Annotated in this window: 39 protein-coding genes (2 of these 39 running past the window's edge); 13 read left to right on the top strand and 26 right to left on the bottom strand. The window is 70.7% G+C overall.

The features are described 5' to 3' along the window. The 4 genes from QSK25_RS25170 to QSK25_RS25185 all read left to right on the top strand — a co-directional run. Positions 1-944, top strand: partial view of a hypothetical protein gene (locus QSK25_RS25170; protein ID WP_285641756.1) — the 3' end only. Its footprint begins 1,114 nt before the window's first position; the window shows 944 of its 2,058 coding nt (coding positions 1,115-2,058); its start codon lies beyond the left edge, outside the window; the stop codon is at positions 942-944. 74 nt (positions 945-1,018) lie between these two features. Next, the gene (locus QSK25_RS25175) at positions 1,019-1,573 is read left to right on the top strand and encodes an EF-hand domain-containing protein (protein WP_285641757.1); all 555 of its coding nucleotides are present in this window, start codon (positions 1,019-1,021) and stop codon (positions 1,571-1,573) included. 1 nt (position 1,574) lies between these two features. Next, positions 1,575-2,291 carry a GNAT family N-acetyltransferase gene (locus QSK25_RS25180; protein ID WP_285641760.1) on the top strand — a complete coding sequence of 239 codons (717 nt, stop codon included), beginning with the start codon at positions 1,575-1,577 and terminating at the stop codon, positions 2,289-2,291. A gap of 51 nt (positions 2,292-2,342) precedes the next feature. Then, positions 2,343-4,733: an ATP-binding cassette domain-containing protein gene (locus QSK25_RS25185; RefSeq protein WP_285641765.1), complete on the top strand. Its 2,391-nt coding sequence runs from the start codon at positions 2,343-2,345 to the stop codon at positions 4,731-4,733. Between the two features lie 4 nt (positions 4,734-4,737). On the opposite strand, the gene QSK25_RS25190 is transcribed toward QSK25_RS25185, so the two are convergent. The 16 genes from QSK25_RS25190 to QSK25_RS25265 all read right to left on the bottom strand — a co-directional run bounded on the left by QSK25_RS25190 (position 4,738) and on the right by QSK25_RS25265 (position 26,887). Then, a complete protein-coding gene (locus QSK25_RS25190) occupies positions 4,738-5,154 on the bottom strand; it encodes an SRPBCC family protein (RefSeq protein WP_285641766.1) in 417 nt (138 codons plus the stop codon). A gap of 11 nt (positions 5,155-5,165) precedes the next feature. Further along, a complete protein-coding gene (locus QSK25_RS25195; protein WP_285641768.1) occupies positions 5,166-6,299 on the bottom strand; it encodes a Glu/Leu/Phe/Val dehydrogenase dimerization domain-containing protein in 1,134 nt (377 codons plus the stop codon). 298 nt (positions 6,300-6,597) lie between these two features. Beyond that, positions 6,598-7,623 carry a transcription termination factor Rho gene (rho, locus tag QSK25_RS25200; protein WP_352236320.1) on the bottom strand — a complete coding sequence of 342 codons (1,026 nt, stop codon included), beginning with the start codon at positions 7,621-7,623 and terminating at the stop codon, positions 6,598-6,600. 243 nt (positions 7,624-7,866) lie between these two features. Then, the gene (locus QSK25_RS25205; protein WP_285641771.1) at positions 7,867-12,834 is read right to left on the bottom strand and encodes an NACHT domain-containing protein; all 4,968 of its coding nucleotides are present in this window, start codon (positions 12,832-12,834) and stop codon (positions 7,867-7,869) included. 51 nt (positions 12,835-12,885) lie between these two features. After that, positions 12,886-14,490 carry a thiamine pyrophosphate-binding protein gene (locus QSK25_RS25210; RefSeq protein ID WP_285641772.1) on the bottom strand — a complete coding sequence of 535 codons (1,605 nt, stop codon included), beginning with the start codon at positions 14,488-14,490 and terminating at the stop codon, positions 12,886-12,888. Beyond that, positions 14,487-16,472 (bottom strand): acetate--CoA ligase family protein, encoded by a 1,986-nt coding sequence (locus QSK25_RS25215; RefSeq protein ID WP_285641773.1) that lies wholly within the window; start codon positions 16,470-16,472, stop codon positions 14,487-14,489. The genes QSK25_RS25210 and QSK25_RS25215 overlap by 4 nt, the downstream gene beginning before the upstream one ends. Beyond that, a complete protein-coding gene (locus tag QSK25_RS25220) occupies positions 16,469-17,635 on the bottom strand; it encodes an acyl-CoA dehydrogenase family protein (protein WP_285641774.1) in 1,167 nt (388 codons plus the stop codon). Before QSK25_RS25220 ends, QSK25_RS25215 begins: the two co-directional genes overlap by 4 nt. Positions 17,636-17,748: 113 nt before the next feature. Then, entirely contained in the window at positions 17,749-18,507 is a 759-nt protein-coding gene (locus QSK25_RS25225) for a class I SAM-dependent methyltransferase (protein WP_285641775.1), read from the bottom strand. Positions 18,508-18,555: 48 nt separating this feature from the next. Next, positions 18,556-18,927: a GntR family transcriptional regulator gene (locus QSK25_RS25230; RefSeq protein ID WP_502881895.1), complete on the bottom strand. Its 372-nt coding sequence runs from the start codon at positions 18,925-18,927 to the stop codon at positions 18,556-18,558. Between the two features lie 159 nt (positions 18,928-19,086). Further along, positions 19,087-19,485 carry a 3-aminobutyryl-CoA ammonia lyase gene (kal, locus tag QSK25_RS25235; protein WP_285641778.1) on the bottom strand — a complete coding sequence of 133 codons (399 nt, stop codon included), beginning with the start codon at positions 19,483-19,485 and terminating at the stop codon, positions 19,087-19,089. Beyond that, on the bottom strand, positions 19,482-20,234 hold the full coding sequence (kamE, locus tag QSK25_RS25240; protein ID WP_285641779.1) for a lysine 5,6-aminomutase subunit beta: 753 nt from the start codon (positions 20,232-20,234) through the stop codon (positions 19,482-19,484). The genes kal and kamE overlap by 4 nt, the downstream gene beginning before the upstream one ends. Then, entirely contained in the window at positions 20,227-21,798 is a 1,572-nt protein-coding gene (gene kamD, locus QSK25_RS25245) for a lysine 5,6-aminomutase subunit alpha (RefSeq protein ID WP_285641781.1), read from the bottom strand. The genes kamE and kamD overlap by 8 nt, the downstream gene beginning before the upstream one ends. A gap of 3 nt (positions 21,799-21,801) precedes the next feature. Continuing rightward, a complete protein-coding gene (locus QSK25_RS25250; protein WP_285641893.1) occupies positions 21,802-23,349 on the bottom strand; it encodes an amidohydrolase in 1,548 nt (515 codons plus the stop codon). Further along, positions 23,342-24,352, bottom strand: coding sequence for an L-erythro-3,5-diaminohexanoate dehydrogenase (gene kdd, locus QSK25_RS25255; protein ID WP_285641783.1), 1,011 nt, complete (start codon positions 24,350-24,352; stop codon positions 23,342-23,344). Before kdd ends, QSK25_RS25250 begins: the two co-directional genes overlap by 8 nt. Before the next feature lie 70 nt (positions 24,353-24,422). After that, complete coding sequence (locus QSK25_RS25260) at positions 24,423-25,931, bottom strand: alpha-amylase family protein (protein ID WP_285641785.1); 1,509 nt, start codon at positions 25,929-25,931, stop codon at positions 24,423-24,425. Next, positions 25,928-26,887, bottom strand: coding sequence for a TIGR03885 family FMN-dependent LLM class oxidoreductase (locus tag QSK25_RS25265; RefSeq protein WP_285641786.1), 960 nt, complete (start codon positions 26,885-26,887; stop codon positions 25,928-25,930). Before QSK25_RS25265 ends, QSK25_RS25260 begins: the two co-directional genes overlap by 4 nt. A gap of 142 nt (positions 26,888-27,029) precedes the next feature. Here QSK25_RS25265 and QSK25_RS25270 point away from each other — a divergent pair, with 142 nt between their 5' ends. Beyond that, positions 27,030-27,425, top strand: a complete 396-nt coding sequence (locus tag QSK25_RS25270) for an SsgA family sporulation/cell division regulator (protein ID WP_285641787.1) — start codon at positions 27,030-27,032, stop codon at positions 27,423-27,425. 9 nt (positions 27,426-27,434) lie between these two features. Here QSK25_RS25270 and QSK25_RS25275 read toward each other — a convergent pair whose 3' ends face one another. Then, complete coding sequence (locus QSK25_RS25275) at positions 27,435-27,995, bottom strand: GNAT family N-acetyltransferase (protein ID WP_285641789.1); 561 nt, start codon at positions 27,993-27,995, stop codon at positions 27,435-27,437. Next, on the bottom strand, positions 27,992-28,456 hold the full coding sequence (locus QSK25_RS25280) for an FxsA family protein (protein WP_285641790.1): 465 nt from the start codon (positions 28,454-28,456) through the stop codon (positions 27,992-27,994). The genes QSK25_RS25275 and QSK25_RS25280 overlap by 4 nt, the downstream gene beginning before the upstream one ends. A gap of 131 nt (positions 28,457-28,587) precedes the next feature. Here QSK25_RS25280 and QSK25_RS25285 point away from each other — a divergent pair, with 131 nt between their 5' ends. Beyond that, positions 28,588-29,976 carry a KamA family radical SAM protein gene (locus QSK25_RS25285; protein WP_285641792.1) on the top strand — a complete coding sequence of 463 codons (1,389 nt, stop codon included), beginning with the start codon at positions 28,588-28,590 and terminating at the stop codon, positions 29,974-29,976. Positions 29,977-30,880: 904 nt separating this feature from the next. Here the strand turns inward: QSK25_RS25285 and QSK25_RS25290 are convergent. The 4 genes from QSK25_RS25290 to QSK25_RS25305 are packed head-to-tail and all read right to left on the bottom strand — an operon-like array spanning position 30,881 to position 39,698. Continuing rightward, complete coding sequence (locus tag QSK25_RS25290) at positions 30,881-32,626, bottom strand: ABC transporter ATP-binding protein (RefSeq protein WP_285641793.1); 1,746 nt, start codon at positions 32,624-32,626, stop codon at positions 30,881-30,883. After that, positions 32,623-34,416: an ABC transporter ATP-binding protein gene (locus QSK25_RS25295; RefSeq protein ID WP_285641795.1), complete on the bottom strand. Its 1,794-nt coding sequence runs from the start codon at positions 34,414-34,416 to the stop codon at positions 32,623-32,625. Before QSK25_RS25295 ends, QSK25_RS25290 begins: the two co-directional genes overlap by 4 nt. A gap of 6 nt (positions 34,417-34,422) precedes the next feature. After that, complete coding sequence (locus QSK25_RS25300; protein WP_285641796.1) at positions 34,423-39,003, bottom strand: non-ribosomal peptide synthetase; 4,581 nt, start codon at positions 39,001-39,003, stop codon at positions 34,423-34,425. Next, complete coding sequence (locus QSK25_RS25305) at positions 39,000-39,698, bottom strand: VOC family protein (protein WP_285641798.1); 699 nt, start codon at positions 39,696-39,698, stop codon at positions 39,000-39,002. The genes QSK25_RS25300 and QSK25_RS25305 overlap by 4 nt, the downstream gene beginning before the upstream one ends. A gap of 65 nt (positions 39,699-39,763) precedes the next feature. Here QSK25_RS25305 and QSK25_RS25310 point away from each other — a divergent pair, with 65 nt between their 5' ends. Then, complete coding sequence (locus QSK25_RS25310) at positions 39,764-41,197, top strand: class I SAM-dependent methyltransferase (protein ID WP_285641800.1); 1,434 nt, start codon at positions 39,764-39,766, stop codon at positions 41,195-41,197. A 4-nt stretch (positions 41,198-41,201) separates the two neighbouring features. Here the strand turns inward: QSK25_RS25310 and QSK25_RS25315 are convergent, their stop codons facing one another. From QSK25_RS25315 to QSK25_RS25330, 4 genes are read right to left on the bottom strand one after another with little or no spacing between them, the layout of a single operon-like run. After that, positions 41,202-42,206, bottom strand: coding sequence for a Gfo/Idh/MocA family oxidoreductase (locus QSK25_RS25315; protein WP_285641802.1), 1,005 nt, complete (start codon positions 42,204-42,206; stop codon positions 41,202-41,204). Continuing rightward, the gene (locus tag QSK25_RS25320) at positions 42,203-43,195 is read right to left on the bottom strand and encodes an NAD-dependent epimerase/dehydratase family protein (protein WP_285641804.1); all 993 of its coding nucleotides are present in this window, start codon (positions 43,193-43,195) and stop codon (positions 42,203-42,205) included. Before QSK25_RS25320 ends, QSK25_RS25315 begins: the two co-directional genes overlap by 4 nt. Next, entirely contained in the window at positions 43,192-50,496 is a 7,305-nt protein-coding gene (locus tag QSK25_RS25325; protein ID WP_285641805.1) for a non-ribosomal peptide synthetase, read from the bottom strand. Before QSK25_RS25325 ends, QSK25_RS25320 begins: the two co-directional genes overlap by 4 nt. After that, the gene (locus tag QSK25_RS25330; protein ID WP_285641807.1) at positions 50,493-51,224 is read right to left on the bottom strand and encodes a thioesterase II family protein; all 732 of its coding nucleotides are present in this window, start codon (positions 51,222-51,224) and stop codon (positions 50,493-50,495) included. The genes QSK25_RS25325 and QSK25_RS25330 overlap by 4 nt, the downstream gene beginning before the upstream one ends. A 381-nt stretch (positions 51,225-51,605) precedes the next feature. Between QSK25_RS25330 and QSK25_RS25335 the strand changes: the two genes are divergently transcribed. The 6 genes in view from QSK25_RS25335 to asnB are tightly spaced (at most 27 nt apart) and all read left to right on the top strand, a layout consistent with a single transcriptional unit that may run on beyond the window. Next, positions 51,606-53,165 (top strand): ABC transporter substrate-binding protein, encoded by a 1,560-nt coding sequence (locus tag QSK25_RS25335; protein WP_285641809.1) that lies wholly within the window; start codon positions 51,606-51,608, stop codon positions 53,163-53,165. After that, positions 53,162-54,103: an ABC transporter permease gene (locus tag QSK25_RS25340; RefSeq protein ID WP_285641810.1), complete on the top strand. Its 942-nt coding sequence runs from the start codon at positions 53,162-53,164 to the stop codon at positions 54,101-54,103. Before QSK25_RS25335 ends, QSK25_RS25340 begins: the two co-directional genes overlap by 4 nt. Continuing rightward, positions 54,100-54,912, top strand: coding sequence for an ABC transporter permease subunit (locus tag QSK25_RS25345; RefSeq protein WP_285641811.1), 813 nt, complete (start codon positions 54,100-54,102; stop codon positions 54,910-54,912). Before QSK25_RS25340 ends, QSK25_RS25345 begins: the two co-directional genes overlap by 4 nt. Beyond that, entirely contained in the window at positions 54,909-56,345 is a 1,437-nt protein-coding gene (locus QSK25_RS25350; protein WP_285641812.1) for an ABC transporter ATP-binding protein, read from the top strand. The genes QSK25_RS25345 and QSK25_RS25350 overlap by 4 nt, the downstream gene beginning before the upstream one ends. Then, entirely contained in the window at positions 56,333-57,544 is a 1,212-nt protein-coding gene (locus QSK25_RS25355; protein ID WP_285641813.1) for a cytochrome P450 family protein, read from the top strand. The genes QSK25_RS25350 and QSK25_RS25355 overlap by 13 nt, the downstream gene beginning before the upstream one ends. A 27-nt stretch (positions 57,545-57,571) precedes the next feature. After that, positions 57,572-57,671, top strand: partial view of an asparagine synthase (glutamine-hydrolyzing) gene (asnB, locus tag QSK25_RS25360; RefSeq protein ID WP_285641814.1) — the 5' portion only. 1,718 nt of this gene lie beyond the right edge of the window; 100 of the gene's 1,818 nt are visible here — the first part of the coding sequence; the start codon lies at positions 57,572-57,574; the stop codon falls past the right edge of the window.

Genomic DNA, 57,671 nt, shown 5'->3' on the forward strand with positions numbered 1-57,671 from the left:
CCGCCGCCGACGTCACGGTGTGCGGGCAGCAGGTCGGCACGCTCGCGCCGCGGGCGAGCGTGCGGCAGGCCTGCACGACCACGGCCGCGGACGACGACTACCCGGCGACCGTGGCGGTCAGCGGCACGAGCCTCGCGGGCGATCCGCTGACCGCGCAGAAGGCCTCGACCGTGGACGTGCTGCACCCGGCGTTGCGGGCGACCACCAGCACCGACCCGATGACAGCGCTGCCGGGGCAGGCGGTCACGTTCACGACGACCGTCACGAACACCGGCGACACTCCGCTCCTCGGCCTCACCGCGAAGGCGGGTGCCCCTTGTAACCCCATGCAGGGGCAACTCGACCCCGGTGCGTCGTCCACGGTGGACTGCACGGCGCCGGCCGGGGACGAGAGCGGCGCGCTGACCGCGACCGTCACCGCCGCCGACCGGATCGGCGGCCGGGTCGAGGCGTCGGCGTCGGTGCGGGTCGAGGTGATCTACCCGCGGTTGACGATCACCGCGGCCTGGTCGAAGGACCGGGCTCGCGACGGTGAGGAGGTCACGGTGACGGTCACCGTCGGCAACCCCTCGGACCTGCGGATCGCCGACGTCCGGGTCGAGGGCGAGCCCGCCGCGTGCCACCGCGCGTTCCCCGCCCTGGAGCCACGGCAGCGCGTCACCTACACGTGCCTCGCCACGGCGCCGCTGAACTCGCGGCTGACCGTGTCCGGGGCCGGCACGAACGTCGCCGTCAGCGAGAGCGCGCTGGTGCGGGTCGAGTCGCTGTCCGCCCCGCTGCCACCCCTGCCGGAACCCCCGGCACCGGGCGTGCAGCAGCCGCCGACACCGGTCGCGCACGTGCAGCAGGTGCCGAAAGCCGCGGCGGGCGGCATCGCGGCGGTGCTCGGGATGATCGGCATGGTGGTCGTGGCCAGCGCGTTGTCCGGTCTGGGACGCCGCTGAACGCCGGGCGAACGACCCGGCACAACGTGAACCCGGGCGTGTCGTTTCTGGGCCGGATGCGGTAGAAGGGTCGTGTGGAGATCACCGCCTTCCTCGAACGCAAGCTCGCCCGCCGGTTCCGGACCTACGACACCGACGGTGACGGGTTCATCGAGCGGGAGGACTTCGCCCAGGCGGGCGAGCGCACCACGAAGGCGTTCGGACTGGTCCACGACGACCCGAAAGCCGTGCGGTTCCACGGGATGTTGCTCGCGCTGTGGGAGCACCTGGTGTCGGTGACCGACCAGGACCGCGACGGCCGGATCAGCGTCGAGGAGTACAAGAGGGCGTTCGCGAACGGGTTGCTGGAGACACCTGAGTCGTTCGACGAGGGCTACGTGCCGTTCCTCGACGCGGTCATGGCCGTGGCGGACGAGGACGGCGACGGCAGGCTCACGCTGGAGGAGCACGTGAAGTGGACCGGCGCGTTGATGGGCCTGTCCGAGGCCGATGCGCGGGGCATCCACGACCTGCTGTCCGACGAGGACGGTCTGCTGTCCACACAGGCCTTGCTGGCGGCGATCCGGGAGTTCTACTTCTCCGAGGACCCCGCCGAGGCCGGCAACTGGCTGCTGGGGTCGTTGGACTGACGTGCTGCTCAAGACGCTGCAGGAGCACGCGGCCCGCGCCCAGCCCGCCGCTCACGTCGAGGAGGCGGGCGGCTGGTGGCTGCGGCACTCCCCCGGCGACGCCTGGTGGGTGAGCGCCGTGCTGCCGCACGACCGCGAGGACCGGGTCGCGCAGGCCGAGGAGTTCTGCGCCGAACGCGGCGCGCGGGTGCGGTTCCAGATCACGCCGGGCGTGTGCGCGGAGGACCTCGACGACACGCTCCACGCCAGGGGTTACACCCGGGGTCATGCCATGTCGTTGCAGATCGCGTCGACCGCGGACGTGCTGCGGCAGTCCGACTCGGACGCGGGCGAGGTGACGGTCCGGCCGACCGACGAGTGGCTCGCGGCGTGGCAGGCGGTGACGACGCGGGACGTGAGCGCCGAGCGCGACCTGCTCAGCCGCGTCGAGCACCCGTCCGCCTACGCGTACGCCGAGGTGGACGGCCAGGTCGTGGCCGTCGGGCGGGCGGTGGCCGAGCAGGGCTGGGCAGGCGTGTTCGGCATGGCGACGCTCCCCCACGCACGTGGTCAGGGCGCCGCACGGTCCGTGCTCGCCGCCTTGGCGTCGTGGGCGGCCGCGCGCGAGGCGAACCACATGTACCTGCAGATGGAAAAGGCGAACACCACGGCGTTCCGGCTGTACGAGCGGACGGGGTTCCGCGAGGTGTGCACCTACCACTATCGAATTCGTGGATGACCGATCACGAATCGAGAAGCACGAGCGGGGCGCGCGAGTTAGTTTTGCGCCATGACCAGGACGGCACCGCACGACGCGGACACCCACGACCTGATCCGCGTGCAGGGCGCGCGGGTGAACAACCTCCGCGACGTCGACGTGGAGATCCCGAAGCGGCGGCTGACGGTCTTCACCGGTGTCTCCGGCTCGGGCAAGAGCTCGCTGGTGTTCGGCACGATCGCCGCGGAGTCGCAGCGGCTGATCAACGAGACGTACAGCGCGTTCATCCAGGGTTTCATGCCGACGCTGCCGCGCCCGGAGGTGTACCTCCTCGAGGGCATCACCACGGCGATCCTGGTCGACCAGCAGCGGATGGGCGCCGACCCGCGTTCGACCGTCGGCACCGCGACCGACGTGAACGCGATGCTGCGCATCCTGTTCAGCCGCCTCGGCACGCCGCACATCGGTGGCCCGCAGGCGTTCTCGTTCAACGTCGCCTCGATCTCCGGCGCGGGCGCCGTGACGATCGAGAAGGGCGGCCAGAAGGTCAAGGAGCGCCGCGAGTTCTCCATCACCGGCGGCATGTGCCCCCGATGTGAGGGACGCGGGCAGGTGTCGGACATCGACCTGACAGAGGTCTACGACGAGTCGAAGTCGATCCTCGATGGCGCGATCAAGGTGCCCGGCTACAACGTCGACAACCAGTGGACCGTGCAGACGTTCGCGCAGTCCGGGTTCATCGACCCGGCCAAGCCGATCCGCAAGTACACCAAGAAGGAACTGCACGACTTCCTCTACCGGGACCCGGTCAAGATCAAGGTCAACGGCATCAACCTGACCTACGAGGGCCTGATCCCGAAGCTGCAGAAGTCGATGCTGTCGAAGGACCGCGAGGCGCTGCAGCCGCACATCCGGGCGTTCGTGGACCGCGCGGCGACGTTCGGCACCTGCCCCGACTGCGGTGGCACCCGGCTGACCGAGGCGGCGCGGTCGTCCAAGATCAAGGGCGTGTCGATCGCGGACCTGTGCGACATGCAGATCACCGACCTCGCCGACTGGATCCGCGGGGTGAAGGACAAGTCCGTGGCTCCGCTGATCGACAAACTCGCGCACACGCTCGACTCGTTCGTGGAGATCGGTCTCGGGTACCTGTCGCTGAACCGGCCCGCGGGCACGTTGTCCGGCGGTGAGGCGCAGCGCGTCAAGATGATCAGGCACCTCGGGTCGGCGCTGACCGACGTGACGTACGTGTTCGACGAGCCGACCATCGGGCTGCACCCGCACGACATCGAGCGGATGAACAACCTGCTGCTCCGCCTGCGCGACAAGGGGAACACGGTCCTCGTCGTCGAGCACAAGCCGGAAACGATCGCGATCGCGGACCACATCGTCGACCTCGGTCCCGGTGCGGGACGCAACGGCGGGACGATCTGCTTCGAGGGGTCGCTGGAGGGGCTGCGCAAGTCCGGCACCGTGACCGGCCGGCACCTGGACGACCGGGCGGCGCTGAAGCCGTCGGTGCGGGAGAAGACCGGCGTGCTGGAGATCCGGGGCGCTTCGGCGAACAACCTGCGCGACGTGGACGTCGACGTCCCCCTCGGGGTGCTGACCGTGGTCACGGGAGTGGCGGGGTCGGGCAAGTCGTCGCTGATCCACCAGTCCCTGCCGCGGGACTCGGGCGCGATCGTGGTGGACCAGACGCCGATCAAGGGCTCGCGGCGGTCGAACCCGGCGACCTACACCGGTCTGCTGGAGCCGATCCGCAAGGCGTTCGCCAAGGCCAACGGCGTGAAGCCCGCGCTGTTCTCGGCGAACTCCGAGGGCGCGTGCCCGAACTGCAACGGCGCCGGCGTCGTGTTCACCGACCTCGGGATCATGGCGACGATCGAATCCCCTTGTGACGTCTGCGAGGGCAAGCGGTTCGACCAGGCCGTGCTGGAGTTCAAGTTCGGCGGCCGCGACATCTCCGAGGTGCTCGCGATGCCGGTCGCGGAGGCCGTGGAGTTCTTCGGCTCCGGCGAGGCCAAGACCCCTGCCGCGCACGCGATCCTGCAGCGGCTCAACGACGTCGGCCTCGGCTACCTGTCGCTCGGCCAGCCGCTGACGACGCTGTCCGGCGGTGAGCGGCAGCGCCTGAAGCTCGCCACGCACATGGCCGACAAGGGCGGCGTCTACGTGCTGGACGAGCCGACGACCGGCCTGCACCTCGCGGACGTCGAACAGCTCCTGGGCCTGCTCGACCGACTCGTCGAGTCGGGCAAGTCGGTGATCGTGATCGAGCACCACCAGGCCGTGATGGCGCACGCCGACTGGATCATCGACCTCGGTCCCGGCGCCGGGCACGACGGCGGCAAGGTCGTGTTCGAGGGCACGCCGGCGGACCTGGTGGCCACGCGGTCGACGCTGACCGGCGAGCACCTGGCCGACTACGTGGGCGCGCCGGCCCGTCGCAAGAAGCGCTGAGGGGCTATTCGGCCGCTTTCTTGATGGAGGCGGCCTCGGCGGCCACGTAACGCCTGGTGATCGACCGGGTCAGCAGCCAGCCGAAACCGGCCAGCGGGCCGGTCAGCAGCAGGCCCAGGGTGAGCCGGGTGCCGTTCTCGTGCGGTTCGACGAGGTGCTCGGCCGTGATCGTCACGCCGGGCGACTTCGACACCCACGTGAACGAGGAGTTCTCGGTGAGTTCGGTGACCGTCCACACCGCCTCGGACAGCTTCGGCTGTTTGAGGCGGGTGCGGGCGCCGACGTGCAGGGGGCCGTCGTCGAGGCGCTCGGCGGTGGTGACGGTCGGGATGTGCTCCGGCCACCGTTCGACGTCGGCGAGCACCGCCCAGACCCGTTCGGGCGGTGCCGCGATCGTGGAGATGTTCTTCAGGCCCGGCATGGCCCCGAAGTCTAGAACCGCTTTTCGATCTCCTGCACCGCTTTCCCGGCGATCTTCCGCGCGGCCTCACGCGGCAAGCCGCCGTCGGTGAGGACCTTGGTCGTGAGCGCGCGCATGCTCGTGCGGATCTTCTCGAACGCCGACTCGGCCGTGGGGTCGATGTCTCCGAACAGGGTCCACCACCACCAGGAGTTCGTGGCGGAGTTCGCGACGACGTCCGGGACGATCACCGCGTCGATCTCGGCCTCGGCCTGCGCGGTCACCGGCATGTTCGCGGCTTCGACGATCAGCTTCGCGGTGACCTGGTGCGCGTTGGCGGCGTCGATCGCGTAGCTGGTGGCGGCGGGGACGAGGACGTCGGCGTCGAAGGTGAGCCAGCTGTCGCGGTCGTGTTGCCGGTCCTGCGGCCTGAGCCCGGTGCGGTCGATGGCGCCGTGCGCGTCCCTGGTGAGCAGCAGGGTTTCCACGTCGAGGCCGTCCGGGTTCGCGACGACTCCGTGGACGTCCGCGAGGCCGACGATCCTGACCCCGGCTCTGGCGAGGTAGCGGGCCGTCGCGCCGCCCATCGAGCCGAAGCCCTGCACGAACGCCGTGGGGTTGCCCAGGTCGAGGTGTTCGATGGCGGTGAGCGCGGCCTGCGCGACGCCGTAGCCGCCGACGAGTTCGTCCAGGCTGACGCCGTCGACGGTCACCGCGAACGCGTCCTTCAGCCGTTGGCGCGCCTTCTGCTCGTCGTCGAGCAACGGGTAGACGGCCTGGATGGACGATTCGAGTCCGATCCTCGCGATGGCCGCGTCGATCGTGGACTGCCGCAGCCCGAGGTCCTCGCCCATCGTCCAGAAGCGTTCGATGTAGGGGGACATGGCTTTCAGGTACGCGGTGAGGACGTCCTCCGCCCGCGGGTCGTAGGGGTCGAGGTCGATGCCACCCTTGGCGCCGCCGAGCGGGACGTACTTCGCGTGCGGGTCGTAGTTGAGGGCTTCCTTGGCGGTCATCCCCTCCGCCAGGCCGCGCACCTCGTCCATCGTGCAGCCCGCGCGCATGCGCAGTCCCCCGCTGCTGACCCCGCGCACCAGCCGGTCGATCACGAGGTAGCCGCGCGCCTGCGTGGCCGGGTCGGTCCAGGCGACCTGGAGGTAACTCATCGAACACCCCTTGACTTCAGCGTAGAACCGCGGCCGCGTGGTCCACCCCGAACAACTGACTGGCGAATCAGTCAACCATCTCGAGGGCCCAGCGGGAACTGACTCGGCGAACGCACGCACCTGCGCAAGTCTCTCCGCCGCGCGAACGTGACGTTCTCCCGACCGTGGTGTTCTTCGTGCGGCCTCGCTGCCGTGGCGGCCTCGCTGCGGACCGGCGAGCGGGTACCGATCGCCCGCATCGTCCTGCTGGGGTTCCTCATGATCTCGGTGGTCGTGAGCACTGCACCGCCGGCCTCGCTCACCTCGACATCTGCAGGAGGAACTCGGCGTTGCTCCGGGTCTTGCGCAGTCCTTCGACGAGCGCGTCGATCTCGCGGTCCGCCAAGGCCCGGCGCACCGCGTCCATGATGGCCATCTCCTGCGGCGACACCAGGAGTTCCGCCTTGCGCGTGCTCGACTGGACGAGGTCGATCGCGGGGTAGATCCGCCGCTGGGCGGCCTTGCGGTCGAGCTTGAGCTCGGCGTTGCCGGTGCTCTTGAGCTCCTCGAAGATCGCCGTGTCCGCCAGCGACCCGGTCTCGACCAGCGCGGTGGCGAAGATCGTGAGGCTGCCGCCGTTCTCGATGTTGCGCGCGGCCCCGAGGAACTGCTTCGGCGGCGTCAGCGCCCTGGCGTCGATGCCACCGCTGAGGATCCTGCCCCCGTTGGGCTGCGCGAGGTTGTACGCGCGCCCCAGCCGCGTGAGCGAGTCGAGCAGGACCACCACGTCCTGGCCGTCCTCGACGAGCCTCTTGGCCCGTTCGACCGCCAACTCGGCGACCCGGATGTGCTCGCCGGGGTGCTCGTCGAAGGTGGAGGTGAACATCTCCCCGGGGATCGTCGTTCGCATGTCGGTGACCTCTTCCGGCCGTTCGCCGACCAGTGCGACGATGAGGTGCACCTCGGGGTGGTTCTTCGCGATCGCCTGCGCGATCTGTTGCAGCACAATGGTCTTGCCCGCCTTGGGCGGCGCGACGACGAGCGCCCGCTGCCCCTTGCCGACGGGCATGACCAGGTCGATCGCCCGGCTGGTGAGCTCTTCCGGATCGTGCTCCAGCCGCAGCCTTTCGTTGGGGTAGAGCGGCGTCAGCTCTTCGAACCGCGGCCTCTGGTGCGGTGCGCGCCCGTTGACGGTGTCCACGCTCACGAGCCGGTCGTTCTCGGCTTCTCCGCTGATCCGGTCGCCGCGCCGCAGGTCGAACTGCCGCACGAGCGCCTGCGGAACCTGAGCCCCGCCAACGAGGAACGCCTTGTTGTTACGTACGTCGAGTACACCGATGTCCATCGGTACTGTCCTTTCAGGAGGGTTGCTCGAGGTGCGTCTCTGCAACTCCGCTCGCAGGGCCTCTTGTGGCCGTGCTCGTTTGCGGAGGAGAGCGCTTCGAATACAGGTCCACCAGCGTGAGAGGCTGGAGGGTCTTCGCTGCGGATCTCTGATGGTCCAGCAGCTGGTCCGGTCCTTACGTGTGCGTCCCGCACACCGCCGGTTGCGAACGAACCATAGCAGAGAACGTCAGTCACGCACCTGTTATTCCGAGCACGTGTCCCTCAACCGGACCAACAACGCCCGCGCGTCCTCCCGCATCAACGTACTCCACAACGCCAGATCCCGCGCCGCGTTGCACCTGACGTGCCTGGCGACGGACTCGTCCCACGCCACCGACCGGGCCACCCCGGCCGCCCACTCCCGCTGGTCGTGCCTGAGTCCGACCGCCACGCGCGCACACCGCATCCGCACGACGGCGTCACCCTCACTCGCCGCCAGCGCCCGCAACGGCTCCACCGCACCCAGCCGCTTCCACACCTCGACCCGCCGCAACGGGTCAGCCAGCGCCGCGAGCTCCGTCAGGGTGGCGACCACCTTCCGCCGAGACGTCCGAGCCGCCTGCAGGAGCGCCACGGCGGACTTGGCCCGAACCAGCACGGGAAGCCCGTCGTCCGCCATCATCACCAGCGCGATGGCCGCCGCCCGTTTCCTCCCCACCTCACCGAACTTCAGCAGGTGCCCGACCGACCGAACCCTCAACGCAGGACGGACAGCCCCGTCTTCGGCCACCTGTGCGAGCACTCGCACACCGGCGACGCGGTCCTCGGTCGTGCACGTCCGCAGCACCTCCGCCGCCCGCGCCCGCTCGACCGGTTCGCCCGCGTCTCTGATGCGGCGCAGGGCATCGACGTCCTCGCGGGCCGAAAGACCGTCGATGCGGTTCAGCCACACCTCGCCCGGCACGTCGACGTGGAGATCGTCGAGCACCTGAGCGGCCTGCCCGCGCACCCGACGCGGCAGGCCCACGTCCGTCACCTCGGCGAAGGCCTCGTCGCGCACCCGCCACCACTGCGCCTCACCCATCCCGGCGAGCGCGTTCCGCGCGAACCTGCCCGGCAACCGCTCCAGCACCGCGACAGCCTCGGCGTGGAAGGTGAACGAGATGCCGAACAACGCGACCGCCGCCCGGACACGTTCGCGCAGGCTGGTCTCCGGCGCCGCGATGACGTCGCGGATCTCCGCCACCGCCTCGTCACGCAACGGCAGGTCGTCCCACTGGTCGGCGGCCGGCACCCGATCCGCGATCGAGATCGACCGGATGTGCAGCCGGGTGCGTTCGAGATCCGTGCGCACCGGACGGTCCAGCGTGGCGACGAGCGGGTGCCACTCCTCTCCCAGGACGTCCGGCCCGCGCAGGACCTCGATCACGGCCCGCCGGTACCGGTCCGAGCGCGGGCGGAGCAGCGTGTCCAACTGCCGCAACGTCTTCGCCCGCTCGACCGCGGTGATGCCGGGATCCGCCACCAGCCGCCACAAGGCGTCGATCGAGAACTGCCAGGTTCTCCTGTCCAGCTTGGCCAGCGCACAGGCCGCCTGGCCTCGCTCCTCGACCGGCGCATCGGGGTCGTCCAGCGTCGCGCGGTGGAACGCGAGCGCCTCCGGTGCCGCAAGACTGAAGTAGGCCGATTCTCGCGGCCTTTGGCCCACTGTCGCATCCCGTGCGATCCGGAGCAGTTCATCCTCGTCACCGAGCGCTGTGGCAGCCGAGATGCGCTTGGCCACGGCCGTTGCGTCGGAGGCCAGCTGGGCTCGGAACCTCCCGCTCAAGTCCACACCGGACGAAAGCAGGTCACCGACCAGGTCCTTCAGCCGCTCGAACAGGAAGTACCTCGCGGCGGACGCGACCAGGTCCGCCGCGAGTTCCGACCTGGCAGCGAGCGCTGCCCCTGCTCGCTGCGCGGGATCAGCACCGGGGAACTCGGCCAGGCTCCGCAAGGCCGCCACCGTCTCCGGTTCCTCGCCGTGTCCCAGAACCTGCAGCGCCTGCAGCGCACTCCACCTCCGCGCGGTGGAGGTGCGGCCATCGGCGAGCACCGCGTGTAGTGCCCGAGCCAGTTGCGCGCGGGGCCCAGGGCCGTTGCTGGAGTGGTAGGTGACGGCGTAGACGAAGTCGGTGATCATCGGCTGGCCTGTGATCATCCGGCTCAGTTCGACGGCGGACTCGCGGTCGAACCGGCCGGCCAGCAGGCTGAGCCCGCTGGCGGCGGTGAGGCGGGCACGCATCGGGCGACGCGCGTCCCGCACCACCGCCCGCAACACCTCGACCGCTTCGTCCGCCCGTGCACCGTCCCCGTGCGCCACAGTCGCCGCCAGCACGTGCATCACGTCGGAATCCTCCGGCGTGGCGCCTTCGACCAACGCGCTGAACGCTTCGTCACCCGCGCTGGTACTCCCCAGTTCGTAGAAGGCCTGCGGTTCCACGGATGTGATCTGCCACAACGCTGCGATCACTTCAGTGTGGAGTTCCGGCCCGGACCGGATGAGGATGTTCGCGGCACGGCACCGCACCTCGGCGGCTACCGCTGCGTCTGCGAGCAGATCACGGAGGTCGGCGATCGCACGTGCCCGATGAGGCGCGCCGAACCGGGCGACCTCGTTCAGCACGGTGACGTGGTCGTGCGATCCGCGCGGTGGGCTGGACCCCAGCAGGGCTTCGGCCGCCTCGCCCCGGTACGCGGGTCCGACACCTCCCAGGGCAGCTGCCGCCCGCGTGACGTTGTTCCAGTTCTGATGACGTTCGGAGAGCATCTTCCGCAGCCCGGCCAGTGCCGCGTCGCGTTCCGGCTGATGAGTCACCAGCCGCCCGAGCAGGATCGACCGGTCGAACGCACGCCCGGCGTTGACCGCCATCTCGGCGAGCAACCGGCCCGCTGAGTGGCGTTGCTGTGACCCCAACTCGCTCAACGCTCGTGCCGCTCTGACCTGACCACTCGCGGACAACCGGCGGTCGGTGATGTGCGCGGTGAGCGCGGTGGCCGCCTGTTCGAGGTGCGCGGGGCTGATCGACGCAAGTCCGAGCGCAGCCGTGTCCCAGCAGTGCGCGGTCCCTTCCGCACCGCGCAGAACGACCAGGAGGTGGTGTGCGCAGAAGTCGGCGAACTCGGGACTGATCTCCAGCAGACCCGTTGCCGCTTCCACGACGTGACCCGGCCGTGAGTCCTCATCGGACAGAATGCGGACCAGCGAGTCGACCGCGAGCTTGCGAGCCGCGCCATCGAATGCCGCCAGCACGACAGCAGCGACCCGCAACGACACGTCGTCGGCGTTGGGGTCGGCGAGCACTTCGCGCAGGCCGCGTTCCGCCGTCTCGCGTTCGTGAGACCCGCACTGCGCAAGCGCTTCCGCGGCCTTGAGCCGGTCGCTCACCAGCGCACGCGGCTCGTCCACCAACTGGCGCAGGAACCTCGTCGCCTCCGCGCTGTGCGGGCCCCGCACCCGGATCGCCAGTGCGGCAGCACATTCCGCCCGTGACCGTGTCGGCGCGTCGCTCTGGTGCATCAAACTGCGCAGCCACGGCACCAGGTCGGGGTAGCGGGTCGCACGGGTCGCCTCGCTGAGGATCTCGGGTGCGTCGGCGTGCGTGGTCATCGCCCAACCGCGCACCGTCGCCAGGAACGCCTCGGGTGAGGCGGGCAGGTGGTGGGCCAGCAGGCGGGCCGCCAGGAGGTGTTGGGACGCATCGCCTTGGTGGAGCCACGCCAGGAGGCGGTCGGCTTCCGCGGGGTGCAGGCGCGTGTGGTGCAGGAGGACGGCTCGGGCGAAGCGGCCCGACTCGCGGGCTTCGGCCGCGTGCAGGAGGTCGGCGAAGGCGTCCGGGCAGAACTCGTCGGGAAGTTCGCGGGCGCGTGAGGTGGCGGCGAGGTGTTCGGCGAAGCTCTGGTGCAGGAACTGGAGGTCGTCACCGCGCAGGATGAACGGGCCGACGGAGAGCAGGTAGTCGGCCAGTTTCTCGGGCCACACGTTCTCCGCCACGAACTCGCGGGCGGCGGGCAGGAGGGGGAGGTCGGTTTCCAGGCGAACGCGCGCCAGGTGTTCGAGGAGGTTCTCGCGGTCGAAGCGATCCGGCTGGTCCCGGCGGATGTGGGCCAGGTAGGTGTCGTAGAGGGAGTACTGGTTGCCGGGCAACGGGGTCGAGGCGTACTCGCCGTAGATGATCGCGGCGATCGTGGCGAGCAGGGGAACCTGGAGCAGTTCGTCGAGGTGGGCCTCGCGGATCTGGCGCAGGAAGCGGTGGGCGTCGTCCTCGGGGAACCAGTTGGTGGCGAAGCGGCGCAGGGCGGTCGCGTCGAAGGGCTGGATCTCGTAGCGGACGGCGCCGATGCGGTGCAGGGACGCCAGTGCGCCGCCTTCGGTGGGGCGGGTGGTGAGCAGGAGGCGGTAGGTGTCGTCGGAGGCCCAGGCGGCGAGGGCGTTGACGAGGCGGAGGCGTTGGTCGGCGTCGGAGACCTCGTCGAGGCCGTCGACGAGCAGGAGCCAGCGGCAGCCGACCGGGCGGGTGGTGAAGAGTTCGGGGTCGACGGACGAGCGCAGCAGCGGGCCGTATTCGGCGGCGGCGCTGTCGGCCAGGGCCTGGGCGAACGACAGGTCGAGGCGGCCGGCCAGGGCGCGGGCGGTGATCCGGAGGGGCACCACCGGTTCGGTCAGCGGGGCGTTGTCGGTGCGGGTCTTCCAGTGCTGGGCGATGTCGGCGGCCAGGCGCAGGGTCAGCGTGGACTTGCCGAGGCCCGGGCCGCCGGTGACGACGAGGTGGTCGTCGGCGTCGAGGGCGGTGCTCATCGCGCGGGACGGTGGGCGGACGGTGATGCGCACGGCCGGGCGGGCCGGCGTTTCGACCAGCCTGCCGTCGTCGTCCAGGACGGGGCCCTGGCGGGGCGTCTCGGGTTCGTCCACGGCGGTGCCGAGGTCCTGGCGGACGTAGACGGTGTCCAGGGACGGTTTGCGGGCGCCCGGCAGGCGGTACGGGGTCTCGTGCGCGGCGTGCAGTTGCGCCCACAGCAACGACTGGATCTCCGGTGGCGGTTCGGGAGCGTCAGTCCAGTTCGCGGGTGGGTCGTGGGCCACGCGAGGGGTCTTGCCAGGGTGGACGTGCACGTCGCCGTGGATGTTCTGGGCCTGGAACACCGTGCCCGTGACGTCACCGGTGCTGAAACCCAGGTCGTCGCGTGCCATCCGGGGATGATCCCACGCCGCGCAGCGTCGTTCCTGGACAAAACAAGGACTTCAGGCGCCGGCCAGGTCCCCGGTCACGTGGATCACCGTCGGACGGTCCGCGGTGAACGCCTTGCGCAACGCCGTCGTGAGCCTGTCCTCGTCGTCGACGGTGACCCCGTGGCAGTTGAGGCCGCGCGCCACCTTCGCGAAGTCGACGCCCGGGAGGTTCACGCCGTGCACGGGTTCGCTGCGGTCGACCATCTCGCGGCGGATCTCGCCGTAGCCGCCGTTGTCGGCGACGACCACGGGCAGCGGCAGGCGTTCCTGGGCCGCGGTGGCCAGTTCGGCGACGGTGAACATCATGCCGCCGTCGCCGTGCAACGCCACGACCTGGCGGTCCGGGGCCGCCATCTTGGCGCCGATCGCCGCCGGCAGGCCGTAGCCGAGGGTGCCGAAACCCGTGGGGTACAGGAAACTCGCCGGGCGGTCGAGCCTCAGGTTGGACAGAGCGCCGTAGTAGCAGGCCATCGCGCTGTCGCCGGCGATGATCGCGCCGGGGGCCACCGCGTCGGCCAGCGACCCCACCAGGGGTAGCCACGGGGCGCCCTGGGTCCTGGCCTGTTCGGTGAAGAGCGTGCGCCAGCGGTCGGCACGGGTGGCGTCGACGGCGCCCGCCGGGTTGCCCAGGCGTTGGTTCAGGGCCGCGACCGTGGCCTCGGCGTCGCCCACCAGCGGGTAGCCGGGCAGGGCGTTGGTGATCATCTGGGCCGGGTCGACGTCGATCCTGATCAGGTCACCGGGGAACTCCAGCGGGCCGTTCCAGAGGTCGGTGGAGGCCAGTTCCGTGCCGACGGCGAGGACGGCGTCGCACTCGGCCACGAAGTCCGCCACCGCCTGGTGGTGCAGGCCCGCGCCGATGGACAACGGGTGGTGCTCGGAGACGATCCCCTTGCCGTTGGCCGTGGTCACGACCGGGGCACCGAGGCGTTCGGCCAGAAGCGTGATCTGCTCGGAGGCCGCTTTGGCACCGCCACCGATGATCATGCCCGGTGCCGTGGCGGCGTTCAGACGCCTGGCCGCGGCGGCGATCGTCACGGCGTCGGCCGGCGGGTGGGCGAGCACCAGCGGGGGCACCTCCACGACCTCGTCCAGGGCGTCGATGAGGTCCAGCGGGATCTCCAGGTGGGCCGGCCGGGGGCGGCCCGCGGTCATGTGCGCGAAGGCCTGCGCCACGGCCAGGGGGATCTCGGCGACGCTCTGGACCCGGTTCGAGTACCCGATCACGGCCTCCAGCGCGACGCTCTGGTGGCGCACCTCGTGCAGGGTGCCGTTGCCGCGGCCGGGGTGCCGCGACGGCATGCCCGGCGAGATGAGCAGGACGGGCACCGAGTCCGAAGAGGACTGCGTCACCGCGGTCATGGCGTTGAGGACGGCGGGGCCGCTCGTGGTGAGGCAGACGCCGACCTTGCCGGTCACGCGGGCGTAGCCGTCGGCCGCGAAGCCCGCGCCCTGCTCGTGCCGGGGCGTCACGTGCTGGACGGAGTGGCCGGCCAGCGCCCGGTAGATGCCGAGGTTGTGGGTGCCGGGGATGCCGAAGACCAGCTCGGTGCCGTGGGCCACGAGGGCGCGCACCAGGGCGTCGGCGCCGCTCAGGCGAGGTGGGGTCGTGCTCATGCCACGCGTTGTCCGCTCGTGTCGTTCACTTCGCTGGAGGGGATGATCAGCGCGTCCACCGCGAGGACGCCGTCCGGTCCCACGCGCACCGGGTTCAGCTCGATCTCGGCCAGGTCCGGTCTGGCCGCCAGCGTCTCGGAGATCTGGGCGATCACCTCGGCCAACGCTGCCACGTCGACCGGCGGGGCGCCACGCGCGCCTGACAGGAGCGGGGCAGAGATGAGGCGTGCCAGCATGTTCCTCGCCGTGGCGGGGGTCACGGGGGCGAGTTCGACGGCCGTGTCCCGCAGGAGTTCCGCGTGCACGCCGCCCGCTCCGACGAGGACGACCGGGCCGAACGAGTGGTCGCGCTGGGCGCCGATGATCAGCTCGACGGTGTGGTCGCGCCCGTCCATCTCCTCCAGGACGTACGTGCCCGGTCCGAGCCTCGCGCGCATCTCGTCGAACGCCGCCGCGGGATCGGTGAGGTCGAGCCGCACGCCGCCGTGCTCGCTCTTGTGCGCGAGCCAGTCGGCTTTGAGCGCGAACGGCCCGGTCAGCGGCGTGCCCGTCACGTCGGCGGCGGACGTCACGGCGTGGGCCCGCGGGAACCGCACGAAGTCCAGCAGGTCGCGGGCCGCGAGGTACCCGGGCCGGTACGCCGTGGTGGTCGTGGCGCGGGGAACCGCCGCCGCGGTGTGCCTGGTCAGGCGGTGCGCGTTGCCCAGGGCGGCCATCGCGCGTTCGATCGTGTGCTGGACGGGGACGCCGCCCGCGCGCAGCACCCGGACGGCGGCGGAGTCCGCGCGCATGCTGTGCACGAGCACGGGCACGCCGGTTTCCCTTGCCAGCGAGCAGATCCGGGTCGCCACGGTCACCTCGGCCGCCTCCAGCGACGGCGCGTCCTCGCCGTAGCTGCCGAAGTACCCGGACAGCACCACGGTGTCGATCTCACCGCCGCGCGCCAGCACCTCGACGGCCCGCGCGTAGTTCGCGAGGTCCTGTTCCCCCGTGCCGGCGAGGTCGATCGGGTTGCGCACGGACGCGCCGGCGGGCAGACCGTCCACAGCGGACAGTGGCGGCACCGCGAGACCCGCCGCCACCGCGAGGTCGGCCGCGATGGCGCCCTGACCACCCGAGTCGGAGATGACCCCCACCCTGCTCCCGCCCGGCACCCCGCTCGTCAGCACCGACGCCAGGTCGACCAGCGCCGCGGGCGTCGTCACCCGGACCGCGCCCGCCCGGCGGCAGGCCGCGTCCACGACGTCCAAGGACGACGTCAGCGCGCCCGTGTGCGTGCGCGCGGCCTCCTGGGCGGCGAGCGAGGACCCGACGGTCAGCAGCACCACGGGCTTCCCGGCGGCGCGCAGGTCCGACATGGCCGCCACGATCCCGGGGCCGAAGCTCTCCAGGTACACCCCCACGACGGTGGTCAGGTCGTGGGACACCAGGTCCCGCAACGCTTCCGCGGCCGTCACGTCCGCCTGGTTGCCGACCGAGACGAACCTGCTGACGCCGATCCCCGTCGACGCCGCGAGCCCGGCGATCTCCAGCCCGACCTGCCCGCTCTGCGACACCACGCCGAGCGATCCGGCCTGGAACCGGCCCCACGCGAGGTGCAGCGACGTCGCCGCGTCGAACACGCCCAGGCAGTTGGGGCCCAGCAGACGCGCGCCCGCCTCGCGGATGCGGCCGACGACGGCCTCGTCGATGCCCGCGGGGATGCCGACGAAGCCGCGCACGCCGACCGCGAGCGCCTCGTCCACCACGGCGGGCACGTGCGCCGCGGGCACGGCCAGCACGACCAGTTCGGGAGCCTCGTCCAGTTCGGAGAGCGACCGCACCGTGGGCCGTCCGAGCACGGCGCCGCCACCGCGGTTGACCAGGTGCACGGTGCGGCGTTCGTGGCCGTCGAGGGCACCGCGCGCGAGCCAGTGCCCCCACTTGGCGGGGTCGTCGCTGGCGCCGACGACGGCGACGGACGCGGGGTCGGAGAAGATCATCTGGCACCGAGGCCGCGGGAGATGATCAGGCGCTGGATGTCCGAGGTGCCTTCCTCGATCTCCTCGAGCTTCGCGTCGCGCATCCAGCGTTCGACGGGGTGCTCACGGGAGTACCCGTAGCCCCCCAGCGTCTGCACGGCGGCGTGCGTGCACCACATGGCGTTCTCGGAGCCGACGAGCTTGGCCATCGCCGACTCCTGCGCGACCGCGTGCCCGTCGTCGTGCAGCGTCGCCGCCCGGACGGTGAGCAGGTGCGAGGTGTCGACGCGGGTGGCCATGTCCGCGAGCCGGAACGCCACAGCCTGGTGCTGAATGATCGGCTTGCCGAACTGCACGCGTTCGGTGGCGTACGCGGTGGCGAAGTCCAGTGCGGCGCGGGCGAGTCCGGTGGTGGCGGCGCCGATCAGGATGCGCGAGGCGTCGAAGGTCCGCATCAGGCCGGCGAACCCCTGCCCCTCCTCGCCCAGCCGGTCCGCGACGGGCACGCGCACGTCGTCGAGGAACACCTCGGCGTTGACGATCGCGCGCTGCCCCATCTTCTTCAACGGTGGCCCGACGGTGAGCCCCGGCGCGGACCGCGGCACGACGAAAGCCGTGACACCACGGGACCTCAGCGCCGGATCGACGGTCGCGAAGATCACGAACATCTCGGCGTACGGCGCGTTGGAGATCCACGTCTTCTGTCCGTTGAGGACGTACTCGTCGCCCTCGCGCCGCGCCGACGTCCGGATGCTCGCCGCGTCCGACCCGCTGCCGGATTCGGTGACGGCGACGGCGGTGAGCGGTGGTGCCGCGCCGCAGAGCGGTGTGAGGAACCGTTCCTGCTGCTCGGGTGTGCCGAGGATTTCGATCGGAGCGCTGAAGAACCCGTTCGAGGTGACCAGGTTGCCGATGCCGATGTCGCCGTGGCACAGCTCCTGCTGGACCAGCACCTGGGTGAGCAGGTCCGTGACGCCACCGCCGCCGAACTTCTCCGGGAGCATGAACGAGGTCAGCCCGAGCGCCGCCGCCTTCTCCCACACGTCGAGCGGCGACTCGGTGTCCGCCTCGTCGACGGCACGCCCGCGCGGCCGGATCTCGCGCGCGGCGAACTCCCCGGCCAACTCGACGAACTGCTGTTGTTCGGCCGTGAGCCGCAGGCCGTCGCGGACGGTCCGCCCCATCTCGCACCCCTAAATTGACTGACGAATCAGTTATTCACGATCCAGGGGGCAGCCTAGCTCCGCCAAGACGCCTCATGAGGTCCGCGAACGGGTGACTACCAGGGCAGATGCGATCACTCGCCTGGAGCAGCGGACCAACTGACAGCACACACGCTCGACTCCACGGCGTCGCTGAAAGTCGCGCCGGGGAACGCGAGCGCGTACTCGCGGCGGAACTCCTGACGGCTCAGCACGTGCGCGTCCGCCGCCAGGTTCCGCCACTGCTCGTGCCGCTTGAGCCGCACGGCGGCGAGCGCGTCCCCGACCGATCCCCCGGCCACACCGGCCCGCACCGCGCCGCGGACCGTGCGCCCGAGGCGGTAAACCCGGTACGCCACCGGGTTCGCGGCCCAGCGAGGGGTGTGCCGGACGACGTCGACGACCACGACCTGACCGCCGGGCCGCACGAGCCGCCGGACGTGCGCCAGGTAGGCGGCCGGGTCGGAACCGAGGTGGTGCAACGTGTTGACGCCGAGCACGAGGTCGAAGACGCCGAGACGCTCCGGTGTCGCCTCCCACAGGTCGCCGACGTCGCACTTCACCGCCGGGAACCGCGCCTGCGCCAGGTCGATCATGCGCGCGGAGGCGTCCACCCCGACCACCTCGCCGTAGCGGTCGGCCAGCAGGTCGAGGAACCGGCCGGAGCCGCACCCGAGGTCGATCGCCCTGCCGCCGGACGCGGGCAGCACGCCCGTGATCCAGCGGCGGAAGCGGTCCTGCGTGAGGGACGCGAACCTGTCGTACAGGTCGGCGATCGGGTCGAACGTCGCGCCGGACGTGCGGCGCACCTTCATGATCACGTTGACGGAGAACGTGATCATGGTGGTGACCATTGTGGAACGTTGCCGTTCCAGAAACCGCAATACACCCAGGAGAGTGACCTAAGCGCGCAGAGCCGCGCGCACGATCTCCAGCGCCTCCTGAGGTGCGAGCCCCAGCTCCGCGGACATCGCCGCGTAGTGGGCAGCCGCCGCACGAACGCGTTCGCGGTTGCTGTCGCCGTTCGCGCTGACCACCGTGCCTGCCCGGCCCCGCGTCTCGACGAGACCGGCTTCTTCCAGCTCACGATAGGCGCGCGCCACCGTGTTGACCGCCAGACCGAGGTCTTTCGCCAGGGCCCGCACCGTGGGCAACTTGGCGCCCACGGGCAACTCCCGGTTCGAGATGGCGTGTGCGTAGTGCACGCGCACCTGCTCGTACGGAGGTGTGTCCCCCTGGTGGTCGATCTTCACCACGCCGCATCCTCCCCGCATGTAGCTACTTCTGTATTGACCAACGGGAGAAGGCGGCGGAGGTTGCGGTCAATTCAACGCGGATTCTTCCGTGCTCCGCTCGGGGAGAGCGGGAGGCCGGCGACGGCCGGGCTCACGACGGGGTCGGGTCGGCCACCGGCCCGACCGCCGCCCTGGGAGCTATTCCGCGGCTTTCGGCGCGACGACCGTGCCACGAGCCCGCGTCACGACGATCGGCTCGGCGAGCAGGTCCGCCGCCGACGGACCGCGTTCCGGCGCGGACCGGCACACCACGCGCGCCTCGAACTCGATCTCCCGCGACCGCTTCCCGATGCGCACGAGCGTCGCGGAGGCCTCGATGACGTCACCGGCCTGGATCGGCGCCACGAACTCGACGGAGCTGTACCCCGCGAACAGCCCCTCGTCCGCGTCGGTGTGGATCAGCAACTCCGTCGCCACGTCACCGAACATGCCGAGCCCGTAGGCGCCGTCGACCAGGTTGCCGCCGTAATGCGCGTGAGAGTGCGGCACGTACCGGCGGTGCGTCACCACGAAACCCTCGACCAAAGCTCCGCTCACGCGGCGACCCCCTTCTTCTCCTGCATCGCGTGCACCAGGTAGCTCGCGACCTCACCGGGCGTGGTACCCCGGCTGAACACCCGGTCAACCCCGAGTTCGCCCGCCATCAACGGGTCGAAGCGCGGACCGCCGGCCACGAGCAGCGGCCGCCGGTCCCCCATCGCCTCGCGGAACGCCGCCGACATCTCCTGCGTGTTCAGGATGTGCGCGTCCCGCTGCGTCACGACCTGCGAGATCAGCACCGCGTCGGCCTTCTCGGCCCGGGCGGACCGCACGAGTTCCGGAACGCTGACCTGCGCGCCGAGGTTCACGACCTTCAGCTCGCGGTAGTACTCCAGGCCCTTCTCGCCCGCGAACCCCTTGATGTTGAGGATCGCGTCGATGCCGACGGTGTGCGCGTCCGTGCCGATGCACCCGCCGACGACGACCAGCTTGCGCCGCAACACCTTCTTCAACGCACTGTTCACTTCGGACGGTGACAGCAGCGGGTACTCGCGCTCGACGACCTTGACCTCGTCGAGGTCCACCAGGTGCTTCACCGAGCCGTACACGACGAAGAACGTGAAGTCGTCGCCGATGGGGTTCGAGTGGACCACCATCGCGGGGTCCATGCCCATCTTGTTCGCGAGCTGCAACGCCGCGCCGTCCGCCTTGGGGCCGAACGGCACCGGCAGCGTGAACGACGTCTGGATCATGCCGTCGCCGGTGGTGTCCCCGTACGGCCGCACGTACTTCTTCGCGTCAGACATCGCTCGCCTCCAGCATCTCCGAAGCCGGGTTGAAGTACGCGGGAGCCTTCTCCACGACCCCGTCCGCGCCCTTGCCCTTGTCCGCCGGGCGTTTCATCAACCCGAACGTCCCGTCGGCGATCGCGTTCAGCAGCCCGTCGTCCACGATCCGCTCCAGCAGGTCCACGGCCTCGCCGAGCACCTGGTGCGCGCGCTTGACGATCAGGCCGTCCGGCGAGGGCCGGAAGTCCTCGGCGAGGCTGCCCGCCGCGTTCAGCACGTACCGGACGTTCTTCAACGCGAGGTCGCGGTCGGAGAGGAACGGCGTCACGACCGCCTCGGTCATCATGCCCACCAGCAGGATCGACTGTCCCGTGAGGACACCCGCGAGGTTGAAGAACCCGTCCAGCAGGTAGCCGTCGAACACGTCGCCGGTCATGTGCTTGGTCGGCGGCATCCACTTCAGCGGCGCGTCCGGGAAGAGCTCGCGGGCCAGCAGCGCGTGCGCGAGCTCGAGCCGGAACGAGTCGGGCACCTTCGGGTTGATCTCGAACGCGTGCCCGAGGCCCAGCAGGTGGTCGGGCAGCCCCGCCTCGTGGGCGAAGTGCTCGTTGAGCAGCTGGGACACGGTCACGGTGTGCGCGGCGTCGACGGCGTCCGCGGTGGTGAGGTAGTTGTCCTCGCCGGTGTTGATGATGATGCCCGCGCGGGCGTGCACCTGGCGGGAGAACCGCTGGTCCACGAACGTCCGGATCGGGTTGATGTCGCGGAACAGGATCCCGTACATCGAGTCGTTCAGCATCATGTCCAGGCGCTGGAGTCCCGCCAGCACCGCGATCTCCGGCATGCACAGGCCGGACGCGTAGTTGGTCAGCCGCACGTACCGGCCGACCTCCTTCGACACGTCGTCGAGCGCCGCGCGCATGATCCGGAAGTTCTCCTGCGTGGCGTAGGTGCCCGCGAACCCGTGGTGCGTCGCGCCTTCCGGCACGTAGTCGAGCAGCGACTGCCCGGTCGAGCGGATCACCGCGATGATGTCGGCGCCCGCGCGGGCCGCGTTCTTGGCCTGGACGACGTCCTCGTCGATGTCACCGGTCGCGACGATCAGGTAGATCCACGGCCGTTGCGCGGGATCACCGAGCTTGGCGACGAGCTTGTCGCGCTGGACCTTGTTGCGGTCCACGGTCTTCAGTCCCTTGGCGACAGCCGAGGTCGAGGCCTTCCGCGCCGCTGTCAGGTCCTTGCCGGTCGGGATCGTGAACTGGACCTGCCCCGCGGCGGTGGCCTCGGCGAGTTCCGTCAACGAGCCGAGGTTGTGCTGGCGCAACGCGTGGAACGCCGGCAGCACCACGCCGTGCTCAAGCCCGCACTGCTCGCGCACGGTGTCGATCACGCGGTTCACCCACGGCACGTCACCGGCGCGGTGCGTGGAGTCCGCGCCGATGATGCCCGCGAGGCGGAGGGTGGCGCGCTCGACGGCAACCGTGGTGTGCGCCTTCGCGAGGGACACCACCGGTTCGGCCGCCCGCGCCGCGAGTTCGCGCGCGGTGGCGACCACCGAGGGGTCGAGGTCGAGCAACGCCATCAGTCACTTCCTCTCGTAGATCGTCCGGCCGTTCAGGACGGTCCGCACGCAGACGGGCGCGGGGCCGGTGAGGTCGGGCAGGCCGGGCACGCCCGACCGCGGGTCGGTCGACCAGCGCTGCACGCGGGCGTCGGACCCGGCGACGACGAGGTCACCGGTCTCCCACACCGCGTACGTCGCGGGCGCGCCGGGCTGCAACGTGCCGGTCAGGCCGTCGTTGACGCCCGCCGCGCGCCAGCCGCCGCGGGTGTGGGCGGTGAACGCGGCGCGCGGCGAGATGCCGTGGCCCTCGGTGCGGTGGTGCACGGCGGCCTTCACGGTCGCCCACGGGTCGATCGCCGTCACGGGCGTGTCGGAGCCGAACGCGAGCACCACACCGGCGGCGGCGAGCTTCGAAAAGGGGTTCAGCCCCACTCCTCGCTCAGCCCCGAGCCGCTGGGAGTACATCCCGGCCGGCCCGCCCCACTCGGCGTCGAACAACGGCTGGACGGACGCGATGACACCCCACCCGGCCAGTTTCGCGGCCTGCTCCTCCGACACCATCTCGACGTGTTCGAGGCGGTGCCGCGCGGACGCCAGCGACGGCGTGCCGATCGCCTTCTCGGCGAGCTCGAAGCCCTCGACCACGGCGGCCATCCCCGCGTCGCCGATGACGTGGAACCCCGCCTGCACCCCCAGCTCGTCACACCGGACGAGGTGATCGGCGATCTGCCGGCCGTCGAGGTAGAGCGCCCCGGACGTGGCGGCGTCGGCGTAGGGCTCGGTCAGCGCGGCCGTGCGCGAACCGAGGGCGCCGTCGACGAAGTGGTCCCCGGCGAGACCCCGCACCTCGACGCCCGGCAGCTCGGCCGCACCCCAGTAGGCCACCACCTCGGGCCCCTCGGTGTGCGCGAGGAGTTCGCGCAGGTCGTCCTCGCCGGAGATGTCCGGACCAGCGCACTCGTGCACGGACGCGATGCCCATGGACGCAGCGTGACGCAGGAACGCCAGTTGCGCGGCCTGACGTTGTTCGGACGTGATGGCGGCTTTCGCCGTACCGCGCACGTGGTGGTGGGCAGCGCGCGAGAGCGGGCCGTCCTCCGAGAACCCGTCGGCGTTGCGCGCGTCGTCGGTGATCAGGTCGGACGAGACCAGCGCCGAGTGCACGTCGATACGCGACAGGTAGACCGTCTTGCCCTGCGCGGCCTCGTCGATCTCGGCCCGCGTGGGCGGCCGGTTCTCGCTCCAGCGCGTCTCGTCCCACCCGTGCCCCCAGACGAGGGGGCCCTCGGCGGCGCGGACCTGGTCGAGCAGGTCGTCGGCCGAGGACGTCTTCGTCAGGTCGAGGCCGGTCAGCAGCAGGCCGGCGGACGTGGCGTGCACGTGCGCGTCGACGAACGCGGGCGCGACGAACGCGCCGTCCAGCTCGATGACCTCGGCGTCGGGGTGCAGCGCGTGCCCGACCGAGTCCTGTCCGATCCACACGACGACGCCGTCCGTGACGGCCATCGCCGTCGCATCCGGTGCGTAGATGCGGCCGCCGACCAAAAGTTGCGTACTCACGTCACGCAGTCTGCCGTTGCTCGAACAGCGCCCGCACACCCGCCCGGGTCCGGACCAGGTCCAACGCGAACTGGGCGTGACCAGGCACATAGCCGTTGCCCACGATCATCTCCACGTCCGCCGCGAGCCCCTCCGCACCGAGGGCGGCCGCGCTGAACGAGGTGGCCATCGAGAAGAAGACCACCGTGCCGCCGTCCGCGGTCGCGAGGATGGCGCCGTGCTCGCATCCGGGCACGTCCACGCACACGACCGTGACGTCGACCTGCTTGCCCACCGCCTCGGCGACGGCGACGGGGTTGCGTGCGTCGGCGATCACGACCTCGTCGGCGAGGCCGGACTCACGAACCTGTGCTGCCTCACGTTCCGTGGGCACCAATGCGACGAGACGCGACGCACCTGCCTGACGTGCGGCCGCAAGAGAGAGCGACCCGGACTTGCCGCCACCGCCGAGCACGAGCACGGACCCACCGGGGTGCCTGCGCACCACACGGTCGGTCAGTGCCGGTGCACCACACACGTCGAGCACGGACAGCGCGAGTTCGTTGGGCATGTCGTCCGGCAGGACGGCCGCGATCGACCGGCCGAACAGCACGGCGGTCCCCTGGCACGGCACCTGCTCGTCCTCGCCGTCCCAGTCCCGCAGGCCGTCGGTGATCCGGAGCGGCGTGAGCGTGAGGCTGACCAGCGTCGCGATCCGGTCACCGGCCTTGAGCCCGAGCGGCGACTCCGGCCCGGCCTCGAGGACGGTGCCGAGCAGCATCCCGCCGGACCCGGTGACCGGGTTCTGCATCTTGCCGCGCTCGGAGACGATGTCGAGGACGGCCTGCCGGACCGCGGCGCCGTCGCCGTGCTGCTCCCTGAGCTGCCGGAACGACGCCGCGTCGAGGTTCAGCCGCTCGACCGAGACGACCACCTCGTCGGGGGCGGGCACGGGGTTCGCGTCGAGCCGCCACGCCTGCTGCGGCAGTACCCCGGCCGGTTCGAGGACGCGGTGCAGTCCGTACGCGCTCACGCGAAAATCCTTCGGTCGACGACGCTGTCTCGAAGATATCTTCACGTGAACCGTAAAGATTGCGCAAGCATCACTCGACAGATACGCGGAACCAGCGGCAGTCGTAGGGTGCGAGGTCCACCTTGGCACCGGTCTTCGCCGGCTTCACGGGCTCACCGGTCAGCACGTTCGTGAGCACGCCTTCCGCCGGAACCCGGACGGTGACCTCCTCGTCCGCGAAGTTGTGCACGACGATCACGGCCCCGCCGTCGCAGTCGGCGCGATGGGCGAACACGCGCGGATCGCCGACGTCGAGCACCTTCACCTCGCCCCACGCCAGCTCGGGGCACTCCCGGTAGCACTCGACCAGCCGCCGCATCCAGGTCAGCAACGAGTCGGGGTCGTGCCTCTGCTCCCCCGCGGCACCCCAGTCCATCGGCACCCGCACGGCGAGCCTGCCCTCCAGCGACAGGTCCTCCTCCAGCCCGATCTCCTCGCCGTAGAACAGCACGGGCGTGCCCGGCAGGCTGAACAGCAGGCTGTAGACCATCCGGATGCGGCGCTGGTCGCCGTCGAGCATGCCGGGCAGTCGCCGGCGCAGGCCCCGCCCGTAGAGCTGCATCTCCGGTTTCGGGCCGAACGCGTCGAAGACCTCCTGGCGTTCGTCGACCGGCAGCTTGTCGAGGGTGAGCTCGTCGTGGTTGCGCACGAACGTCGCCCAGTGGCCGTCGCGCGGCGGGTGCGGGCGTTCCTGCAACGCCTTGGTGAGCGGACCACTCGACTTCCGCGCCAGGGCCAGGAACATCGCCTGCATGCCGACGAAGTCGAAGCACATGCTCAGCTCGTCGCCGACGCCCTGACCGTAGAACGCCATGATGTCCTTGTACGGCAGGTTGACCTCGCCCAGCAGCACACCCTCACCGTTGCGGCGGTTGAGGAACGCCCGCAGGTCCGTGAGGTAGTCGTGGGGGTCGGGCAACGCGAGGGCGTCCATCGGGTCGTTGTGCTCCAACAGGAACGGGACGGCGTCGACGCGGAACCCGCTCAGCCCCAGTTCCATCCAGAAGCCCATGATCCGGGCGATCTCGTCGCGGACCTGCGGGTTGGACACGTTGAGGTCGGGCTGGTGCTTGTAGAAGCGGTGCAGGTAGTACCTGCCGACCTCCTCGGAGTACTCCCACAGCGAGTTCTCCTTGTCGGGGAACGTGATCCCCTGCGGTCCGTCCTCCTGCGGTTCGTCGGCCCAGACGTACCAGTCGCGCTTCTCGGGGTCGTGGAACCACGGGTGCTGGTCCGAGGTGTGGTTCACGACGAGGTCCGCGATCACGCGCAGGCCGCGGTCCCGTGCGGCGCGCACGAACTCCACGAAGTCGCCGAGCGAACCGAGCCGCGGGTCGACGTTGTAGAAGTCGGTGATGTCGTAGCCGTCGTCCTGTTCGGCGGTCGGGTAGAAGGGCATCAACCACACACACGTGACGCCGAGTGCGTGGAGGTGGTCGAGGTGTTCGGTGGCACCGCGGAAGCCATCAGGGGTGAAGGTCTCCACGTCGAGGCAGTAGAGGACGGCGTTCTTCCACCAGACGTCGGACGTGCGGATCACGCGGTCACCTCCGGTAAGACGTGCTCGCCGAACGCGTCGACGAAGGCGGTCAGGTCCTGGCCGACGTGGTGCAGGTAGATCTCCTCGAAGCCGAGTTCCGCGTAGGCGTGGAGTTGCTCCGCGTGCCACTTCAGGTCCGATGACACGTTCACGACCTTGGCGACTTCTTCGGGCGTGACGTGTTCGGCGGCGATGTCGAAGTGCTCGGCCAGTTCGAGGTCCCAGCACACGGGCGGGCGGAACACGTTGGTGCGCCACTGCTCGTGGGCGGTTTTCGTCGCGGTGTCCTCGTCGGGGTCCCAGCTCAGGTGCACCTGGAGGTGCAGCTTGCCGCGGCCGCCGGCGTCGCGGTAGGCGTCGGCGAGCGCGCGCAACCGGTCCGGTGGCGCGTTGACGGTGATCAGGCCGTCGGCCCACTCCGCACACCACCGGGCGGTCTCGGGGCTGACGGCGGCGCCGATCAGCAGCGGCACCTCGTCCGGCCGCGTCCACAGCTTCGCGCGGTCGACCGTGACCAGGCCGTCGTGGCTGACCTCCTCGCCTTCGAGGAGTGCGCGGATGACGTCGACACACTCGCGCAGCCGTCGCGTGCGGACGTCCTTGCGCGGCCAGCCGTCGCCGGTGATGTGCTCGTTGCTCGCCTCGCCGGTGCCGAGCGCGGCCCAGAACCGGCCGGGGTACATGGCGGCGAGGGTGCCGATCGCCTGGGCGGTGATCGCCGGGTGGTAGCGCTGGCCCGGTGCCGTGACCACGCCGAACGGCAGGTTCGTGGCCTGCAGCGCCGCGCCGAGCCAGGACCAAGCGAACCCGGACTCGCCCTGCCGCGCGCTCCACGGCGAGAAGTGGTCGGAGCTCATCGCGGCGGAGAACCCGGCCTGCTCGGCCCTGGTCACGGCGTCGAGCAGGCGGGCGGGATGGATCTGCTCATGTGACGCATGGATGCCGTAAACGGTCATGCGCTTCCAGGTACCCACCAAGCTCGCGGGGGAAGCACTCCCAGGTCAGAGCGCTCCGAAAAAATCTTCGACGAGTTCTTGAACCGGCTCGCGACCACGTCCGTGTTGATGGCAGCACCCTCACCGCGGAGGAGGAACGGCGATGTTCAACGAGACCCGGGTCGGCACAGCCACCGTCGTCGAGTTCATCCGGCCGGACGGCTCGGTCGAGCCGATGAGCGTCGACCTCCAGTACCGATCAGACGATCCGCATGCCGTGACCATGCGTTTTCAGGCGCGCGACCAGGAGTCGACCTGGCTCGTCGGCCGCGAACTGCTCGCCGACGGCATCCTGTCGCCGTCCGGGCTCGGCGACGTCCGGCTGCGGCCCGGTGACGGGGACGTGCTCGTGCTGGAGCTCTTCACCGAGGACTCGCACGCCGTGTTCCACCTGTCGGCGGCGGAGCTGCAGAAGTTCCTCGACTCGACGTACGCGGCGGTGCCGGCCGGGCGTGAGGTCCTCGACTTCGAGCTGTTGATGAAGGACCTGCTCGGCTGAGCGCTCCGGCTAGAGGCGCAGTCCCATCACGAGCTTGTCCGCGGAGTCGATCACGCGGAACCCCAGGTGTTCCCAGAAACCGATCGCGTGTGTGTTGTGGTGCCGCACGTGGATGTGGACGCCCTTCTCCAGGCGTTCGAGCACGGTGCGCACGAGCGTGCCGCCGAAGCCCTTGCCCTTCGCGCGGGGCAACAGGTTCGCGTGCAGGTGCGCCGGATAGTCCCTGACCAGGAACGGGTCCACGCGCGGCGGGTGGTGGATGTGCCGCACGATCCGGTTCGGGTCCCCGGTCAGCGGGTAGCGCACCCGCAGGTCGGGCCACCAGTCGCGGTCGCAGCGATCTTCGAACGCCTCGGTGTCGGCCGTCGCGAGCGCGTAGCCGGCGATGCCCTCGTCGTCCTCGGCCACGAACACCAGGTCGGGTTCGAACGCCGCGTACGGGCCGACGAAGGCGTGGCCCATCAGCTTCGGATCCTCGAACAGGTGGCGCGCGCCGAGGCCGCCGTCGCCGGTGTCGAGGCAGATGTCGTAGAGCGCGTCCAGGTCGGGCAGCCGGTACGCGCGGATCACGTGAGCTCGCGCCGTTCCGTGATGACGACCGGGCCCGCGTCCACGTCGACGACCTCGCCCTCGACGACCTGACCGGCGCCGAAGCGGCGTTCGTGCTCGAACTTGAGCGCCGCGGCCTCCGCCTTCCGCGCGATCCGCCTGCTCACGAGCTTGCGCGTGGGTGGGAAGAGCAGGAACAACGCCACCACGTCGCTGATGAAGCCCGGCACCATGATCAACGCACCGGCCGTGGCGATGAGCACGCCGTCCGCCATCTCCTGGTGCGGCTGCTGGCGGTTGAACACCGACTCCCGGAACGCGGCCATCACCTGCGCACCCTGGCGGCGCACGAGCGACAGACCCACCAGGGTTCCCAGCAGGAGCAGGGCGATCATCCAGAGCCCGCCGATGGCGTTGCCGACGGCGACCATGACCGCGATCTCGGCGAACATCCCGAGCAGCAGCAGCGCGAAGAGGGGCATGTCCGTGTCAACGAACGAGGTCGCGTCTTTGCTCCCGACCAGCTCTCCACCAGGTCTTGAGCTGAAATATTTACGGCAAGCTAGCGATGTGACAGGATATCTTTACGCGACCTCGACGCTGAGGAGTACGGATGACCGCGCTGCACGACGCCCCCACGGCGCTGGAGCGGCTGGACCGCCAGCCGTACACGTACGTCCGCCGTGAGCTGGTCGAACCGGACTGGCGGCGGTTCCCCGGCTGGTCCCACGTGACCGAGGCGCAGTGGCGCGACGCCCAGTGGCAGCGCGTGAACTGCGTGAAGAACGTGAAGCAGCTCCGCAAGGTCGCGGGTGACCTGCTCACCGACAAGTTCTACGACGACCTCGCCGCCGACCAGTCGGCGTTCGCGACGATGTCGATGCTGATCCCGCCGCAGATGTTCAACACGATGGCGGTCGACGCCCCGCTGTCCCCCGACGCCTTCACCGAGGCGTTCCTGGCCGACCCGGTCCGCCGCTACATGCTGCCGGTCGCCTCGGACCGCGACCCCAACTGGCCGTCCCACCCGCACTCGCAACGCGACTCGCTGCACGAGGCGGAGATGTGGGTCGTCGAAGGCCTCACCCACCGCTACCCCACCAAGGTCCTCGCGGAGATGGTCTCGACCTGCCCGCAGTACTGCGGCCACTGCACCCGCATGGACCTGGTCGGCAACAGCACGCCGTTGATCGACAAGCACAAGCTCTCGCTCAAGCCGGTCGACCGCCAGGACCAGATGATCGAGTACCTGAAGAAGACCCCGGGCGTCCGCGACGTCGTGGTCTCGGGCGGCGACGTGGCGAACGTCCCGTGGCCGCAGCTCGAGTCGTTCCTGATGCGCCTGCTCGACATCGACACGGTCCGCGACGTCCGCCTGGCCACCAAGGCACTGGCCGGCCTCCCCCAGCACTGGCTCCAGCCGCGCGTCGTCGAGGGCCTGGAGCGCGTGGCGCGCACCGCTTCACGTCGTGGCGTGAACCTCGCGATCCACACGCACGTGAACCACGCGCAGTCCGTCACGCCTCTCGTGGCCGAGGCCGCCCGCACGGCCCTTGAGGTCGGCGTGCGGGACGTGCGCAACCAGGGCGTCCTGATGAAGGGCGTCAACGCCACCTCGGACGACCTGCTGGACCTTTGCTTTGCGCTGCAAGGGGAAGCGAACATCCTGCCGTACTACTTCTACATGTGCGACATGATCCCCAACGCGGAGCACTGGCGGGTGTCGGTGTGGGAGGCGCAGGAGCTGCAGCACTCGATCATGGGCTACCTGCCCGGCTATGCGACGCCGCGGATCGTGTGCGACGTGCCGTACGTCGGCAAGCGGTGGGTCAACCAGCTCGCCGAATATGATCGTGACCTGGGCATTTCCTACTGGACGAAGAACTACCGCACCGGGATCGAACTCGAAGACCCCGAAGCACTCGACCGCCGCTACCCCTACTACGACCCGATCTCCACCCTCGACGAGGCTGGGCAGAAATGGTGGGCTGACCAGAGCTGACGGGTCACGATGGGCCGTCTTCGAGACATCTCCCAGAGACGGCCCATCGGCATGTTCCGCCTGGTCAGACCCCATAGCACCCCATTGGGTCTCGACGTCCAATGGCCCCACAATGGACACGGCAAGGTCGACATTGGTCCCACCCCCGCGGCGCTCGTGCGGGCTCGTTTCGGACCTGAGCGGCCCACAGGAACACTCCATGCCGAAAAGACACACGCCGTCGTTCGGCAGGTAAAGCCAAACACAAGAAGACACCTGAGCGAAGGCCCCTATTTCATAGTGGCCAATTGCATCGAGAACACACGCTCGTCGACCTCGACAAGCGTTCAACGAACTCTCACAAACGCTCGAACTCGGTTTCCAACCCGACTCGTACCGTAAAGCAGAAGTATGACCCCCACCCAACGGAGTCCTCACCGTTGTTCTGACAGGGAATCCGTACACCGCCAACACTGATGGCGAACGTACCGACTATTGAGGAAATATCCTCCCAGCATTTGACACCACACGCGACATACACGCGGGCGTTAAAGCTGACCTCGCGACGCCGACCAAACTTCCACAGAGACGGACGTCGACGCCCTATACCGGCTCGATCATCCGGACATCGTTTCGTTGCTCTACTTCGGCGAGCACAACGATGCGGATATCTAATGCTTTTGCGCTTCTCGATATCCGTCTACAGGACCTTGACCATGATGTTCGGGATACCCCCAACATCGACCAAGTGAAGTACCTGGTCGACGTGCATGTCACAGGCACAAATCGACAACAACTCCTGCAACGCTCCTCGCCCCGGCGAGCCTCACCCCTTCGTTGCCCGGCGACGCACGAGCAAATCGTTATCGGCACTTGTTCGCATCCGCCGCTGCACCCTCGCGGTGCGCAGCGACAGAATGGCGTCTCAGCTTCGCACGAGCCTCCACTCCTTGGCTCGCGTCTGGGCACGCCACATGCTGCCGTACCGACCGTCCTGCTGGATCAACTCCGTGTGAGTGCCGCGTTGCACGACCTGACCGTCCTCGAACACGAGGATCTGATCGGCACCCACCACAGTGGATAGACGGTGCGCGATGACGACGACGGTCTTGCCCGTGACCAGGTTGTCGATGGCTTGCTGGACGACCACTTCGGACTCGGTGTCGAGGGCCGCCGTGGGCTCGTCGAGCAGGACGACGGGGGCGTCCTTGAGGATCGCGCGGGCGATGGAGATGCGTTGACGCTCGCCTCCGGACAGGGCCGAACCGATCTCCCCGACGCGTGTCTCGTAGCCGTCGGGCAGGCGTTCGGCGAACGTGTGGACGTTGGCAGCCTCGGCGGCGGCGAGAACCTCTTCGCGCGTGGCGTCCGGCCTGCCCATGGCGATGTTCGCGAGGATCGTGTCGTCGAACAAGTAGACGTCCTGGAACACCACGGCGAAGTGGTGCATCAGCTCTTCGGGTTCCAGTGACGCCACGTCCACACCACCGAGGCGCACCTCGCCCTGCTGCGGGTCGGCGAACCTGGTCATCAGGCGGGTGATGGTGGTCTTGCCGGAACCGGACGGCCCGACGAGGGCGGTCAGGCTGCGTTCGGGAACCTCAAGCGACACGTCGCGCAGGACCGGATCGGTGCGTCCCTCGTAGGTGAACGAGACGCCGGAGAACGTGATGCCGAACGACGAGGGCTGACGGCCGCCTGGGCGAACCGGGAGCGTGCCCGCGTCGAGCACCTCGCTGACCCTCGTGAGGGCTGCCTCGCACAGTTCGAACAGCTTGCTCATCGTCACGGCGGCGGCCAGCGGTTCGGCGAACCGGGCGGCCGCGACCACCACGGCGAGCAGCAACGGCAGTGTCAGCCTGGCGTCGAGCACGAGGGAGGCGCCGAGGACGACGAGCGCGATGACCGCGGCCTGCACCAGGAACTGCAGGGCGGCCACGGGGACTGACGCCGAGCGGTTCGCGGTGGCGTTGGCTTCGTGCTGATGCGCGAAGACCTCCACGAGGCGCGGCGAGTCCGCACCGGCCTGGCCCGTCGCCTTGAACACCGGGAGACCCTGCACGTACTCGACGATCCGGCTGGCGGCGCCGGCGTTAGCGGTGTCAACGCGGCGGAATCCCTGGTTGGACAGGTTTCGCAGCCTGCGCATCAGCGGCACGGAGATCACGACGGCGGCAACCAGCACGAGGCCGAGGCGCCAGTCGACGGCCAGCACCACTACCCCGAGCAGCGCGGGCACGGTGACCAGCTGCACGAACAGCGTGGAGAACGCCGAGATGCCGGTCGCGGCGCTGGTGACGTTGCCGCCGACCACCGTCGTGAGGTCGCCCGCCGCGCGACGGCCCAGTTCCTGCTGGGGCATCGACCGCAGCCGCTCCCCCAACCTGGTCCTGGTGTCGCCGGTGACGAGGTGCCAGTAGTCGAACGTGAAGGCACTCTCCTTCAAGCGCAGCAACGCCTCCACCACCACCAGCACGACGAGGACGCCGACCCAGAGCCACGCGGTACCGGTGTCGGCGGGGTCGGCGGCCAGCGCCGCGAGCAGCGGGATGAACGCCGCGTACGCCAGTGCCTGCACGACGGACGCGATCACGGAGATCCGCAACGTCGAGCGGAACTGCGGCGCGTACGGGCCTGCAGCCAGGAACATCAGCCTGCGGATGCGCTTCACGCGGTCACGCCCTTCACCTTGGTGCCGGCGAGACCCCAGCTCGCCGCCTGTTCGTGCCTGGCCCACAACGACGCGTACCGGCCACCCGCGCTCACCAGGTCGACGTGCCTGCCGCGTTCGGCGACCCTGCCGTCGTCGAGCACGACGATCTGGTCGACGCCGGTGATGGTGTTGAGCTTGTGCGCGATGACGATCACCGTGCGGCCGACGGTGAGTCTGGCCACGGCCTCCTGGATCGCCGCCTCGCTCTCCGGGTCGGCGAACGCGGTGGCCTCGTCGAGCACCACGACGGGCGCGTCCGACAGCATCGCGCGGGCGATCGTGATCCGCTGGCGCTGCCCACCGGAGAGCCTGCCGCCGCGCTCGCCGACCTGGCTGTCGTAGCCGTCGGCGAGCTCGCCGACGATGAACTCGTGGGCCGCGGCCGCCCTCGCCGCCGCGATCACCTCGTCGTCGGTCGCGGACGGCTTGGCGAGCCTGATGTTCTCCGCGATCGTGCCATCGACCAGGAACGGGTCCTGGAACACCAGCGTCACGTGCCGCAGCAGCACCTCGCTGGACATCTCGCGCACGTCGACCCCACCGACGAGCACCGCGCCCCCGGTGACGTCGTAGAACCGCGGGATCAGCCGGGCCACGGTCGACTTGCCGGAGCCGGACGGGCCGACCAGCGCACACACCGTTCCGGCCGGCACCTCGATCGTCACGTCCGTCAGCACCGGACGGTCCGGCGAGTACCCGAACGTCACGCCGCGCAACGCCACCTCGGCGCCGACCGGCGTGCGAGGCTCGGCGGGCTCCGGCAGCGGCGGCACGGCGAACAGTTCGCCGATCCGGACCGCGCCCGCCTTGGAGTCGTTGATCAGGTTCGTCAGGTGCATGAGCGGGGCGATCGCCTCGATCGGCATCGCGCCGATCAGCAGGCCCAGCACCAGATCCGCGGGGCTGATCCAGCCAGCCGCGAGCATCGGTGTCCCGCACGCGGCCACCACCAGCAACGTCGGCAGCGGCACGATCACCAGCCGGTTGAACGCCGACGCGCTGCGCGAGGTTTCGGTCCAGGCGCCCACGGCGTCCGTGAACCTTTGCACCGCCGCGCCGAACCGGCGGAAAGAAGTGCGGCCGTCGTCGAACGTCCGCACCACGGGCATGCCCTGCACGAACTCGACCACGGCGTTGTTGACGTCCTCGGCCGCCTGGTTGTACCGCTCGCGCTGGGTCGTGTAGTCCCGTGCCATAAGCGAGAACGACACCATCGCGACTGGGACGACGAGCAGCACCACCAGCAGTAGCTTCCACTGCACGATGGCGAGCGCGATCAAAGCGGCGACCGGTTGCGCGGCAACGCCTCCGAAGAACGGCACGGCGTCGGCGACCACGTTGTGCAACGCGGCCACGTCGTCCTGCACGATCTTCTTGATCCGGCCGGACCCGGTGCGCTGCACGACGCCGAGCGGCATCCGCGCGAGCGCGTCGGCCAGTGCGCGCCGCAGCACGACCTCGAGGTCGAACGAGGCGTGGTGGGCAACCTGCTCGGCGAGCCACTTCGCGAAGAAGGACAGGGTCAACAGGGCGAACGCGCCGCCCGCCCACCGGCCGAACGCGGCGAACGACCGGTCCGCCTCGAACAACTCCCCCACGGACAGCGCGACGCACACGTACCCGCCGACGGCGGCGATCCCGCCCAGCGCGCCCAGTGCGAGCGCGCGGGCGAGCCCCGACCGCACGGCCGGTGACAGCGCCACGAGGTCCAGCACCGGCTTCATGCCGGTGTCGTCTTCGGCAGACATTCGGTTCTACTTTCCTTCCCGCAGCGGCGCCGCGATGCCGTCCGCGACCTGGCGAACGAGGGGTGGTTCCATGCAGGAGAAGTGGTTTCCGTCCACTTCGGACACGGTGAAGTCGCCCAGGCAGACGTCCCGCCAGAACTGGAGCATCTGCTCGGTGAGGCCGGGCGCGAACGTGGACGGGCCGGTGGGAACCAGGAACCGCATGTCGCCGAAGTAGGCGGGCGGCACGAACCGCGCGGACTGGAAGCTGTGCTTGAACACCCGGAACATGCCCAGCGCCAGTTCCGCCACGACCTCCTGGCCCTTCGCCCGCGACGCCGTCTCGGCGTACAGCGCGAACCTGTCCTCCTGCGCCAGCGCGCCGAGCCGCGCGTAGAACTCGCCGGACTCGCCGGGCAGCCGCGCCAGTGCGCCCTCAGGCACGCTGCCGCCGTTGTCACGCACCAGTGCGGGGAAGGCCTCGGCCACGGTCCGCGGGTCGATCGCCCCGAGCCCGAGCTGGTCCATCGCGACGCCGAGGTTCGGCACGAACAACGTCTCGAACATCAGGTCGTCCTGGATGTCGAACGACACCAGGTGGCTGCTCACCAGCACGAGGTCGTCCACCTCGACACCGCGTTCGCCGAGTCGGCGCGCGACCTCGGTGGCGAACATGCCGCCGAGGCAGTAGCCGACGAGCTGGAACCGGGTGTGCCCGGCGGCGATCAGCCGGTCGGTGTAGTCATCGGCGAGCCTGCCGACCACGTCGGACGGGTCGATCGCGCGGTAGATCTCGGTGTCGGCGATGGCGACGCCGAGCACGGGCCCGAGGTCCTGCTCGACCATCTCCGCCGCGAGCGGCCGGAAGCACTCCATCGTGCCGAGGCCCGCATGGAACAGCACCCGCACCGGGCCGTCGCCGGTGCTGAACGGCACCAAGGCGGCGTTGCTGCCGGTGGTGACCACGGACTCCGGCTGCGCCTTGGCCTTCAGGAACGCCGCCAGCGCCGCGATAGTCGGTTCGTTGAGCATCTGCCGCAGCAACGTGTCGAACGGCACCGGAGCGGCCTCGGACAGCTGTTCGCGCAGCTTTCCGGCGGTGCGGGCCATGATCAGTGAGTCGGCGCCCTTCACGAAGAAGTCGTCCCTGCGCCCGATGGACGGCAGCCGCAGCGCCTCCGCCCACACCGCGCTCAGCGCCTCCTCCAGCGCGTCGGCGGGTGCCTCGCACTCGTCGGCGGACGCGGTGACCGGCCGCCATCCGGCGAGGGTGCGCCGGTCGAGCTTGCCGTTCGACGTGAGCGGCAGTGCGTCGACGACCTGCAGCCCGGCCGGGATCATGTGCTCCGGCAGGCGTTCACGCAGGAACGCGGCCAGCTCGTCGGGCGTGACGACCGCGCGGTCGGTCTTCACCCTGCGGGCTCCTGGCAGCTCGGCGTCCTGCAGTGTCGCACTGGTCAGGACCAGCCAGCCGCCCGGCGCGAGTAGTTCGGTGAACACCTCGTGGGGCTCCGCGGTGATCACGACGTCCACCGTGTTGGGGGCGAAACCCTGGGCGCGGTAGTCGATCCCTGTGTCGACGGTCAGCAGTTCTGCGTCGAACCCGGCGAGCACGTCGGCAAGCCCGTCCACCTCGATCTGCGCCAGCACGCGGATCGGCCGGTCCGCCCGCACCGCGACCCGGTGCGCCAGCGCGACCGGGATTCGGCCGGACTTCGAGACCAGCGCGACGAACTTCTCGTCGACCGGCACAGGTTCGACGCGGGCAGACTCGACGACGGCGAACAGCGCGCCGTCCTCCAGCACCACGCCGGCGCCCGCGACTGCGGGGTGTTCCAGCAGCGCCGCCTCGATCTCGCCCAGTTCCACCCGGTGCCCGCGCACCTTCACCTGGGTGTCCGCGCGGCCGAGGAACTCGACGTCGCCGCCGGGCCGGTAGCGCGCGAGATCGCCGGTCCGGTACAGCCGCTGCCCGTCGACGGGGTGGGCGAAGAACCGGTGTGCCGTCGTCTCCTCGTCTCCCAGGTAGCCCTGGGCGAGACCGGCCCCCGTGATGTACAGGTCGCCGGTCGTCCACACCGGACAGTCCTGGAGGGACGAGTCCAGCACCCGGAAGCCCTGGTTCGCGAGCGGCTTGCCGTACGGAATGCTGTGCCAGCCCTCGGGAACGCCGTCGATCCGGTGGAAGTTCGACCAGATCGACGCCTCGGTGGCACCGCCCAGGCTGATCAGCTCCAGCCCCGGCAGCCGTGCCGAGACCTCGGCGGGCAGCGTCGTCGGAATCCAGTCGCCCGACAGCAGGCCGAGGCGCAACGTCGGCAGGTCCATCGCCTCGCCGTCGAGGTAGGCGACGAGCATCTGCATCAAGGCGGGCACGGAGTTCCACAGGGTGACGCCGTGCTCGGCGACCAGGTCGGCCCAGTGCGACGGGTCCGCTCGGCGGTCCGGGTCGGGCAGCACCAGCGTGCCGCCGAGGGCGAGCGGGCCGAAGACGTCGTACACCGACAGGTCGAACCCGAGGTTCGCGACGCCGAGCACGCGGTCGAAGCCCGTCACGCCGAAGCGCCGGTGCACATCCACAATGGTGTTCGCGGCGGCCCGATGGCTGATCACCACGCCCTTCGGCTTCCCGGTCGAGCCGGAGGTGTGGATCACGTACGCGGGCTGGTCCGGATCGCCCGCGGGGACCTCGAAGTCGTGCACCGGTTCGAGTTCGTCGACGGCGATGCCCTCGCCGACCCACGACTGGGTCAGCACCCGCTCGACGCCCGCGTCGCGCAGGATCGCTGCACGGCGCAACGGCGGTTGCAGCGTGTCGATCGGCACGTAGACACCGCCGGCGAGCAGCACGCCCAATGCGGCGGTGACCTGTTCGGCGCCCTTGTCCATCACGATCGCGACCGGCGCGCCGGGCTTCATGCCCGCCAACGCCTTCGCGACCGCACCGGCCCGGCCGGCCAGTTCGCGGTAGGTCGTGGTGCCGCGGCGGTCCACGACGGCGGGACGGTCGGGGGTGCGTTCGGCCTGCTCGAACACCGGTTGGTGCAGCAGGAAGTCCGGCAGTTCGGTGGCGGTCGCGTTGGCCTCGGCGCGTTCGCCGGCCTGCCACTCCGGCAGGGAGACCGGCCGGTCCGCGTCCCACGGTTCGTCGCTCGTGGCCAGGCCGCGCAGCAGCGTTTCGAACGCGGCGAACATGTCGTTCACCAGTCCGTCCGGGAACACGCCGGCGCGGACGTCCCAGTTGATCCGCAGGCCTCCCGCGTCGTCCATGGCCTGGCAGTCGATGAACACCTGCGGGGTCTGGGTGATGCCGAATCCGTCGAACCGGGCGGCGGTGGGCGCTCCGCCGCCGATTCCGATCGCGCTGGTGAACACGATGGGCATCAACGCCTCTTCGCGGCCGCGGCGGCGGGCGAGTTCGCGGATCACCTCGACGCCGGAGTGCAGCCGGTGGTCGAGGTCGGCGAACAGGCGGTCGGCCACGGCCCGCGCGCGGTCGGTGAACGAGCCGCCGGTCCAGTCGACCTCCAGCAGGTTCACCGAGGTGAAGTCGCCGACCACGTCGTGCACCCTCGGGTGCAAGTCGAGGCGGTTGAGCACAGTCAGGTTGAGGCTGAACCGCGGCGAGGCGGCCCAGCGCGCGATCACTGCGGCGTAGGCGGAGAGCACGGCGGAGGACGGGGTGAGCCCGCGGGTCTGTGTGCGGGCGGTGAGCGCGGCCCACTCGAACTCGTCGAGCCGGAGTTGCCTGCGGGAGAAGGCAGGCGGCTGCTCACGGCGGTCGAGCGGCAGGTCCGGCGCGGGCGGCAGGGTGTCGAGGCGTTCGGTCCAGTAGTCGCGATCCCGTTGGTAGCGGCTGGTTTCGCGCAGGCGCAGCTCGGTGAGCAGGTAGTCGCGGAACCGCAGGCCCAGTTCGGGCAGTTCCTGATCGGGGTTGTGGTGTAGCGCTTCCAGCTCGCCGAGCACGAGCGCGATGCTCGCCCAGTCGGCGATCAGGAAGTCGAGCGACACGTGCAGCACCGCGTGGTCGCCGGTGCGGGTGGCCCGCAGGTCGAACAACGGCCACCGCGCCGGGTCGTACACGTGGTGCCCCAACTCGGTGCGCACGTCGTCCAGCGCCTTCTCGACGACGTCGGCGTCCGCGCCGGTGAGGTCGGTGACGGCGATGTCGTAGTGCGGCACCTCGGGCAACACGCGCTGGTAGCCGTCGGCGGAGATCACCGCGCGGAGCATGTCGTGCCGCGCGATCAGCCTGTTCCACGCGGCCGTGAGCCGGTCGGCGTCGAGCGTCGGGTAGCTGACCTCGACGTAGACGTGGCAGGCGACACCGCCGAAACCGAACGCGTCGTTGCGGCCCAGCAGGTACGCGGTCTGCACGTCGGTGAGCGGGAACGGCTCGAACCGGCCCTCGTCATCGGCGGCGAGCTCGACGTGCTCGGCGCGCAGGAGGTCCAGCACGGCCTCCTTGCCCGCCTTGAGCTGCTCCAGCAGGTCTCCGGTGAGCACGCCCTTCGGCGCGCGGTAGCGCAGTTTGTCGTCCTCGGCCCAGAGGGTGACGCCGGCCCTGCTGAGTGTGGCGACGAGGTCTGTTGTCTCCTGGCTGGTCACAGCTGGGGCTCCTTGGGTCGGGCGGGGACGAGGCGCAGGCCGCTGGTGAGGGTGAGGGGCGTGGTCAGGCCGGCGAGTTCGACGTCCAGCACGCCGGTGGTCGTGGCCGGCCGGGGACGCAGCCACCGGTCCTGCCCGACCAGCCGGTCGTAGTCGGCCCGGTGCTCGGGACGGAGGCCGTAGTGCACGGCCTCGACACCGGTGGCGCCGTTGGGATGCGCGATGCCGTCCGGGCGCTGGGGCGGGTCGTAGGAGGACACGACGAACGGCAGCACCGCGGGCCGTGGCGACATGAACTGGTAACGGACGCGCTCGCCGTCCGGGCGGGAGCGGCCGTTGCGGAAGATCCGCGAGATGGCCAGGCCAGAGGCGGTGAGCCGCTCACGGGTGGCGGTCAGGTCGAGGTCGTCGGTCTCCAGTGCGACGTCGCGCCAGCCGCCGTCCGCGCGAGCCCACCGCGCGAACCTGTCCCCCATGCCCCGGCCGAACCGCGCCGCCACCGGCCAGCGCAGCACGCGCAACGCGGACGGGAAGGTGAAGAACTCCAGGAATGGGCCTTCCGGAAACCACACGAGCGCGTTGTGCGCTTTCCCCGGAACACTTCCCCAAGCCACGGAAAAACCGAGTCCGGTCAACTCCTCGACGGTTTCCCGAACATTCTTGATCCGGCACAGAACATGGCTGCACCTCAGCATCTTAACCCCACTTGAACTGCTAGAAGTGATTGCGCGAGCGACACTTGAATGGTTATGCTCGCGCCGTGAAGATTGATTCGTGGCGTGATCTGCTCGGCAACGCCGAGGTCGTTCTCATCGGAATCGGGGAAACGGGTCCAGGCGGTGACGCCGCCGCAGCAGCGGAACTCAACGGTGCGCGCGTCGTGTTCGACGACCCGGCCGCGCACCCCGCTCGCACGCTCGCCGCCCTGGAGCGCAGCGGGGCCACCCACGCCGTGCTGGAGTCTGCTCGCGTGACCGCGCTGGCGGCCGAGCCCACGGCGGACTTCACCGATCTGTCGGCACTGCGCCTGGTGCTGCACGTCGGCGGGCCCGCCGAGTTCGGCGAAGTCCCAGTTCTGCGGCTCGACCTCGACCCGGACGACGCGCACGACGCCGTGGTCGCCGCCGTCGAGTCCGTGCAGCCGGTAGGGTTGACGCGGGAGCACACCGCCGAGTTCGTCGCGCGGCTGGACGACGCGGTGCTGTCGTCGATGCTGTTCACCTTGCAGCAGCACGACGTGCTGACGTCGCCCTCCGCCGGTCACGAGGTCGCCGAGGTGCTCGCGGCCGCGAGGGTGGCCGAACGGCACCACGCCGTCGTGGAGCGCTGGCTCACCGCCCTCACCGAACGGGGAGTGCTCCAGCGCGACGAGTCCCGCGTGCTGGGTGCGACACCGGTGGTCAGATCCACTGTGGACGAGAAGTGGGAGCGCGCCCGCGCGCTCTGGGTCGACGGGCTCGGCGACGCGGCCGTCGTGGACTACTTCCGCCTCAACGCGGACCACCTGCCCGGCCTGCTGGCCGGCACCGAACAGGCCGCGCTGCTGCTGTTCCCGCAGGGCCGCACGGACGTCGCCGACGCGCTGTACCGGCACACGGCCGTCGCCCGGCACCTCAACGCCGCCGTCGCCGCGGCCGTGCGCGAACTCGGCGAACCGTTGCGGGTCCTGGAGATCGGCGCGGGCACCGGCGCGACGAGCGAGGTCGTGTTCGAGGCGGTGGCGGGCCGGGAGATCGACTACCTGTTCACCGACGTGTCGTCGTTCTTCCTCACCACCGCACGGGAACGCTTCGCGCACCACGACTTCGTGCGTTACGACGTCTACGACGCGGACAAGGACAACCGCGAGCAGGGCTTCGCGGCAGGCAGCGCAGACGTCGTGATCGTGGCCGGGGCGCTGAACAACGCCCGCGACACTGACGCGACGCTGCGCCGGATCCGCGAACTGCTGGTGCCGGGCGGCTGGCTGCTGGTGATCGAACCGACCCGCGAGTACCTGGAGATCCTGGTGTCGCAGGCGTTCATGATGACCGCCGCCGAGGACGCCCGGCTGCGGTCCGGCACGACGTTCCTGTCCCGCGCTCAGTGGCTGGACGCGCTGGAGGGTGCGGGCTTCACGCGGGTGCACGTGACACCCGGCGACGACCACCCGCTGGCGCCGATGTCGCAGTACCTGTTCATGGCTCGCCGCTGACGACCTACGCATCGCCCGGCCTCCCCGGCGCGGGCGCCGGGCGATGCGCCACGTCGTACAACATCGACGCGTAGCCCAGTTCGCCCGTCAGGTCGCGCCACATCTGGCACAGCGCGAGGTGGTACTGCTCAGGGCGTTCGGTGCCGAGGGCCACGAGATCGCGGCCGATCGCCTGCGGCAGAACGGTTTCCAGGAAGTCGCGATAGGTGCCCGAACCGCTGAGCACCGACGTGCCCTCGTCCAGGTGCGTGGCGCCGAAGTCGAACGACGTCCGCGCTTCCGGCGGGACGTGCAGGCGCGGTGTCCACGAGACGGGACCGTGCGCGTCGTGCAGCGCGAGGCCGCCGCCGTCGAACCCGATGGTGGCCCGCGTCAGCAGGTGCATGTGGTTGTCGGGATCGTCCGGCGCGATCTCGTTCTGCACGCGCAGCACGAGCGGCACACCGCCGATCTCGCCGGTGACGACGGTGAACGGCCCGCTGGTCGCGACCTTCGCGAACCGCCACGGCCGGATCGTGCCGAGCGCCTCACCCAGCACGTGCAGCAGCGGGAACGACACCTGGACCGCGCAGGACGCCTCCAGGTACACGGGCTTCTGCGCGACCTCACGGACTGCCCCCGCCCACGCCCGCACGGCGGGCAGCTGCGCGTACAGGTCGCCCATCCGGAACCGGACGCCGTGCCGCCGTGCCACCTTCAGGCTCTCCACCAGGTCGTCGTGGTGGATCGGCTGCTCCTGCACCACGTGGATGCCTCTGGTCAGCAACTCCCTGGCCAGTTCGCTGCCGGGCCCGCCCATCGCCGAGGACCGGACCACGACGCACGCGACGTCGACGCCGGTCACGTCGGACACTTCAGTCCACAGTGGAACGCCGAGCCGGGCGGCGGTCTTCGCGGAGCGTTCGCTGCCGGTGCCGAGGATCCCTGCGAGCTGGAAGCCCGGCAGCGCGGCGACGGCGGCGAGGTAGGACTGCCCGAACGTGGTGCCGCACACCACCACGCGGGTCACAGCGCCCCCTCCTCGACGGCGATCAGCTCCGAGATCGGCCGGTCCTCGACCACGACGCCGAGTTCGGTGACGACGGCCGGGTCCAGCACCTCGGCGGCGGTGTGCGCGCCGGGACGAACCTGACCGCGCAGCACGGCGAGGGCCGCCTGCACGGTCACCGACGCCGTCATCTCGGCAGCGGACTCGGCACGGGCGATCGCAGTCCGAGTGCCGGCGGGGCCGTCGATCTGGACGTACAGCGCGGCGTACGGGGTGCGCCCGGCGACATCGAGTGCGGCCGCCCCGCAGAGGGAGCGGACGGCGTCCTCGCGGTCGAGGCCCGGAACGCGGTCCAGGGCCGCAAGTAGGTACCCGTTCTCGACGAACGTGTACCAAGTTCCGTCTGCGAGGGATATTTCCTTCGCCGCGGCAACGTTCTCCTCGTCGAGGAACGGCAGCGCCACGACGGGACGGGACAGGTGCGGCAGCTCGACGTCCCGCGTCCTGGTGGCGGCGTGGGCGGCCCGCCGCCCGTTGCGCCAGGCCGCGCCCGCTTCGGCGGTCCCGTGCAGGAAGTCGTCGGCGCCGGCGGGGCTGAACCTGTCCAGCACGCCCGAGTAGGAGGTGAGCGTCCGCACCTCGCCGAAGCCCCTGGCCAGGTAGCGAGGGAGGAGGCCGGAGAGGCCGGGGGTGGCGCCGGCGGCGAAGATCGCGACGCGACCGGGTGCAACGACACCGGGTCCCCCGAGCCGCACCCTGTCACCGCCGGCGTCCACGTGATCGGCACCTGCCCGCAACGCCACCGAAGCCACGTGCGCGGACGTGTCGTGCGACGGCCCGGCGCAGTTCACCACCAACCGTGCCCCCGCGACGAACTCCTCGAGTGCCGGCCGGTCCCTCAGGTCGACCCCGGTCGTCCTGCTGCCCGCCCGCACCTCCAGCCCGCAGGCGCGCAGGTCGTGCAGCACCCGGCTGCCCACCGCACCGGTGGCTCCCAGCAGTGCGATCACAGCTCGCCCTCCTCGGTGTCGGCGGCTTCGGCGAACAGCGCGGCGGCCTGCGCGACCGTCGGTCCGGCGAAGAGCTTGCGCAGCGGCAGCACGACACCGTGCCGTTGTTCGACCTGCTGGATGAACCGGGTCGCGAGCAACGAGTCGCCGCCGAGCACGAAGAAGCTCTGTGCACGTCCGGTCACCGGCACGCCGAGCAGTTCCGCCCACAGCGACGCGACCAGTACCTCGAAGTGGCCGCGTGGCGCCTCGCCCGAGTCCTCCCCTCGGAGCCCGCCGAGAGCGCGGCGGTCGACCTTCCCGTTGGGGCTCAACGAAATCCACGGCAGCACCTCGACGCGTTCCGGCACCATGTGGTCCGGTACGCGGGTGGCGGCGTGGGCCCGCACGGCGGCGAGATCGAGCACCAGCACCGACTCGGGCACCGTCGCCGTGATGACCGCAAGACCGTTGCCCGCCGGCCGGTGGGTGGCGCCGGTCAGGCCGAACGACGCGAGCTCCTCCGCCCAGCGGCGTGCGGGCAGCATCGGAGAGCCCGCGTCCCTGCGGGCCGGGTCCAGTGCGGTGAAGCCATGCTCCAGGACGGCGGCGGTCAGCAACCCGATCGGCGCGAGCTCCTCAGGTTCCACGACGATCACCCGGCCTCCTGGCGCGCACAGCAGCGCCGCGACGGCCACACCGCGCCGCACGTCGGGATACCGGTGCAGCACGTTGTTGGCGACCACCACGTCGAACCGGCCGCGCAAGGACTCGGGCACCGCCTCGACCAGACCGTCCACAGTGGTCACTTCGCGGCCGAGATCGGCCGGCACGCCCCACACCGCCACGGCGCCGGTCAAGCCGGCGATCTCCGCACGCACCACGGACAGGGCTTCCCGCGCGGCGGAGGCCACGATCGACGCCGGAGCGAGCAACGGCTCGTCCAGCAACGCCGTGGCGGGAGTCCGACCGGCGAGGACGTCGCGGTAGAGATCGACCAGCTCGCGGGCGCGCAGCACCGATCGGCCGACGGCGTCCTCCCGCGCGGAGAACGGCATCGGGCGCCACACCCGCGCGGCCAGGTCCTGCCGGGCAGGGCCGGAGAGCCAGGCTCGCCACACCCGCGCGGTGGGTTCGTGTTCCGCGGCGATCTCGCCTTTGAGCAGTTCGGTCAGCAGTGGTGCCACGACGACGGTCTCGGCGCCGTGGTCGGGAGCAGGACCGTCGTGACCACCGGCCGCGACGGCAGCGGGCAGGGCGGCCGGCACGACGGCGGCGACCAGCGAGCCCTCCACCACCGACGCCACGGCCTGGCCCACTCCCGGTGCCGACGACAGGGCGGCCTCTACCTCGCCGAGTTCGATGCGGTGGCCGCGGATCTTCACCTGCTGGTCGCGGCGTCCGAGGAACTCCAGCGTGCCGCACGGCCAGTAGCGGCCGAGGTCACCCGTGCGGTACCAGCCGCCAGCGAACTGCGCGGCCGTCCGCTCCGGCGCGCCCCGGTAGCCGCGCGCGACGCCCGCGCCGCCGATCCACAGCTCGCCCTCGACCCAGTCCGGGCAATCCCGGCCGAACGCGTCCACGACCCGGAACCGCTGGTTGCGCAGCGGGTAGCCGTACGGAATGGACGGCCAGGCGGGGTCGACCGCGTCCACCTCGAAGAAGTTCGACCAGATCGACGCCTCGGTGGCACCGCCGAGCGCGGTGAACCGGCAGTCCGGCGCGACCTGCGCGAGCCTGTCCGGCAGGTCGAGGCCCACCCAGTCACCGGACACCAGCACGACCCGCAGCGGCAGCGGCCCGGCCACCACGAGCAGCATGTCCAGTAGCGCGGGCACCGTGTTCCAGACCGTGACGCCGTGCTCGACGACCAGTTCGTGCCAGCGGCGGGCGTCGCGGCGGGCGTCCTCCTCCACGAGCACGAGCGCGCCACCGGCTGACAGCAGGCCGAACAAGTCGTACACGGACAGGTCGAAGTCCAGCGCCGACACCGCGAGGCCCCGGTCATCCGGTCCGACCTCGTAGCGCTCCGACACGTCGACGATCGTGTTCATGGCCGCGCGGTGGGTGATCTCCACGCCCTTCGGTTCCCCGGTCGACCCGGACGTGAAGATCACGTACGCGAGCCGGTCCGGGTCGCCGAACACCGGTTCGGCCGGTGCGAGCGACTGCGCCCGCGCCACGAACTTGGGTGTGACGGCCGTGCGAACGCCTGCCAGCGCGTGGATCCGCTCGCGCCGGGCCTGCGGCTGGTCGACACCGATCGGCACGTACGCACCGCCCGCCGCCAGCACGCCCAGGACCGCGACGATCTGCTCCGCTCCCTTGGGCAGGGTGACCGCGACCGGTTCGCCGGGCTCGACGTCGAGCGCGGCGGCCACCCGCAACGCCCGGTCGGCCAGTTCGCCGTAGGTCACGACCTCGGTGCCCAGCAACGCGGGCCGGCCCGGGTTCTCCCGCGCGTGCCGGAAGAACCCGTCGTGCAGCGTCACGTCCGGCAGCACGTCGGTGGTGGCGTTGACAAGCGTGCGTCGTTCCCGTTGGGCCGCCGGGAGCAGATCGGGGGCGGTCGCGGTCCAGTCCTCCGCCGCGAGCCAGCCGACGAGTGTCCGGTAGGCCTCGAACATCGCGTCCACCAGCCCGTCGGGGAACAGGCCCTCGACCGCGTCCCACACCAGCTCGACGCCGCCGTCCACTTCGGACACCTGGTGGTCGAGCCAGACCTGCGGGGTCTGCGAGATGCCGTGCACCTGCTCGGTCAGCAACGGGTTGGCGCGTGCGGGCAGTCCGAGGGCGCTGGTGAACACCACCGGCATCGTCACCTCGGCGACGCCGCTGTCCCTGGCCATCGACCGCAGCACCTTCACCGCCGACACCTCGCGGTGGTCGAGCGCGTCCCACATGCGGCGTTGCAGGCGGCGCGCGCCGGCGAGCCACGGCTCCCCCGCCTCCGGCCGGTGGTCGACGAGCAGCAGCGACGTGAAGTCGCCGATCACGTTGTGGATGTCGGGATGCACCTCGCGCCGATCGAACAGCGTCACGTTCACCGTGAGGTCCGGCTGCGCGCTCCAGCGGCCCAGCACCTCGGCGAACGCGGTCAGCAGCACCGCAGAGGGCGTGAGGCCGTGTTCCCGGACGCGCGCGGTGATCGCCTGCCACTGCGCGGCGGGCACCAGGGCGGAACGCCGGGCGAACCGAGGCGTGGTGATCGAGGCCGGGTCGAGGGCGAGCGGCAGGCGTGGTCCCGGCGGCAGTTCGCGGGAGATCCGGTGCCAGTACTCGGTCGCCGCGGTGGTGTCCCGCTCCGGGCCGAGCAGGTAGTCGCGGAACGTCAGACCGACCGGGGGCAGTTCGGCGGCCGGGTTCTCGTACAGCGCACCGAGTTCCGAGTAGAACGTCAGCACGCTCAGTGCGTCGAACACCAGGTTGTCCGTGCCGATCGCGAGCACGCCGGCGCCAACCGTGACTGAGAACAACGGCCACGCCGACGGGTCGAACACGTGGTGCGACCAGGCCTCGCGCGGGTCGTCGGCGAGCTGGACCCGGAACGGCGGCACGTGCTCCAGCACCTGCTGGCTGCCGTCGTCGAGGAACACGACGCGCAACATGTCGTGCCGCGCCACCAACGCGTCGACGGCCGCTTCCAGCCGTGCCACGTCGAGATCGGCGACCGCGTACTCGCGGTAGAAGTGACTGCCGACGCCGCCGAGGGTGAACCCGTCACCGCGGCCGACCCAGTACGCGCGCTGCACGTCGGTCGGCGGGAACGGCTCGAACCGGTGGGCCGGGTCGGCCACGACCGGGGCGAGCACGGCGGTCTCGCCGGTCGTGAGCGTGGCGGCGAAGTCGGCCAGCACCGGGTTGCCGAAGAGCTTCGCGAGCGCCACGTCCGCGAGTCCCGCCGCGGCGAGCCTGCCGACGAGCCGGGTGGCGAGCAGCGAGTCGCCGCCGAGCTGGAAGAAGTTCTGCTCGCGACCGGTCACCGGCACGCCGAGCAGATCCGACCAGACCGCGGCGACGGTCTCCTCGACCGCTCCGACCGGTGGGGTCAGCGCGAGATCCTCCGTGGCCAGTTCGGCGACGGTCCGGGCGATCGCCGCGCGGTCGACCTTCCCGTTGCGGGTCAACGGCAGCGACGGCAGCACCACGACGTGGTCGGGCACCATGACCGACGGCAGCCGTTCCGCGAGCGAGCCCACCAACGCCTGCTCGTCGAGGTCGGCCAACAGCGGTTCCGGGTCGGTGCCGGACTCCAACAGCGCGACCAGTTCGTCGGTACGTCCGGCGAGCCGGTGCACGAGCGGGTCGCCCGCGCGCGTCCACCGGAGTGTGCTCCACGAGGGCGCGTCCGCGACCCGGTCACGCCACGTTACGTCGGCATCCGGCACCTGGTCGAGCAGGTGGGCCAGGAAGGGGTCGGCGATCTCCTCCGGCACGCTCGTGGTGACAACTGCGGCGATGCGGCGTTCCGGCGTCACCAACGCGACGCCCTGCGCGACACCGGGGAACGCGGTGAGCGCCGCGTCGATCTCGCCCAGTTCGATGCGGTGCCCGCGGATCTTGACCTGGTGGTCGGTGCGGCCGAGGAACTCGACGGTGCCGTCCGGCCAGCAGCGGGCGCCGTCGCCAGTGCGGTACCAGCGGCGGCCGTCCTGCTCGACGAACTTCTCGGCGGTGCGGTCCGGGTCGTGCTGGTAGCCGAGCGCGACGCCGGTACCGGACACCCACAGCTCGCCGGGCACCCAGTCGGGGCAGTCGTGGCCGCGCGAGTCGACCACCCGGTACCGGGTGTTGCGGAACGGCTTTCCGTACGGGACGGTCCGCCAGCGCGGGTCGACCTCGCCGACCTCGCAGATCGTCACGTGGATGGCGGCCTCGGTCATGCCGCCGAGACCCGCGAACCGGCAGCCCGGTCGCAGCTCGCGCAGGCGCGTGGGCAGGTCGACGGTCACCCAGTCACCGCCGAGCATGACCAGCCACAGCGCGTCGCCGAGACCCCGACCCTGCCCTGCGACGATCAACATGTCGAGCAGGGCAGGTACCGCGCTCACGACGCTGACGTCCCAGCGCCGCACCAGATGTGCCCACGCGTGCGCGTCGCGGCGCTGGTCCTCGTCCAGCAGGACGACGCTGCCGCCGAAGCCCAGGAAGGCGAACAGGTCGTAGACGGAGAGGTCGAAGTCCAAAGCGGACAGTGCGATGGTGCGGTCATCGGAGGTCACGCCGAAGTGGTCGTTGACGGCCTCGATCGTGTTCGCGGCGGCGCGGTGCGGCACCTCGACGCCCTTGGGGACGCCGGTCGAGCCGGAAGTGAAGATCACGTACATCACGTCCTCGCCGTCCACGACCTCGAGGTCGATCGCCGGCTCGTGCTGGACGGACTTGGCCACGGCGTCGTCGGCGAGCACGATCCGCGCTCCCGCCGACTCGTGCACGGCGGCCCTGCGTGCGGCCGGGACGTCCACACCGGACGGAACGTAGTACGCGCCGGCACCGAGCACGCCAAGCACGGCGATCACCTGGTCCGGCCCCTTGGGCAGGGTGATCCCGACCGCGTCGCCGGGCTCGATCCCATTGGCGCGCAACAGGGTCACCAGCTGGCGGGCGCGGCGGGCCAGCTCGCCGTAGGTCATGGTCGCGTCGTCGCCCCAGACCAGCGCGATCCGGTCGGGCTCGGCGTCGGCAAGCGCGAAGAACCGTTCGTGCAGGGGACGGCTCGGCGCCGGGCCGTCGGTCGCGTTGACGAGTTCGCGGACCGCGCGCTGGTCCACCGGCAGCAGGCCGCCGATCCCGGTCTCCCAGCCCTCTCCCGCCGCGAGGCGGTCCACCAGCGCGGTGAACGCGCCGAACATCGCGTCCAGCACGCCAGGGGCGAACAGCTGCTCGCGGGCGTCCCAGCTGAGCAGCACACCGCCGTCGTGCTCGGTGACCTGCGCGTCGAGCCACACCTGCGGCCCCTGCGAGATCATCCACACCGGGCGGCCGACCCGGTCCCGCACCTGCGGGCCGAACAGCTCGCCGAAGTCGAGCGTGCTGGAGAACACCACCGGCGCGAGCACCTGCTCGCCGTGGTTCGCCCTGGTGAGTTCGCGCAGGACGTCGACGCCGGTGAAGGCGGCGTGCCCCGCTGCCTCGCGCAGCTCGTCCTGGGCGCGGCGGGCCGCGGTCGTGAACGGCTCGGCGAGGCCGGTGCGCATGCCGAGCAGCACCGAGCTGGAGAAGGCGCCGACGAGGTCGTCCACCTCGTCGTGCAGGGGCTCGCGGCCGAACACCGGGACGTTCAGCAGGAAGTCGCGTTCGGCGCTCCACGCCCCGACGACCTCGGCGAACGCCGTCGCGAGCACGACGGGCAGGGTGAGGCCCGCCGCCGCGGCGCGGTCCTTCAGGCGCGCGCACGCGGCGGCGTCGAGCCAGTGCTCGCGGCGGCCACCGGCGGTACCGGTGTGCTGCCCGGACTCGACGGGCAGCGCGGGCGAGCCGGGCAGGTCCGCGAGCCTCGCGAGCCACCACTCGCGGTCGGCCGCGACGGTCCCGGCACGGGTGCGGGACCGATCGGCGAGGTAGCGCGGGAAGCTGTAGCCGATGGGCGGCAACGACTCCCCGGCGAGCGCGCGGGCGAGATCGGCGACGAGAACGCGCAGGCTCATCGCGTCCGCGGCGACCATGTCGACGTTCACGTGCACGCGGGTGGCGTCGTCGCCGATCAGGGTCAGGCCGATGTCGAACACCTCGCCCGCCGCGACGTCCATGACGCGCTCGGAGAGCCGGGTGCGCACCTCGGTGAGCTCGCGCTGCCGTTCGTCTTCGGCCAGGTCGCGCAGGTCGTGCACCTCGGGACCGCGCCACGAGGTCTCGGCTGCGATGCGCTGACGTCCGGCGTCGTCGACCGCGACCCTGGTCATGCCGTGCCGGGCGAAGACCGCGCGGGCGGCCCGCTCCAGCGTGGCGGGGTCCAGGGCGCCGCCGTCGAACTCGGTGTAGAAGTGGGCGGCCACCCCACCCAGTTCCTGGCCGTCGCGACGGCCGATCCACAGCGCGTGCTGCAACGGGTCGAGCTCGAACGGCGCGCCTTCGTCCACAGCGGACTCGGCCGCCGGAGCTTCCGCCCGCCCGGCGGCGAGTGCGCACCAAGCCCCGACGGTCGGCCGTTCCGCCAGTTCGGCGAAGCTCGTCACGATCCCGGCCCGCTTGAGCTTGCCCGCCACGCGCATCATCGCGATCGAGCTCATGCCGCCCGCGATCAGGTCCGTTCCGTCGTCGAGCTGGTCCGCCGGCACTCCCAACACCGAGGCGACCACCGCGCGGACGTCCACTGTGGTCACTTCGCGTTCTCCTCGATGACGACGCGGAGCACCTCGGCGGCGTGCTCGGCGGGGAAGAAGTGGTCGCCCGGCAACACACGCCGGGTGAACGAGCCACAGGTGTAGTCGCTCCAGCGGTCGGCCTGCTCAACCGTGACCTCACCGTCGTCCGCGCCGACGAGCGCGGTGACCGGGCACGACAGCCGCGGCCCCGGCACGTGCCGGTAGGTCTCCTCGACGCGGTAGTCGCCGCGGATCGCCGGGAGGAACACGGGCCACAGCTCGGGGGTGGACGCGAGCACCTCGGCGCCCGCACCACCGACCCGCCGCACCTCGGCGACGAGTCCCTCGTCGTCGCGCAGGTGCACGTCGCCGCCGATCAGCTCGTGCGGTGCGTGCCTGCCGGACACGACCAGTCCCGACACCGGCAGCTGCCGGGCGACCTCGTACGCGACGAGCGCGCCCATGCTGTGCCCGAAGAGGACGAGAGGTGTGCCCGAGAGGGCGGCGATCTCGGCGGTCACTCCGGCCACGAGCTCGTCCATGCCGGTCGGGACCGCGTCGGCGATGCGGTCCTCCCTGCCGGGGTACTGCACGGCGTGCACCTCGACGTCTACCGGCGCGAGTCCCGACCAGGAGCCGAAGAAGCTGGCCGCGCCGCCCGCGTGCGGGAAGCACACGAGTCGCAGGCGCGCGGCGGGGCGCGGGGTCCGGCAGCGCAGCCAGCGCGCGTCGGTTCTGGACAGCACGACGAGGTCACGTCCCTTCGAGATGGAGGCTTCAGACGTAGAGCAGCGTTCAAGACAGCAAGGGCACCCTAACCCCCTGTCCGGAAATCAGCGAAACCCTTTCAGTGAATCACTGCCTGTTACTCGCGGGTATCACGCCAACGGATGCGCACTTCGACATGTATCCCCAGCTCACGAGGCAACTCTAGGCGTCATTCCGCCATTCGTCACATGCTCGGATAAGCATGTGGAAGTACCTCCGCCACGTCTCGATTGGCTTTCCAGGTGACCTGGAACTCGGTTTGCACTAAGCCGGTTGTGCCTGGCCGAACGCTGGGTTAGGTTGCACCGCGCTTAGGTACACCTAAGTTCCACCCCGCCGCGTTTGCTGGAGGTTCGACCATGTGGCTCAGTCGCCGTGATCTGCTGCGCACCGCCGGGCTCGCGCTCGGTGTCGCCGGTGCCACCTCGGTGCTCGGTGCGTGCGGCGCGAGCACGCCGGGCGCCGCTCCGGTCGAGAACGCCGGGACGCGCACGCCCAAGCAGGGCGGCAGGCTCAGAACGGTGTTCACCGGCGGTGGCGCGGCGGAGTCGCTCGACCCGTTCACCGGGCAGGCGCCGATCGACTTCGCCCGCAACGACGTGATCTTCGACTCGCTGTTCACCCTGGACGGTGGCAAGCCGGTGCCGCGGCTCGCGGTGTCGGCCGAAGCCGCCGCGGACGCGAAGTCGTTCACGCTCAAGGTGCGCGACGGCGTGAAGTGGCACGACGGGTCGCCCTTCACCGCGGAGGACGTCGCCCACACGTTCCGCTATCTCGGCGCGCCGGAACGGCCGTTCCCCAGCGAGCTCGCCATGTACGTCAACCTCGCGGGCATCGAGGTCGTCGACCCCACGACGTTGCGGGTGCCGACGTTGCAGCCGCTGGGCGATCCCGCGCTGGTGCTGGCCGCGTTCGCGGTGAAGGCGATCAAGAACGGCACGCAGTCGTTCACGCAGCAGACGGCGATCGGCACCGGGCCGTACCGGGTCGAGGCGTTCGAGGCCGGGCGTGAGGCGACGCTGACGCGCTTCGACGGCCACTGGGACAAGGCGGGGTACGTCGACGAACTGGTGCTGCTGAGCCTCACCGACCCTCAGGCCAAGACCAACGCGGTGCTCACCGGCCAGGCCGACTACGCGGCCGACATCCCGTTCACCACGGCGAAGACCGGTGCGGCGTCGGCGGACCTGGAGGTGCGCACCGCCGGGGAACGCAACCGCGTCGGCTTCGGCTTCGTGCTGAACACGACCATCGCGCCGTTCAACGACCCGCGCGTGCGACGCGCGTTCCGGCTCGCCCTGGACCGCAAGGCGTTGGTGGACAGCGTCTTCCTCGGCTACGGCACGGTCGGCAACGACCTGTTCGGCTACGGCACCACCGACTTCAGCTCCCGCGAACCGCTGGCGCGCGACCTCGACGAGGCCCGCAAGCTCGTTCAGGCGGCGAACGCGGGCGGCACGCCGATCGTGATCAGGTCGGCGGAGTACGAGATCGGCTTCAACGCCTCCACGCAGCTCGTCGCCGAGCAGCTCAAGGAGATCGGCCTCACCGTGAAGCCGGACATCGTCGGCGTGGCCGAGTTCTACGACCCGTCTGCGATCAGCGCGGCGAACGCCATGACGTTCTCGGTCGGCGCGCTGCCGTTGCCCGTGCTGTACGCGCGGCTCGCGTCGAACCCGGCGTTCGCGTTGGTGGACAACGACCTCAGTGCGGCGATGGCCACCGGTCTCGGTTCGCTCGACGCCGCAGCCCGCGGCAAGGCGTGGACTCAGCTCCAGGACGTCATGTCCGACCGCGGCAACACCGTCGTGTGGGGGCTCGCGGACACGCTCAGCCTGGCACGCAAGGAGGTCGCCGGCATCGAGGTCCGCGGCGGCATGGCCAAGTACCCCTACCTGGGTCACGCGGGGCTCGCGTGATCCGCCGCGCCGGCCTGCTGCTCGCGACCGGCGCGGGGCTCGTGCTGCTGCTGTCGCTGCTCGTGCACGTCGGTGTCGACCTGCTGCCGGGCGACGCGGCGACCGCGCGGCTCGGCCCGAACGCCACGCCGGAGCGGGTCGCCGAGGTGCGGCACCGGCTGGGACTCGACCAGCCGGTGCTCGTCCGCTACGGCGACTGGCTCTCCGGCGTGCTCCGCGGTGACCTCGGCACGTCGGTGACCGGCAAGCCCGTCACGGAGATGCTGTCCGACCGGATCGGCAACTCCGTGGTGCTGACCGCGGTGACGCTGGTGCTGCTGGTTCCGCTGTCACTCGGCCTCGGTGTGCTCGCCGCGACGCGCGGAGGCCGTCCGATCTCGGCGGGCGCGCTGCTGCTGGTGTCGGTGCCGGAGTTCGCGATCGCGGGTGGGCTGGCGCTGGTGTTCGCGGTGACGTTGCGGTGGCTGCCCGCCGTGTCGCTGATCCCGCTCGGCGACAGCCCGCTGACGCACCCGGACGCGCTGGTGCTGCCGGTGCTCAGCCTGCTGGCGGTGGGGTTGTCGTACTCGGTGCGGGCGATCCGGTCGGCGGCGGTGACCGCGTTCGGGTCTCCGCACGTGGAGTTCCTGCGGCTCAACGGGATCTCGACGCGCGGGGTGGTGAGGGCCGCGGTGGTTCCTGCCGTGCTGCCGGTCGCGGTGCAGGTGTGGCTGGTGACCGGTGTCGGCCTCGTCGGTGGAGGGGTGCTGGTGGAGAAGGTGTTCGGCTATCCGGGTATCGGGGAGCTGCTCGTGACGTCCGTGCAGACCGGTGACCTGCCAGTGGTGCAGGCGCTGGTGCTCGTGCTGGGTGGCGCGATGCTGCTGGCGCTGGCGGTCGCGGACCTCGCGGTGGTGCTGTTGACGCCGCGGTTGAGGACACGGGCGGTGGCGGCGTGACCGAATCTCGCCCGCGCCGCATCACCACCAAGACCGTCGTCCTGGCTGTCGGCGGCCTGGCCGTGGCACTGCTGCTCTTCGGACCGCTCCTCGCCCCGCACGCCGCGACCACCCCGGTCGCACCCCCTTACGCACCACCGTCCGCGGCCACGCCGTTCGGCACCGACCACCTGGGCCGCGACGTGCTGTCCCGGTGGCTGCACGGCGGCCTGCCGCTGGTCCTGACGAGCCTCGCCGCCGCGCTGACCGGCGCGGTCGCCGGTGCAGCAGCGGGGCTGACAGCCGCGCTCACGCGGTCCGGCTGGGTCGAGAACGCCGTGCTGCGGCCACTCGACGCGATCGCCGCCGTGCCACCGATCCTGGTGCTGTTGCTGACGTTGATCGCGCTGCCGTCGCGGGCGGGCCTGGTGCTCGCGGTGACGCTCGCCGCCGCTCCGCTCACCGCCCGCGTCACGATGGCCGCCGCCGCGCAGGTCGCCGGGCGCGCGCACGTCGAGGCGGCGGTCGCGCGGGGCGAGAACTGGGCCTGGCTCGTCGGACGCGAGGTGCTGCCGCTGATCGCGGCGACCGTGCTGGCGGACGCGGGCATGCGGTTCGTATCGGCGGTGCACCTCGTAGCCGCCGCCGGGTTCCTGGGACTCGGGGTGTCCGATTCGGACTGGGGACTGATGATCGTGGACGCGTTGCCCGGTGCGGCGCTGCAACCGTGGGCGCTCGCCGTGCCCGTGATCGGGGTCGCCGCGCTGGCGATCGGCGCGAACCTGCTGTCCGACCGCGTGGTCCGCACGTCGAGAGGACTGGCCGGATGATCGCGCACGTCGAGTCGTTGCGCGTCGAGGCGGGCGGACGGGCCGTGCTGGACGGCGTGGACCTCGCCATCTCCGAGGGCGAGGCGGTGGGTCTGGTCGGGCCGTCCGGCTGCGGCAAGACCACGCTCGCGCTGGCGTTGCTCGGCCACCTGCGCGACGGCGCGCGGCACGGGGGCGGGCAGGCGTTCGTCGGTGGGCGGCCGATGCTGCCGAAGCCGCCGCCGGACGTGCGCGGGCGGCTGGTCGGCTACCTCGGCCAGGACCCCGGTCTGGTGCTCACGCCGTACCAGCGGGTCGAGGCGGCGCTGAGGCTCGCGGGAGCGGCGGACGTCGGCGAGGCACTCGACCGGGTCGGACTACCTCCTTCTTTCGCGCGGCGCTATCCGCACCAGCTCTCCGGCGGGCAGCAGCAACGGGTCGCACTCGCGTTCGCCCTCGCCCGCGAGCCGCGGTTCCTCGTGCTCGACGAACCCACCGCCGCCCTGGACGTGATGGCGCGCGCGGAGGTGCTCGCCGAGCTGCGGCGGTTGCGGGACCACGGGGTGGCGCTGCTGTGGATCAGCCACGACCACGGCGCTCTGGAGCAGCTCGTCAGCCGGACGGTGGCGCTGAGCGACGGCCGGATCTTCTGCGTGCCCGACCCCGTCGCCGAGGTGCCGCACCGTCCATCCACACCGGACTCGACCGCCGTGCTGACCACGGCCGGCCTCAGTGCTCACCACGGTCGCGCGCAGGTCCTGCACGACGTCGGGCTCACCGTGAGCGCCGGGGAGTGCCTGGCGGTGCTCGGGGTGTCCGGGGCCGGCAAGTCGACGCTCGCCCGCTGCCTCACCGGTCTGCACCGGCCTTCCTCCGGAACCACCGAACTCGTCAGCTCGCCTCTGGCCGCCGACGTCCGCGATCGCAGCAGGGAGGAACGCGCGAGCGTGCAGCTCGTCCCCCAGAACCCCGCGGAGTCGTTGCACCCCAGACAGACCGTGCGCACGGCGTTGACGCGACCGCCGAAGGTCCTGCTCGGGCAGCGTGGTGACGCCGCCGAGCTGCTCCGGGCCGTCGGGCTCCCGGCCGAGGTGGCCGACCGGATGCCCGGTGAGCTCTCCGGCGGGCAACGTCAGCGCGTCGCGCTCGCCCGCGCGCTCGCCGTCCGGCCGAAGGTGCTGGTGTGCGACGAGATCACGTCCGCCCTCGATCCCGCGACGCAGGCCGGCGTGCTGACGCTGCTCGACGACCTGCGTCACGAACACGGCCTCGCGGTCGTGTTCATCACCCACGACGCGGCGGTCGCCGCCGCGATCTCCGACCGGGTGCTCGTGCTCGCCGAAGGCCGTGTGCTCGCTCACGGCCCGACCGCCGAGTTGCTCGCCCGTCCCGACGACCTCCCGTCCCTGCTGGCGCTCGGACGGCCGACCGCGGAGGACCCGTGCAAGATCTGAAGCAGCTGCCCGAGCTCGACGACGACTACCTGCAGAACCCTCACGACCTCGCGGCACGGCTGCGCGTGGAGGGCCCCGCCCGGCAGGTCGTCATGCCCGACGGCGTGCGTGTGTGGCTCGTGACCACGCACGCCGAGGCACGCGCGTTGCTCACCGACCCCAGGTTGAGCAGCGACGCCGTGTACGACCGGCTGGAGCACGCCCGTGCGCTCGCCGAGGGCAAGAAGATCGAGTTCTCGCGGTCGCTCGCCGGTCACATGCTCAACGTCGACCCGCCCGACCACACCCGGCTGCGCAAGCTCGTGAACAAGGCGTTCACCAGCCGAACCATCGCAAAGCTGGCGCCGCGCATCGAGGAGATCACCGCCGAGCTGCTCGACGCGATCACCGAGGACGAGCCGGTCGACCTGATCGCCGCGTTCGCGCTTCCGTTGCCCATCAGGGTGATCTGCGAGCTGATGGGCATCCCGGCCGACGATCAACAGCAGTTCGCGACCTGGTCCGGCCAGATGGTGTCGACGGCCGCACCCGAGGAGATCGGCGCGGCGTCCGGGCAGATGGCCGGGTACCTGATGGGGCTGGCCGAGCAGAAGCGGGCTGACCCCACCGACGATCTGCTCTCGGCGTTGGTGCACGCGAGCGAGGACGGCGACCAGCTGTCGATCCACGAGCTGATCGCCATGACGTTCGTGCTGCTGATCGGCGGCTACGAGACGACGGTCAACCTGATCTCCAGCGGTGTGCTCAGCCTTCTCCAGGCTCCTGAACAGCTGCAGAAGCTGCGGGAGAACGAGGCCCTGCTGCCCAACGCCGTGGAGGAGTTCCTGCGGTTCGAGACGCCGAACAACATGGCCTCGCCGCGCTTCACCAAGGAACCGGTCGTCGTTGGGGACGTCGAGATCCCCGAGGGCGAACTCGTGTTCGTCTCGCTGCTCGCCGGCAACCGCGACGCCGCGCGGTTCCCCGATCCCGACCGGCTCGACATCACCCGGCCGACCGGCGCGCACCTCGGGTTCGGGCACGGCATCCACTACTGCGTCGGCGCGCCGCTGGGACGGCTGGAGGGCGAGATCGCGATCGGCAGGCTGCTGGAGCGCTTCTCGCACATCGAGCTCGCGGTCGCCCCCGAGTCGTTGCGGTGGCGCAGTAGCACCCAGATGCACGGCCTGGTGTCGTTGCCGCTCGTCGTGCGCCGCTGACCCTCTTCTGACGAAACGAGAACGACGATGTGCGGTATCACCGGCTGGGTGGCGTTCGACACCGATCTCACCCAGCAGCAAGAAGTCCTCGCCGCGATGACCGCCACCCTGACCGCCCGCGGCCCGG

The organism is Lentzea sp. NBRC 102530 (genome assembly GCF_030269365.1).
In the GTDB taxonomy this organism is placed as follows: Bacteria; Actinomycetota; Actinomycetes; order Mycobacteriales; family Pseudonocardiaceae; genus Lentzea.

Coding starts and splice junctions, on each gene's coding strand:
- QSK25_RS25185 (WP_285641765.1), top strand. CDS start 2,343: ATGACCAGGACGGCACCGCACGACGCGGACACCCACGACCTGATCCGC.
- QSK25_RS25190 (WP_285641766.1), bottom strand. CDS start 5,154: ATGCCGGGCCTGAAGAACATCTCCACGATCGCGGCACCGCCCGAACGG.
- QSK25_RS25195 (WP_285641768.1), bottom strand. CDS start 6,299: ATGAGTTACCTCCAGGTCGCCTGGACCGACCCGGCCACGCAGGCGCGC.
- rho (WP_352236320.1), bottom strand. CDS start 7,623: ATGGACATCGGTGTACTCGACGTACGTAACAACAAGGCGTTCCTCGTT.
- QSK25_RS25205 (WP_285641771.1), bottom strand. CDS start 12,834: ATGGCACGCGACGACCTGGGTTTCAGCACCGGTGACGTCACGGGCACG.
- QSK25_RS25210 (WP_285641772.1), bottom strand. CDS start 14,490: ATGAGCACGACCCCACCTCGCCTGAGCGGCGCCGACGCCCTGGTGCGC.
- QSK25_RS25215 (WP_285641773.1), bottom strand. CDS start 16,472: ATGATCTTCTCCGACCCCGCGTCCGTCGCCGTCGTCGGCGCCAGCGAC.
- QSK25_RS25220 (WP_285641774.1), bottom strand. CDS start 17,635: ATGGGGCGGACCGTCCGCGACGGCCTGCGGCTCACGGCCGAACAACAG.
- QSK25_RS25225 (WP_285641775.1), bottom strand. CDS start 18,507: ATGGTCACCACCATGATCACGTTCTCCGTCAACGTGATCATGAAGGTG.
- QSK25_RS25230 (WP_502881895.1), bottom strand. CDS start 18,927: ATGCGGGGAGGATGCGGCGTGGTGAAGATCGACCACCAGGGGGACACA.
- kamE (WP_285641779.1), bottom strand. CDS start 20,234: ATGTCTGACGCGAAGAAGTACGTGCGGCCGTACGGGGACACCACCGGC.
- kamD (WP_285641781.1), bottom strand. CDS start 21,798: ATGGCGTTGCTCGACCTCGACCCCTCGGTGGTCGCCACCGCGCGCGAA.
- QSK25_RS25265 (WP_285641786.1), bottom strand. CDS start 26,887: ATGACCGTTTACGGCATCCATGCGTCACATGAGCAGATCCATCCCGCC.
- QSK25_RS25270 (WP_285641787.1), top strand. CDS start 27,030: ATGTTCAACGAGACCCGGGTCGGCACAGCCACCGTCGTCGAGTTCATC.
- QSK25_RS25280 (WP_285641790.1), bottom strand. CDS start 28,456: ATGCCCCTCTTCGCGCTGCTGCTGCTCGGGATGTTCGCCGAGATCGCG.
- QSK25_RS25285 (WP_285641792.1), top strand. CDS start 28,588: ATGACCGCGCTGCACGACGCCCCCACGGCGCTGGAGCGGCTGGACCGC.
- QSK25_RS25295 (WP_285641795.1), bottom strand. CDS start 34,416: ATGTCTGCCGAAGACGACACCGGCATGAAGCCGGTGCTGGACCTCGTG.
- QSK25_RS25305 (WP_285641798.1), bottom strand. CDS start 39,698: ATGCTGAGGTGCAGCCATGTTCTGTGCCGGATCAAGAATGTTCGGGAA.
- QSK25_RS25335 (WP_285641809.1), top strand. CDS start 51,606: ATGTGGCTCAGTCGCCGTGATCTGCTGCGCACCGCCGGGCTCGCGCTC.
- QSK25_RS25350 (WP_285641812.1), top strand. CDS start 54,909: ATGATCGCGCACGTCGAGTCGTTGCGCGTCGAGGCGGGCGGACGGGCC.